This window comes from Halorubrum marinum, from assembly GCF_048381195.1.
In the GTDB taxonomy this organism is placed as follows: domain Archaea; phylum Halobacteriota; class Halobacteria; order Halobacteriales; family Haloferacaceae; genus Halorubrum.
The window spans coordinates 447,304-504,974 of sequence record NZ_JBLWMM010000001.1 but is presented as its reverse complement, the minus strand read 5'-3'; the positions used below and the strand labels follow the sequence as shown (position 1 = coordinate 504,974).

The 57,671-nt window shown below is 56.3% G+C and carries 50 protein-coding genes, 1 tRNA gene and 4 pseudogenes (2 of these 55 only partly in view); 29 read left to right on the top strand and 26 right to left on the bottom strand.

Annotated features, from left to right (window positions below):
* The 5 genes from ACNSN4_RS02490 to ACNSN4_RS02470 form a co-directional block, all read left to right on the top strand.
* A protein-coding gene (locus ACNSN4_RS02490; protein ID WP_418284176.1) for a DUF6498-containing protein crosses the window boundary here: on the top strand, positions 1-694 show its 3' end. Its footprint begins 773 nt before the window's first position; 694 of the gene's 1,467 nt are visible here — the last part of the coding sequence; the start codon falls outside the window, past its left edge; the stop codon is at positions 692-694.
* A 77-nt stretch (positions 695-771) separates the two neighbouring features.
* Positions 772-1,671 carry a DUF7847 domain-containing protein gene (locus ACNSN4_RS02485; protein WP_418284175.1) on the top strand — a complete coding sequence of 300 codons (900 nt, stop codon included), beginning with the start codon at positions 772-774 and terminating at the stop codon, positions 1,669-1,671.
* Positions 1,671-2,387 (top strand): hypothetical protein, encoded by a 717-nt coding sequence (locus ACNSN4_RS02480; protein WP_418284174.1) that lies wholly within the window; start codon positions 1,671-1,673, stop codon positions 2,385-2,387. Before ACNSN4_RS02485 ends, ACNSN4_RS02480 begins: the two co-directional genes overlap by 1 nt.
* Before the next feature lie 37 nt (positions 2,388-2,424).
* The gene (locus tag ACNSN4_RS02475) at positions 2,425-3,258 is read left to right on the top strand and encodes an ABC transporter ATP-binding protein (RefSeq protein ID WP_418284173.1); all 834 of its coding nucleotides are present in this window, start codon (positions 2,425-2,427) and stop codon (positions 3,256-3,258) included.
* On the top strand, positions 3,255-4,868 hold the full coding sequence (locus tag ACNSN4_RS02470; RefSeq protein ID WP_418284172.1) for a hypothetical protein: 1,614 nt from the start codon (positions 3,255-3,257) through the stop codon (positions 4,866-4,868). The genes ACNSN4_RS02475 and ACNSN4_RS02470 overlap by 4 nt, the downstream gene beginning before the upstream one ends.
* Positions 4,869-5,283: 415 nt before the next feature.
* Here ACNSN4_RS02470 and ACNSN4_RS02465 read toward each other — a convergent pair whose 3' ends face one another.
* The gene (locus ACNSN4_RS02465; RefSeq protein ID WP_418284171.1) at positions 5,284-5,946 is read right to left on the bottom strand and encodes an SdpI family protein; all 663 of its coding nucleotides are present in this window, start codon (positions 5,944-5,946) and stop codon (positions 5,284-5,286) included.
* 111 nt (positions 5,947-6,057) lie between these two features.
* Between ACNSN4_RS02465 and ACNSN4_RS02460 the strand changes: the two genes are divergently transcribed.
* The 3 genes from ACNSN4_RS02460 to ACNSN4_RS02450 all read left to right on the top strand — a co-directional run bounded on the left by ACNSN4_RS02460 (position 6,058) and on the right by ACNSN4_RS02450 (position 8,240).
* On the top strand, positions 6,058-6,879 hold the full coding sequence (locus ACNSN4_RS02460; protein WP_418284170.1) for an alpha/beta fold hydrolase: 822 nt from the start codon (positions 6,058-6,060) through the stop codon (positions 6,877-6,879).
* Between the two features lie 521 nt (positions 6,880-7,400).
* Entirely contained in the window at positions 7,401-7,763 is a 363-nt protein-coding gene (locus tag ACNSN4_RS02455; RefSeq protein WP_418284169.1) for a DUF7344 domain-containing protein, read from the top strand.
* Positions 7,764-7,883: 120 nt separating this feature from the next.
* Entirely contained in the window at positions 7,884-8,240 is a 357-nt protein-coding gene (locus ACNSN4_RS02450) for a hypothetical protein (RefSeq protein ID WP_418284168.1), read from the top strand.
* Positions 8,241-8,572: 332 nt separating this feature from the next.
* Here the strand turns inward: ACNSN4_RS02450 and ACNSN4_RS02445 are convergent, their stop codons facing one another.
* From ACNSN4_RS02445 to ACNSN4_RS02435, 3 genes are read right to left on the bottom strand one after another with little or no spacing between them, the layout of a single operon-like run.
* Entirely contained in the window at positions 8,573-11,074 is a 2,502-nt protein-coding gene (locus ACNSN4_RS02445) for a helicase HerA domain-containing protein (protein ID WP_418284167.1), read from the bottom strand.
* The gene (locus tag ACNSN4_RS02440) at positions 11,031-12,044 is read right to left on the bottom strand and encodes a hypothetical protein (protein ID WP_418284166.1); all 1,014 of its coding nucleotides are present in this window, start codon (positions 12,042-12,044) and stop codon (positions 11,031-11,033) included. The genes ACNSN4_RS02445 and ACNSN4_RS02440 overlap by 44 nt, the downstream gene beginning before the upstream one ends.
* A complete protein-coding gene (locus ACNSN4_RS02435; protein ID WP_418284165.1) occupies positions 12,037-12,543 on the bottom strand; it encodes a hypothetical protein in 507 nt (168 codons plus the stop codon). The genes ACNSN4_RS02440 and ACNSN4_RS02435 overlap by 8 nt, the downstream gene beginning before the upstream one ends.
* A 642-nt stretch (positions 12,544-13,185) precedes the next feature.
* Here ACNSN4_RS02435 and ACNSN4_RS02430 point away from each other — a divergent pair.
* The 3 genes from ACNSN4_RS02430 to ACNSN4_RS02420 all read left to right on the top strand — a co-directional run bounded on the left by ACNSN4_RS02430 (position 13,186) and on the right by ACNSN4_RS02420 (position 16,558).
* Positions 13,186-14,454, top strand: coding sequence for a hypothetical protein (locus ACNSN4_RS02430; protein WP_418284164.1), 1,269 nt, complete (start codon positions 13,186-13,188; stop codon positions 14,452-14,454).
* A gap of 754 nt (positions 14,455-15,208) precedes the next feature.
* Positions 15,209-15,334, top strand: a complete 126-nt coding sequence (locus tag ACNSN4_RS02425) for a hypothetical protein (RefSeq protein WP_418284163.1) — start codon at positions 15,209-15,211, stop codon at positions 15,332-15,334.
* The gene (locus ACNSN4_RS02420; RefSeq protein WP_418284162.1) at positions 15,335-16,558 is read left to right on the top strand and encodes an RNA-guided endonuclease InsQ/TnpB family protein; all 1,224 of its coding nucleotides are present in this window, start codon (positions 15,335-15,337) and stop codon (positions 16,556-16,558) included.
* A 405-nt stretch (positions 16,559-16,963) separates the two neighbouring features.
* On the opposite strand, the gene ACNSN4_RS02415 is transcribed toward ACNSN4_RS02420, so the two are convergent.
* Positions 16,964-17,803, bottom strand: coding sequence for a hypothetical protein (locus tag ACNSN4_RS02415; RefSeq protein WP_418284161.1), 840 nt, complete (start codon positions 17,801-17,803; stop codon positions 16,964-16,966).
* Between the two features lie 568 nt (positions 17,804-18,371).
* Between ACNSN4_RS02415 and ACNSN4_RS02410 the strand changes: the two genes are divergently transcribed.
* Both ACNSN4_RS02410 and ACNSN4_RS02405 read left to right on the top strand, forming a co-directional pair.
* The gene (locus ACNSN4_RS02410) at positions 18,372-19,571 is read left to right on the top strand and encodes an orc1/cdc6 family replication initiation protein (RefSeq protein ID WP_418284160.1); all 1,200 of its coding nucleotides are present in this window, start codon (positions 18,372-18,374) and stop codon (positions 19,569-19,571) included.
* Between the two features lie 579 nt (positions 19,572-20,150).
* The gene (locus ACNSN4_RS02405; protein ID WP_418284159.1) at positions 20,151-21,959 is read left to right on the top strand and encodes an ABC transporter ATP-binding protein; all 1,809 of its coding nucleotides are present in this window, start codon (positions 20,151-20,153) and stop codon (positions 21,957-21,959) included.
* Positions 21,960-21,971: 12 nt separating this feature from the next.
* Here the strand turns inward: ACNSN4_RS02405 and ACNSN4_RS02400 are convergent, their stop codons facing one another.
* A complete protein-coding gene (locus ACNSN4_RS02400; protein ID WP_418284158.1) occupies positions 21,972-22,781 on the bottom strand; it encodes an FkbM family methyltransferase in 810 nt (269 codons plus the stop codon).
* A gap of 270 nt (positions 22,782-23,051) precedes the next feature.
* Here ACNSN4_RS02400 and ACNSN4_RS02395 point away from each other — a divergent pair, with 270 nt between their 5' ends.
* The 5 genes and pseudogenes from ACNSN4_RS02395 (at position 23,052) to ACNSN4_RS02375 (ending at position 28,660) form a co-directional block, all read left to right on the top strand.
* Positions 23,052-23,834, top strand: coding sequence for a hypothetical protein (locus ACNSN4_RS02395; protein WP_418284157.1), 783 nt, complete (start codon positions 23,052-23,054; stop codon positions 23,832-23,834).
* Positions 23,827-24,777 (top strand): glycosyltransferase family 2 protein, encoded by a 951-nt coding sequence (locus ACNSN4_RS02390; RefSeq protein ID WP_418284156.1) that lies wholly within the window; start codon positions 23,827-23,829, stop codon positions 24,775-24,777. The genes ACNSN4_RS02395 and ACNSN4_RS02390 overlap by 8 nt, the downstream gene beginning before the upstream one ends.
* Positions 24,708-25,874 (top strand): glycosyltransferase, encoded by a 1,167-nt coding sequence (locus ACNSN4_RS02385; RefSeq protein WP_418284155.1) that lies wholly within the window; start codon positions 24,708-24,710, stop codon positions 25,872-25,874. Before ACNSN4_RS02390 ends, ACNSN4_RS02385 begins: the two co-directional genes overlap by 70 nt.
* Positions 25,875-26,057: 183 nt before the next feature.
* Complete coding sequence (locus ACNSN4_RS02380; RefSeq protein WP_418284154.1) at positions 26,058-26,399, top strand: hypothetical protein; 342 nt, start codon at positions 26,058-26,060, stop codon at positions 26,397-26,399.
* A gap of 459 nt (positions 26,400-26,858) precedes the next feature.
* Positions 26,859-28,660: pseudogene (locus ACNSN4_RS02375) on the top strand (ABC transporter ATP-binding protein).
* Between the two features lie 205 nt (positions 28,661-28,865).
* Here ACNSN4_RS02375 and ACNSN4_RS02370 read toward each other — a convergent pair.
* On the bottom strand, positions 28,866-29,966 hold the full coding sequence (locus ACNSN4_RS02370; protein WP_418284153.1) for a glycosyltransferase family 4 protein: 1,101 nt from the start codon (positions 29,964-29,966) through the stop codon (positions 28,866-28,868).
* Between the two features lie 2 nt (positions 29,967-29,968).
* The gene (locus ACNSN4_RS02365; RefSeq protein WP_418284152.1) at positions 29,969-30,301 is read right to left on the bottom strand and encodes a hypothetical protein; all 333 of its coding nucleotides are present in this window, start codon (positions 30,299-30,301) and stop codon (positions 29,969-29,971) included.
* 604 nt (positions 30,302-30,905) lie between these two features.
* On the opposite strand from ACNSN4_RS02365, the gene ACNSN4_RS02360 reads away from it, so the two are divergent.
* The gene (locus tag ACNSN4_RS02360) at positions 30,906-31,124 is read left to right on the top strand and encodes a hypothetical protein (protein WP_418284151.1); all 219 of its coding nucleotides are present in this window, start codon (positions 30,906-30,908) and stop codon (positions 31,122-31,124) included.
* A gap of 264 nt (positions 31,125-31,388) precedes the next feature.
* Here the strand turns inward: ACNSN4_RS02360 and ACNSN4_RS02355 are convergent.
* From ACNSN4_RS02355 to ACNSN4_RS02345, 3 genes and pseudogenes are all read right to left on the bottom strand, one after another.
* Positions 31,389-32,023 (bottom strand): annotated as a pseudogene (locus ACNSN4_RS02355) (transposase domain-containing protein).
* Between the two features lie 58 nt (positions 32,024-32,081).
* Complete coding sequence (locus tag ACNSN4_RS02350) at positions 32,082-32,381, bottom strand: D-glucuronyl C5-epimerase family protein (RefSeq protein ID WP_418284150.1); 300 nt, start codon at positions 32,379-32,381, stop codon at positions 32,082-32,084.
* Positions 32,354-33,148: a D-glucuronyl C5-epimerase family protein gene (locus ACNSN4_RS02345; protein WP_418284149.1), complete on the bottom strand. Its 795-nt coding sequence runs from the start codon at positions 33,146-33,148 to the stop codon at positions 32,354-32,356. The genes ACNSN4_RS02350 and ACNSN4_RS02345 overlap by 28 nt, the downstream gene beginning before the upstream one ends.
* 133 nt (positions 33,149-33,281) lie before the next feature.
* Between ACNSN4_RS02345 and ACNSN4_RS02340 the strand changes: the two genes are divergently transcribed.
* A complete protein-coding gene (locus ACNSN4_RS02340) occupies positions 33,282-34,391 on the top strand; it encodes a glycosyltransferase (RefSeq protein ID WP_418284148.1) in 1,110 nt (369 codons plus the stop codon).
* Here the strand turns inward: ACNSN4_RS02340 and wecB are convergent.
* Complete coding sequence (wecB, locus tag ACNSN4_RS02335) at positions 34,380-35,447, bottom strand: non-hydrolyzing UDP-N-acetylglucosamine 2-epimerase (protein WP_418284147.1); 1,068 nt, start codon at positions 35,445-35,447, stop codon at positions 34,380-34,382. The genes ACNSN4_RS02340 and wecB overlap by 12 nt on opposite strands.
* A gap of 205 nt (positions 35,448-35,652) precedes the next feature.
* Here wecB and ACNSN4_RS02330 point away from each other — a divergent pair, with 205 nt between their 5' ends.
* The 4 genes from ACNSN4_RS02330 to ACNSN4_RS02315 are packed head-to-tail and all read left to right on the top strand — an operon-like array spanning position 35,653 to position 39,628.
* The gene (locus tag ACNSN4_RS02330; protein WP_418284146.1) at positions 35,653-36,198 is read left to right on the top strand and encodes an N-acetyltransferase; all 546 of its coding nucleotides are present in this window, start codon (positions 35,653-35,655) and stop codon (positions 36,196-36,198) included.
* A 23-nt stretch (positions 36,199-36,221) separates the two neighbouring features.
* Positions 36,222-37,280: a DegT/DnrJ/EryC1/StrS family aminotransferase gene (locus tag ACNSN4_RS02325; protein WP_418284145.1), complete on the top strand. Its 1,059-nt coding sequence runs from the start codon at positions 36,222-36,224 to the stop codon at positions 37,278-37,280.
* Positions 37,281-37,287: 7 nt separating this feature from the next.
* Positions 37,288-38,238, top strand: a complete 951-nt coding sequence (locus tag ACNSN4_RS02320; RefSeq protein WP_418284144.1) for a Gfo/Idh/MocA family oxidoreductase — start codon at positions 37,288-37,290, stop codon at positions 38,236-38,238.
* On the top strand, positions 38,231-39,628 hold the full coding sequence (locus tag ACNSN4_RS02315) for a nucleotide sugar dehydrogenase (RefSeq protein ID WP_418284143.1): 1,398 nt from the start codon (positions 38,231-38,233) through the stop codon (positions 39,626-39,628). Before ACNSN4_RS02320 ends, ACNSN4_RS02315 begins: the two co-directional genes overlap by 8 nt.
* Before the next feature lie 11 nt (positions 39,629-39,639).
* Here the strand turns inward: ACNSN4_RS02315 and ACNSN4_RS02310 are convergent, their stop codons facing one another.
* From ACNSN4_RS02310 to ACNSN4_RS02300, 3 genes and pseudogenes are all read right to left on the bottom strand, one after another.
* Positions 39,640-40,851, bottom strand: coding sequence for a glycosyltransferase family 4 protein (locus ACNSN4_RS02310; RefSeq protein WP_418284142.1), 1,212 nt, complete (start codon positions 40,849-40,851; stop codon positions 39,640-39,642).
* Between the two features lie 579 nt (positions 40,852-41,430).
* Complete coding sequence (locus ACNSN4_RS02305; RefSeq protein ID WP_418284141.1) at positions 41,431-42,660, bottom strand: orc1/cdc6 family replication initiation protein; 1,230 nt, start codon at positions 42,658-42,660, stop codon at positions 41,431-41,433.
* A 528-nt stretch (positions 42,661-43,188) separates the two neighbouring features.
* A pseudogene (locus tag ACNSN4_RS02300) lies at positions 43,189-43,790 on the bottom strand (sugar transferase); the annotation flags it as partial.
* Between ACNSN4_RS02300 and ACNSN4_RS02295 the strand changes: the two are divergent.
* From ACNSN4_RS02295 to ACNSN4_RS02285, 3 genes and pseudogenes are all read left to right on the top strand, one after another.
* Positions 43,790-44,899 (top strand): annotated as a pseudogene (locus ACNSN4_RS02295) (plasmid replication protein RepH); the annotation flags it as partial. The pseudogenes ACNSN4_RS02300 and ACNSN4_RS02295 overlap by 1 nt on opposite strands.
* A 430-nt stretch (positions 44,900-45,329) precedes the next feature.
* Positions 45,330-45,632, top strand: coding sequence for a UPF0175 family protein (locus tag ACNSN4_RS02290; RefSeq protein WP_418284140.1), 303 nt, complete (start codon positions 45,330-45,332; stop codon positions 45,630-45,632).
* Complete coding sequence (locus tag ACNSN4_RS02285; protein ID WP_418284139.1) at positions 45,629-46,156, top strand: PIN domain-containing protein; 528 nt, start codon at positions 45,629-45,631, stop codon at positions 46,154-46,156. Before ACNSN4_RS02290 ends, ACNSN4_RS02285 begins: the two co-directional genes overlap by 4 nt.
* Before the next feature lie 133 nt (positions 46,157-46,289).
* On the opposite strand, the gene ACNSN4_RS02280 is transcribed toward ACNSN4_RS02285, so the two are convergent.
* The 7 genes from ACNSN4_RS02280 to ACNSN4_RS02250 form a co-directional block, all read right to left on the bottom strand.
* A complete protein-coding gene (locus ACNSN4_RS02280; RefSeq protein WP_418284138.1) occupies positions 46,290-47,693 on the bottom strand; it encodes a sugar transferase in 1,404 nt (467 codons plus the stop codon).
* Positions 47,694-48,262: 569 nt separating this feature from the next.
* Positions 48,263-50,683 (bottom strand): STT3 domain-containing protein, encoded by a 2,421-nt coding sequence (locus tag ACNSN4_RS02275; protein ID WP_418284137.1) that lies wholly within the window; start codon positions 50,681-50,683, stop codon positions 48,263-48,265.
* Positions 50,684-50,942: 259 nt separating this feature from the next.
* Positions 50,943-52,577, bottom strand: coding sequence for a thermosome subunit beta (gene thsB, locus ACNSN4_RS02270; protein WP_418284356.1), 1,635 nt, complete (start codon positions 52,575-52,577; stop codon positions 50,943-50,945).
* A gap of 522 nt (positions 52,578-53,099) precedes the next feature.
* A complete protein-coding gene (locus tag ACNSN4_RS02265) occupies positions 53,100-53,276 on the bottom strand; it encodes a hypothetical protein (protein ID WP_418284136.1) in 177 nt (58 codons plus the stop codon).
* A gap of 117 nt (positions 53,277-53,393) precedes the next feature.
* Positions 53,394-53,475: transfer RNA gene (locus ACNSN4_RS02260), tRNA-Ser, on the bottom strand.
* Positions 53,476-53,502: 27 nt separating this feature from the next.
* Entirely contained in the window at positions 53,503-53,787 is a 285-nt protein-coding gene (locus ACNSN4_RS02255) for a DUF7981 family protein (RefSeq protein WP_418284135.1), read from the bottom strand.
* Position 53,788: 1 nt separating this feature from the next.
* Positions 53,789-54,169 carry a Rid family detoxifying hydrolase gene (locus ACNSN4_RS02250; RefSeq protein WP_418284134.1) on the bottom strand — a complete coding sequence of 127 codons (381 nt, stop codon included), beginning with the start codon at positions 54,167-54,169 and terminating at the stop codon, positions 53,789-53,791.
* Positions 54,170-54,339: 170 nt separating this feature from the next.
* Between ACNSN4_RS02250 and ACNSN4_RS02245 the strand changes: the two genes are divergently transcribed.
* Entirely contained in the window at positions 54,340-54,798 is a 459-nt protein-coding gene (locus ACNSN4_RS02245) for a DUF7577 domain-containing protein (RefSeq protein WP_418284133.1), read from the top strand.
* A 121-nt stretch (positions 54,799-54,919) separates the two neighbouring features.
* Here ACNSN4_RS02245 and ubaA read toward each other — a convergent pair whose 3' ends face one another.
* Together ubaA and ACNSN4_RS02235 are read right to left on the bottom strand one after the other, a co-directional pair.
* A complete protein-coding gene (gene ubaA, locus ACNSN4_RS02240) occupies positions 54,920-55,732 on the bottom strand; it encodes an SAMP-activating enzyme E1 (protein ID WP_418284132.1) in 813 nt (270 codons plus the stop codon).
* A 215-nt stretch (positions 55,733-55,947) separates the two neighbouring features.
* A complete protein-coding gene (locus ACNSN4_RS02235) occupies positions 55,948-56,538 on the bottom strand; it encodes a 50S ribosomal protein L15e (RefSeq protein WP_418284131.1) in 591 nt (196 codons plus the stop codon).
* A 194-nt stretch (positions 56,539-56,732) separates the two neighbouring features.
* Between ACNSN4_RS02235 and ACNSN4_RS16540 the strand changes: the two genes are divergently transcribed.
* A complete protein-coding gene (locus tag ACNSN4_RS16540; protein ID WP_496923281.1) occupies positions 56,733-57,023 on the top strand; it encodes a hypothetical protein in 291 nt (96 codons plus the stop codon).
* 121 nt (positions 57,024-57,144) lie between these two features.
* On the opposite strand, the gene ACNSN4_RS02230 is transcribed toward ACNSN4_RS16540, so the two are convergent.
* Together ACNSN4_RS02230 and ACNSN4_RS02225 are read right to left on the bottom strand one after the other, a co-directional pair.
* The gene (locus ACNSN4_RS02230; protein WP_418284130.1) at positions 57,145-57,576 is read right to left on the bottom strand and encodes a type II toxin-antitoxin system VapC family toxin; all 432 of its coding nucleotides are present in this window, start codon (positions 57,574-57,576) and stop codon (positions 57,145-57,147) included.
* A protein-coding gene (locus ACNSN4_RS02225; RefSeq protein WP_418284129.1) for an AbrB/MazE/SpoVT family DNA-binding domain-containing protein crosses the window boundary here: on the bottom strand, positions 57,577-57,671 show its 3' portion. 178 nt of this gene lie beyond the right edge of the window; the window shows 95 of its 273 coding nt (coding positions 179-273); the start codon falls outside the window, past its right edge — the gene reads right to left on this strand; it ends in the stop codon at positions 57,577-57,579.

The following is a 57,671-nucleotide window of genomic DNA, read 5'->3' as shown; positions in this document are numbered from 1 at the left end:
GCGTGCGGTGCTGTATACAGCCGTCTTCGACGTCGTTGGGAGACTCGCGCCGTTTCTTGTCATGCCGTTCATCTTCGTCTGGTTCGTCGTGATAAGCGTTCTCGGCGACGGAGCGTCTCCCGGTGTGACGATCGGAGCCAGTGTCGTCATCGTCGCGTCGTTTCTTGGCTCTCTCGCGATGCGTGTGCTGTTCGTGTTCCTGCAGTACGGCTCGCTAGAGTACCACCGAGACGGGGATCGAATCGTCGCGTACGACACGCTGCTGGCAGAACCACAGTGGTCGGCGTCGATCCCTGCGCTCCGTAACGTACAGATCGTCCCGGATCGACTCGCCGATCGGTTGCTCGGAACCCGAACGCTCGCCATCACGACGGGCTGGGGTGACATCGAGACGCGGCGGTATCTCGGCCCAACTACTGACGGGGACGACCTCATCGAAGCGTTTGAGCTTCCCGTGAGAACCGCGGATCTCGATCCGATCGACCGACGGCCAGCCGCCTTCGTGACGGCCTGTCTCGTCGCGCTCGGTGGTGCGCTCGTCGTACTTGCTATCGGTCCGTGGCTGACTCTCGGAGAGCTGCTATTCGGTGGACTCACCTACGGCGTCTTCGGAATCCCGATTATCGGGCTGACACTCCGACTACTGTGGGTACAGACCTATCCTGAGCGGACGACTGATCCGGTCCAAAATTGAAATTCGTATTTTGAGACTACTGTTCTAGTTTGGAACGTACCAACGTTTTATAACTGATTCTTGGGAATATCTCTGGTATGGCCCTCCTCGAAGCCCTCCGAGAAGCTCCGCGGCTCCTCCGTAAGCAACCGATACTGTTCGTTCCGATGGCGATCTTCGCCGTCCTCCAGACGCCACAGCTGTTCTTGGAGACGATCGACCCAGTACTCTCGCTGGTCGGATCGCTCCTCGCAACGGGACTGTTCGTCTTCGTGACCCCCGTGTTCTACGCTGGGACGATTGGAATGGCGAACGACGCGGCCATTGGAACCCCGACCTCGCTCGGTCGGTTCTGGCGTCACGCTAAGGAGTTCTACGTCTCCGTGTTGGTCGTGTACCTGTTTATCACGGTCGCGACGTTTGCGTTCGGGTTTGCAATCTCGATCGGCGCGCTCGTCGCATTCATCGCACTCGGGACAAGCGGGGCGCTTGAGGCGGGTGGAATAGAGGCCGTTGGTCTGCCCGTCCTCCTCGCTGGCGGCGGCGTCTTCGCGCTGATCGTCCTCGTGTTCCTGATCGCACTGTTTGCCGTCCACTTTTACGCTCATGCGATCGTCATCGAGCGGAAGGGAGCGGTCGACGGACTGACTCGGAGCGTACACGTCGTTCGACACAACCTCAAATCGGTCGTCGGCTACGGGCTCCTGTCGCTCGTGTTCGGCGGCCTATTCGGCGGCATCTACGTGCTCCTCATCACGTTCGCGTTCCCGTCCGCCCCGGCTCCCGGCGAGCCCGCACCGATGCCTGATCTTGTCCCGGCGTTGCTCGGCTCCGCGGTATCTGTCATTGGAACCGCGCTGTTCACGACGTTCTTCCTCGTTTTCTCCGTCGTCTTTTACCGGGCGCTCATCGGAGCAGACGAGGAACCGTCCCGATCAGATACGACGGCGATCGAGCACGGCTCCGATGAGTTCGACGGTCCCCATCCCGCCGAGTGATGTTGTACACCATCGCGGGAATCGGCTTCGTCGCGCTCGGTCTCGCGATCGGCTGGTACGGCCTCCGGCCGCTCGCGGTCATTCCGAGGGTTCTCGGCGCCGACGTACGGGATCCGAGCGAGGTGACAGACGCCGGAGCCGTCGTCTGTCGCGGGATTGCGAACAAATCGAGTGAGACTCTCAGAGCCCCGTTCACGGGATCGCAATGCCTCGGCTTCGAGTTCGAGGTCACCGAACGTCAACCGTTCGGGATCGGAGTTCCGTGGTTTCAGGCCTATCTCGACGACGGCGTGGCGACACGCCAATTCACGCTTGACGGTTCGTCTGAGACCATCACTGTCGTGCCATCAGCCAAACGGTTCGCGCTCGATACGGAATCGACGGTCATCACGGTCGGTGCCCGCGAAACGCCGCCCGAACGTATCAAGCAATTCGTCGATGTGCGAGACGAGCTCGAACCAGTCGCGGGATGGGTGCGGGCCGTCCCCGGACTCGGTGCACGTCGATATGTCGAACGGCGGATTGATCCCGGCGAGGAGTATCTCATCGCGGGACGCACGGAACGCCGACAGAACGAGGTCGTCCTCGCGGGTGATCTTGTCATCACCGATCGTTCCCCGAGAGGGCTCGCGCTCGCACGCCTCCGGACGGCAGCGTTTCCGGTGGTGATCGCGTCGATATTCGTCGCTGTCGGACTCGGAGGTATCGTTCTATGATCGACTGCAGTACGACGCCGCCTACGGATTTCAAAAGATGACGCGAGACACGCACGCCATCGAGACGCACGGACTGACGAAACGATTCGGTTCCGAATACGCCCTCGACGGACTCGATCTCACCGTCGAACACGGCACAGTGTACGGCTTTCTTGGACCGAACGGGGCCGGAAAAACAACGACAATGCGGATGTTGACCTCGCTGACGCGGCCGACCGACGGCGAGGCGTGGATTGACGGGAACCCGGTCTCGGACCGCGACGCGATCAGAGGATCGATCGGCTATCTTCCCGAGGAACCGCCGGTCTTCGACGAACTCACGGGCCGCGAACAACTCGAATACTTCGGTCGGCTTCGCGATCTCCCCGCCGCCGAGATGGAGGCTCGGATCGCAGATTGGTTGGACCAGTTCGATCTTACCGACGACGCCGACAAACGGATCGGAGATTACTCGAAGGGCATGCGTCAGAAGGTCGGCCTGATTCAGGCGCTGTTACACGAGCCCGACGTCGTGTTCCTCGACGAGCCGACCAGCGGTTTGGATCCGCGAGCAGCTCGGACGGTCCTCGACGTCATCGCGGAACTGACTGACGACGGCCATACCGTGTTCCTCTCGACGCACATCCTCTCGGTCGTCGAGGAGCTCGCAGACGTCGTCGGCGTTCTCTACGAAGGCGACCTCGTCACCGAAGGATCGCCCGCAGAGCTGATGGCGCGAATGGAATCCGAGGAGGGAACGACTCTCGAAGACGTGTTCCTCTCGGTCACCGCCGAACACGGACCGGTCTCTTCGAGAGCGGATTCCGGGGCGGATCCCGAGCACACCGGAGATGCCACCAGCCGACAGGACGGACGGGTCGAGGACCGATGACGCGGGCGAAGCGTCCGCGGCTCGTCGCCCGGACCGAACTCCGGCGGCGCTGGCGGACCATGAAAGAGAACACGACGCAGATGCTCGCACTCGCGTTCGCGGCCCTCATGCTGCTTCCGTTCTCGATCGGCGGCGTGTTCGGGGCGTACCTCGCCGGAGGATTTGTCGCCGGAAGCGAAACTGAGCCGCTCATCGAATGGGCGCGGATGGCGTTCGTCTACGGGTGGATCTTCGTTGTCGGGTTCGGCGGGTATCGTGCGTATGCCGTCGCGCTCCGCCCCGACAACCTCGATGGCTTGCTGACGACGGTTTCACACCGGGACGTGATCGGGGGGCTCGTCCTCACCGAACTCGCCCTCTGGTCCGCGTTTTTTGTTACGATCGGAAGCGCGGCGACGGTCGCGTTCGCCGTCGGTGCCGGATCGTTACTCACGATTCCCTCCCTGTTGCTCACGCTGTGTCTCGTGATCGTGACCGGGATCCCGGCGGGTTTCCTCCTCGCGCTTGGCGTGCGAAACGCCGGCGTCCGATCGCGGCTACTCAGCCGTCTCCGAACGCTGTTTCTCGTGCTGCTCGGGATCGGGTACTTCGCGCTGATCTTTACGAACGCGTTCGCTTCAGTTCTCGAGCCGATCTATCGCGTGCTCGCACCGACGCCTATCGACTGGTTCGGCGATCTCGCTACGATCGGGCTCGGCGTCGGTGCGTCGTCGCTCAGAGCGATCGGTGCGGTGGGGTTCACAGGCGTGTTCGTCGTCGTAGCGATCGCGTCACTGTACCGACTCTCGGAGTGGCTCTGGTACGCTGACGGCGTTCACGTCACCCACGAAGTCGAGCGTTCCGCCGAGGGGTCCTCGCGGTTCGGCGGGCTCTCACGAGTCCTTTCACAGCCAGTCTTCGGTGTCGTCGCTGTCGATTGGAAACGCGCCCGCCGGTCACCGATCTCTTTGTCGTTCGCGTTGTATCCGCTGATCGTCCTCGCCGGCCCGATCGTCACGGCCGCCCAGACGGGCGAGGTCGGAACGAGCCTTCCGCTGTGGGTCCTGATCAGTGGAACGTGGGTCGCCGGATCGCTGTTCGCGCTCAACGTGGTTGGTCAGGAAGGTGCGGCGCTCCCTGTGACGCTCCTCTCGGAGGCCCCCGAGAGATCGCTGGTTATCGGACACGTTGTCTCCGGTGCGCTCCTGATAGCACCAGTGACCGTCGTGGCGACCGTTATCGTGGGCAGTCTGAGTCCATATTCGACACCGCTTGTCGTGAGTCTGGGAGTGTCGGCGCTCGTCTTATCGGCTGTGTCGGGTGCGATCGGAACCGGGATCGGTGTCGGGTTCCCACGCTTCGAGGCAGTCAGTGTCTCTCGGAGTACGAAGGCGATCGTCCCGAGCGTCTTCGCGTTCACAATCTACTCGGTCGTGGTACTCCTCGTTGCACTCCCGACCGTTCTCACTCACTCCAGCACTATCGGCCCTGTACTCGCCTCGACCATCGGCGTCGACCGATTCGTGATCGGGCTCGTCGGGACGGTCGTTTCGGCCGTGACCGCGTGTCTCGTCGGTGTCGGCTCGATGTACATCGCACGGGATCGCGTTCGCGGCCATCGTCTTGGGTGAGTCTCGAGTGAGCGTTTACTCGTTACTGTGCGTGAGAAACAGTTCCGGTGAAATGGCTCTGCAGAAATGCTCTGCTAGTGATTCATGCAGATCCGGTTGTGGTCAATATAGGGGCCTCACGAATCGTTCAATACAGGGGACCCACGTACCGACGTCGAACGCCAACATCTATTCAATCAATCAGTAGCGACGTGCGAGATACAGAGGATGGATGCAGCAGGGTGATCACGTTCATCGAGAATCCCGAGAAGTCTAATGTAACGATCGGTTCATTACGGTGATACTGCTTATCGGTGGGGTTCACGTTCAGTTGGTGTCTCACGCACTATCTGCTCAAAGATCGGCGAATCTTCGGCGACCGAGACCAGTGACTACAATGCGAAAGAACGCAGGTTCACTGCGTTCGGTAAGCGCCTCAAGTAAGTTTGGTATCAGCGTCCTGTTCGAGATTTTTATACAAGTAATAGGAGTACGCAATCGTTACGACTGCAGTCAGGAGTAACGGGACGAGCAAAAAGTAAATCGCCAAGTCACCGAACAGCAGACCAACGAGTGCGAGAGCCGCAGTGAGTTTGAACATTCGTCCGCCGAGTTTGTGCACCTGATCCCAGACTTCGTCGCTACTGAGTGTCCACGGGGTGCGGATTCCGACGAACCAGTTCCGCTTTGCTTTCGTGAGAACGATCCCAGTATAGTACAACAGGAGTGCCAGCCCGGCGAGCAGTACGTGTGTAAAGGGGAACTCATAGCCGAGGTTAAACGCGAGAATACCCGCGTGGACGAAAAACAGAAAGGTGGTGAAGATGACGACAAACCAGTCGTAATATCGGCGGAAGGCAGCGATATTCTCTCCAAGTGGATCGATTCGCGGAAGCACGGCAAAGAGACCGATCAGGAGAGCCATCAGCCCGGGAAAAAGCCACAACGCCTGTCCTTTCGGCATGGAACCGCTTGGCTCGCCAGCAGCGTCCCAGTGCGTGACGAGGTGCTCCGGAAGTGAGGGGCCGAAAAGGTAGCTCATGAGTGCAGCGAGGACGGCAACTCCACCTGCGATTGCGAACCGGTGTGTCGTGTTCATACGATGCCTTCTCAGTACAGTGTATCAAGGTCACGGCTTCGTCGGAATACTCCCAAAAATAGGGTATGTATCCAGCATTCTATTTTAACCGACGCGTGAGAGGACTCTCCTATGCCGACCGCAAAGACCAACGAAATAGAAACGTACTACGAGCGGCACGGAAACGGACAACCTCTCGTTTGCATCCATGGGGCTTGGACAGATCATCGCCTCTGGAACCCACAACTCGATGCGCTCGGTGAGGATCACGAGGTGATTGTCTATGACGTTCGGGGCCATGGAAACACCGGTCCATCAGCCGAGCGACGATACACGATGGAGTTGTTCGCAGCCGATCTGAAAGCATTGGTCGAAGAGCTCGGACTCGAACACCCGATCATCTGTGGTTTGTCGCTTGGGGGAATGATTGCCCAGACCTATGCTACCAGGTACGGTGATTCCCTTCGAGGCCTCGTTCTCGCTGATACTGCCGTTTCCACCACACTGACCTTCCGAGATAAACTGACTCGATTGGCGTTTCCCGGCTGGGCGATGCGAGGAACTGTTCGACTCCTTGGTCCGCCGAAGTACGTCGATGTTGCGTATTGGCTGGCGAAGGTCACCCGTGGAGAAGACTGGTTCGGACGCGACGAGAACGTCCGTGCCTACGTTCGGGAGACAATGTCTTCGTTCGATTCGACCGAGTTCAACAAGATATTCCGGGCGATCTACGACTTTAGGCAGGTGGCTCTTGCATCGATTCAGGTACCGACACTCGTACTCAACGGTGAACATGAAAGCCGCTCGGTCTTCACTCACACAACTCACATGGAACGGGTGGTTCCAGATGTTCGAACAGCAGTGATTCCAGATGCGGGCCATACGTCGAATATGGAGAATCCAGCGGCATTCAACCATGAAGTATTGGATTTTCTCTCCATGATAACTGAGTAAGTGATCGGGTTCAACCAATAGCGACACGCCGCGAGATATGCGCTGTGTATCTCGCACGGCTATCGGAACACCTCTCTGAGCTGGTAGAATCTTCGGCGGTCAAGATGCAGGTACGTTCTATCGGCTGATTCATTAGCCGGAGAAAATAGCGCAGATCCTGTGCTGTACTCATCCTCTGTCTCTTGTCGGTGGTTCTTATCAGCCACATGGGATTTCAACAGAGCCGTCGGGGCTGTTTCTGTATCTGGGATGGGTGCGAGGGTTTGTCCTCGCGTCACCCATGAGTGAGCAGCCACCGAACCCATCTCGAGTCGTATCGCCAGTCAGCAATTCAAATCAGTTCCCGATCGGTGAGTCAGTCGTTGGTTTGGGCATCATTTGGGACGAACGGGACCAGCAGCATCGCTCTGTTCGCCGTGCTGATTATCCCGGGCGGCAGTGGTTTCAGGAGGCGGCGACGAGTGACAGGTCGCGCTTGTTCGGTCGGTGTGCTAGTTGCAGCGCCATCGGACACACACTGTATGCGGCCACCGAGGAGAACAATGAGTAACGACGGAGCCCCACGGCAAGCAACAGTGCTGACACTCGTGAGTAATGCGCGACGTCGGCGCGTCATCTGGACGCTTGCAGCGCTTGACGCGCCTGTCGACGTGGAGACGCTTACGGGCTTTGTCGTCTCACTCGAGGCCGCAGACACGGCGGCAGCGACACAATGGCAAGACCGTCGATCAGTCCGTCACAACCTCAAACAGCGACATCTGGTGCAACTCTCTGAGGCCGGAATCATCACGTGGACAGAGACCGTACAGCCCGGGCCTCACTTTCCGATTGCGCTCCGGACGCTTGCAGCGAGTGGCACCGCTCCGTCAGTGACTCACGACTGAAGTCGTGGGTCCAGCGCCGTCTACCTGTGAGGTCCACTGAGCCGAGCGAGTGAGACATGTCCTGTGGAAAGACTCAGCGATCCGCGTCTGAACCCATTTTCTAGTTCATCTGACGTGACAATGATAGCAGCCGTGTGCATCGCGGCGGTGGTGACGGAGAACGCGCACACGCGGCATTTATGGTCCGGAATGGGTGCGATCGAGTTCCATCGATCGTACATAGAGATGTCAGATCGACCTACACCTGCAGAGAAAACCGATGAACCGATTTCGAATGATCACCCCAACACGCGTTCGGTGGGATTTGCCGTACAGTTCACGCCGGCGCGTGGCGCCCGGCATCGAATCAGCTACGAGCCGCGGACAGATGCCGATGGCTGGTGGCGCATCACCCACGAATGGACCGGCTGTGCCTGGCGCATCGTCGGGCGAGAGCCCGTGTTCGGCGTCCATCTCGCCACTGACAGCGATGTCTGAGTGGCGAGTCGACAGTGCGGGAGCATTGGTGTCCCGTCTGGACAGCGGGATCGTACCGCGCGTCCACGGTTCGGGAGGCCGCTCACACAGTCCGTCGAGACAGGGGCGTGGTGAGTAGCTGTGCTTGATGTGCCAGCGGATGCGCGATGTCCTGTCTGCCAGACGGAGATCCTAACGCTCGCGATCCGGGGACCAGAATCCGCACGCGTCGCCCCGTGTGGACACGATATCCATCCTGGATTGGTTCTCGAAGAAATCGAGTGATCAGCCCCACCCGGATCGCCGAGACCACACTCGCTCCAGAAGACGGCTCGATAGTGACTAGTGGGAGTTCAATCGGTATCGAGCGCCGTTCGGAACGTCGACGCATCGACGGTCCCGTACGTCACCACCCGCGAGCACGCAGCCGACTGAAGATCATATCGCGACAGCGGAGTTGAACTGCTCATGACGTCCGTCGGATCAAGGTCGATCCGAGGCGGTCCCATCGACGGACTCACGAGATGATCGATCACGGTGTGGCCAAGCGCACGCTGAGTGACCACCCAGACGCTTGCGTCCGGATCACACGCGGCCATGGCGTCTGCGTCTTTGAGCACACCCGTCGACAGATCGTGTGTTTTCCGCTCGACTTCGACACAAACCCGAGGCGACCCACTGGCATCGAGACCGACAACGTCGATCCGGGCCTGTGTCTCCGGTGGATTCCAGTAGCGCTCGACGTCCGCAATGGGAGACGCCGGATCATCCAACAGGGCTTCAAGCGCGGTGACTGCGCGTTCAACGCCTTTGATGTGAAGCACGGATTCAGCGGGGTCACCGTGTTTGGGCTCTGGCGGGTCGGCGCCGTTCCGGAGTTGCCGGAGTAACGTCCGCGCCTTCGACGTCAGGTTGTAGTAATCGCCTTTCAGATCCGACTGTATCGTGATGTAACCGGCCTCGACGAGGCGCTCTTTTGGTTCGGTACCGACGAGCCCAACCGTTTCACGGAGCGGGTACATCGACTCATCCCGTACATCCCATGCTCGCGTGTCGATCGCCCGACGGCGTGCACGCTCTATCAATCGGAGGAACATGACATCAGTGACCGACAGCGCGCACAACTCGACTGCCTCGGGGGTAACGGTCGAGAGGCCGATATCGGTAATGGGGAGATCATAGTCGGTGAGATCTCCGTCAGCACGGCAGTGACGAAGCGCCGCACACAGTTTCGAGAAGGTGGGCAAAAACGCCTCATCACACGACGCACAGTGGACGGTATCGCTGGTGGCGTCATAGCGAACGCCTGCTGGAAGGTCGACGTTCGGCAGCCACAAGGTGTGTGCCAGCCCGCGTTCGATGTCCGCATGAGCGTCAGTGGAGTGCTCGGTGGGCTCGCTGGTGACCACCGCATCACGTGTCCGACTCCGTTCACGGCACTCCGCGATTACATCCTGACACGCGTCACGCTCGGCGCGTGGCCGTGAGTCAAACTCGGGGTGTTCGGGGTGAGACGGTGGCAGTTCGCCCGCACTGATGAGAAACGGGGTTGGAACGGCCCGCCCACGGTGTGGACGAAGACGGACAAGCCACTCACCTGCTGGGATACGCCCGACGAGATGGCTGGCCTCACGCTCTCCGAAGGGACCGCGAGCGATTGCCTGTGCCATCGCGGCATCGGCTTGTGCGGTCAACACCGTCCCGACGTTGGTCGCGATGTGTGCTTGTGCTTCCGTGCCGAATTGGCCCAGTTTCTGGCTCATCAGATACAGCGAGATGCCGAATGCACGCCCTTCGGACAGAAGATCCAAGAGGACGGTACTGTCACCGAGAACGTGAGCTTCATCGAGGTAGATGTTCGCAAGTGGGTGGTCGTCGGTGGTGTGATCGAGCTGGCGGAGTCGCCCCGCTGCGTGTGCTCGGGCAGTAATCAGTCGGATAATCTGTTCACGGTGAGTGGCGCCAAGCCCGGCCGTATCGAGAATGACGACCTCATCACGGTCCAGCGCATCCACGAAATCGAACTGGTGGGTGGGATCATCTGGGACCGACCCGAAGGCGGTCGCAAACAGCTCATCGCGAATCAGCGGCGAGAGCCGGCGACGAGCGCCCCCAACAATCGCCCTGAGTGTGCGTGGATCGCCGCTCGTCGTTGCCTCGAGATACGACCCGAGAACGGAATCGGAGACTGACAGCGAGAGGGTCTGTGACTCGACTTCGTGCAGTCGCTCGAGCAGATCGGTCACCGAGACGGTATCAGCACCAGCCCGGAACGACGCGGTCAGTAGCGTTCGGATCAACTCCAGTGATTGGCCGGCATCCTCGAACGAGTCTTCGGATGTCGCGGCGCTTTTGAGCACTTCCATCCCTGCTTCGACCACGATTTCGATCAGTCGAGAGCGACCGATATCGACGGGTGCGTTCTGAAATGGCCGAAGATCCCACAGCGGAATTCGAAGCATCTCCGTCGCCGCGGTGATCACCGTGACGGACTCGAGTGAGCCCAGTTCGTTGTACGCCATCGGGAGGAATCCGTCGGCGAACCCACCCTTTGGATCGATGACGATGTCGATACCGTCGGTGGCCTGCATGTTCGAACAGACGGCCTGTTGTGCGGTGATGGTCTTGCCAGTCCCGGCCGCTGCGATGTGTGCGACATGTCGGCGCTGCCGGTCACGCGGGACGCCAAGCGGATGCGTGTCATCCGCCCCACCATCGTAGAGCTCGCCAATGGCTAAGGGCCCGTCTAGATACGGGCGAATCGTCTCCGGTTCCGGCGTGTCGTACCGGAGTGTGTCGAGTTCGAGTGTGTTAGTCATCTGTCTCAGTGTGTGGACGGTCCGCCTGTGTGTCACCGAACAGCCACCTGAGACCCGACTCACGAACACGGATTTTGCCGGGCGTGCCGAGCAGTTCACGGACATGTGGCAGCCGGTCGTGGACATGACGTTGCGTGAGTCCGCCTTTGTCGACTGCTGTCTGGATGCCTTTGTTGAGCGGGGCGAGCCCGAGATGCTGAGAGAGCCACCGATATCGGGTGGCGTCCGGCCGAAGCCGCGGTGTTTCGATGAACTCAGCAGGCGACGTTGAGTGACGCCACGCGACCGTGAACGTGGCCGTACTGTTCGGCGGCCTGAAGCGCTTGGCAGCACGCACCGCTTCGGTTTGCAGCCGCGTACGGGACACTGTCTCAGCTCCCGTGGCCGAAGACCCAGCGAGGACCGAGATGCCGACGGCAAACGTCGTGGACGGGCTGAGTTTGTCATCGATATCCGACTCTACCGATTCGGCGTGGTGGCTGCCGACCGTGTCTTGAATCGGAACGATCAGGAGTTGTACGTACACCTCGTGCGTACAGCGTTGGGGGATGTACTCAAGCGCAGAACCGACACTACCGGCCGCCGTGTTTTCAAACTGGCTGTGAAACGATCCGCCAGTCGGTGGGTGGATCTCGATTGGTTCAGTGGTGGCCGTTTCCGTCGTCACTGAGAGTGCCGTCGCGTGCGAGACGGCCTCCAGAAATTCGATTCCCGGATGACCCACGTCCTGTGTTGCGATCAGTGGCTGCGATCGGGTGGCTGCCGACGTTGACGTGGCATATCTGTCCGTGGCGTCTGCAATCTCGCGAACGCGGACCGTTGGCGTGGGTGCGGTATCATCTGCTGGCCCGGCGGGGAAATACAGCCCCAACTCAACGGCGACCTGCCCATGGAGATCCAGTCCATCCGATTGGAGGAGAAGCGGATACAGCGGGCGATCACTGAGCTTGTCAACAGCAATTTCACTCCACCGTGAGTCGGACTGGTTCGAGCGTGTGTTATTCATTGGTGGTCTCCGTGTCGTCGTCGGTTGTCTCGGTCGCTGTATCGTCAGTTGGGGTCGACTCAGCAGTCGCGGTGTTCGATGCAATCCGTTTGCTGATTCTCGCGGCGATCTGTGAGATCAATTTGGCAAGTCGGTTCTTCATCAAGTGGAGGGCGTTCAACAGCGTTACAAACGGGGTCTGCTGGTACGGGTTCTGATTTCGAGCTCGCCAGTTCAGCTTCCATGAGCCGAATTTTTGCTGGATGAGAGCAACCGGCTTCATCACGAAGACGGCACCGAACCACTCCGCCGGGATATCACCGCGGAGCCGAATCGCAACGATGAGGGCGATGGGCAAGATGATGAGTAGCCCGGTGACGACATTTGCACTGGTAGTGTTGATACCGAGCGCCAGTTGGACGTAACCGAGGATGCATACGTAGATGCCGAGGCACATGTAGAACAGTACATCTTCGGGGGGAATCTCGTCATCGTTCGAGTCATGATCGCTGCTACTCATGCGATCCACCCCGCAGTGACGGCACTCGGGAGGCGTTATCTGTCGTCGTGGGAACGGCACTGTGTTTGCTCGTCGCCATCACGTCGTTGGCGGGTTGGCCAGCGGCCGAGTTGTTGTTCGGGACAGTCTGTCCGTGCAACTGGCAGGACTGACGACGGCTCCACCCCGTAATCGATGTGCGGACAGACGCGTCGTCTGAGTGCTCTCGCTCAGTTGTGCTGGGACTGTGCTTCTCGGATTGTGAACGCGCGCTCCCATCGTGGGAGGCGCGCTGTGCCATTTTTGGCATGACTCAATATAGGGCCTATACCACCATCGTGCCATTCCCGTAATCCCAATTACGGGTCAAACCGCCCAAGGTCAATGCGCAAACTGTGGCCTCAATATCGGATACAGCCATAATTCATGTATTGCTATTTCCTTGGCTATAGGGCCTCTAAGCCAGTTTATCGCGGACTATCGGATTGAGACATCTACGAGGATCTCTCCAACAACACTCCCGAAGAGAATCAGGAACGTAATTCTAAGTACGGATCAAACTGCCCAAGGTCAACGCTAGCTGGATCGCTCAGCGCGACTGAGAACCTATCACTCTGTGACAGAAGGAATAATGTACACGGTCCAATTCACAACGAATAGCCCATGCTTGACGGACGTGACTACAGACATTTTGGATATTTGTCCCAAAATGAGTTGATATATCTCACAGAAAACAAAACTGACTCGCGAAATCCGGCAAAGATAGAGCGGGCAATCGGAACGAAGGCAGCTGCACTCGATGAATATCTCGAATACGTTGCTGCTGAGATCACCCTTCTCGAAGCTGAAGGCTATCTCGATCGTGAGCTCAGTTGGGAGCAACTTGAAACTCTACGTCCAAACGTCGACCAGTATACACTGCCAAACATCTATCGAGAGACTGCTCCAGGGTTCCAGTACCAACTAGAGTTCGGATACTATTTTGGCTACGTGGCGCGTCAATTGTATCGCGGGACAACACCCGATCAGCACGACTCGGTCGTCGTTCTAGGACAGGAGTCACGAGTCGTTCTCGGGTTCCTTCTTGGATTGTATGAGCGGTTGGCATCGGTCTGGAACCCACCGAATGGCAATGATAACACGCCGCTTTCGGACGAGGATTTGGTGTTTACTACCGAATTACAAGCGACATTTGAGGAGATGGCCGAACACATCGACCGCATTGCCGCTATGGCAGACGCATTTGATGACTCGTTAGAAGCAAATGTCTACACGAAAGGCCACATCATCTCTTGTATTCGACAAGCAGAAGCTGCTGGGTTGACTCCAACAGTTCCGTTAACCACCGTATTAGATGAGTCACTGTCGTCGATCTCTGACCGATATCGATCACAATCCAGTCCAATACAGTCGTGGTTAGACGAACAGTTACACAGAATCCAGGATCAAACAGAAATTAGACAATATGAGCGATTTACAGAGTATATCACGGCAGATATCGACCAAATAAAATCACGGAGCATCGGCAATCTTGAGGCAACAATGATGCTCAATACGATTGGAGACGCCGGAATGGCGCGGTCGATTGACTGGATCAGACAGAATCTACCCGGTGGGGAAGACCAACAGAAAGAACAGAACATTAGAGAGATTAAAAACGACTTTTTAGCGGAGAAAGACGGCTGGGAGCGTGCCCTGATCATGGAGATCGACGGGGCGTACAAATTGTCATCGTATGGCGAATTGGTCTGGACGGTACTGAACGGTGATGATGATGTTGCTGACGTGCTCCATGCAGACGTCCTTCATCGGTGGGATACGATTTCGGCAGCGCAGTCGAAATATGAACCGTTAATCAGGGAGGCAATTGCAGGGGTGGATATCGACAGAGATGACCATATTCCGGTTCTTGATCTTGATGCTCATCGGTGAGTGGTCGGTTGATTGCTCGCAGTATTGAGCGGGCTGTGCTCACCGGTATTGACGCGGTTGGGTTAGCGATCTCGCCAGTCTTCTTGACGCGAGCATATTGTCGCTGCCACGCGTCTGCCGGGAACAGATCGGTTTGGTCGAACAACTCTCAGGCCAGACAGTGTGCTGTATTCAGGTCAGGTACCGTTCACGATGAAGTCCGCTGTCTCGGACTCGTAGCAGTCCGTGAGTTGATCGAGTTCGACATCTCGATCAACGAATTGCTCCATGCGATCGGTTGTATCTTCAACTAAATAGAAATGACGATTTCGGAAATCGTGAGTTCCAAACGTGTGATTTCTTTTTTGAGGGGAGCCGTGAACTACCCCACCCTCTCTAGAGGGAGAAGACCAGTTGAGTGAGGCGGTTGGGCTGTTGTGTCGTGCAGGCTAGAGTTTGAGACAGTTCAACTCGGTGAGCGCGTTAACTGTTTTCAGGCGCTAAGTCCCCTTCCTCAAGGAGTCGTTCGAGAGAGCAGAGCTCTCTCGTGATCACGAAAATCGGAGATTTTCGGACGACAACGCAGGGAGCGCAGCGACCGAGTAGCGTTAACGAGACGCTCCGCGTCTCGTTCGCACATCAGAACGCTTCGTGTTCTGAGGACGCAGTAGGGAGAGATACAGTGCCGTCATAGTCTCACAAACATTCCGCGACGACCGGCCCACAGGCCCACACAATCGCAACTCTTATTTGTGCAATTTGTGTATAATGTGTTGTGACGACTCGCAAAAACATTTCCATCCGTGACGATCAAGAGGAGTGGATTCAGGACAACCACCTGAACCTCTCCTCGTTCGTTCAAGAGAAACTGGACGAACTCATCGAGGAACGAGAGCCATAGATGCAGTACAACTACAAGTATCGACTCAACCCACCGGAAGCCCTCACCAAGACGCTTCTGTCCCACGTCGATACTTGTAGGCAACTCTACAACCACGTCCTCTACAAACTCAACGAGGTGGACGAGATTCCCGCCCGATATGAGGTGCAGGGACAGCTCCCCGATCTCAAAACGTGGTGGGACGACCTCGGGGACGTTCACTCGAAAGTGTTGCAGATGGTCGTCAAGCGCGTCTACGACAACCTCTCCACGCTCAAAGCACAGAAGGAGAACGGACGCACCGTAGGAATACTCAAGTGGAAACCGCCTCGGGAATACCGGTCGCTCACCTACAATCAGTCTGGCTTCAAACTCAAGAATACGAGTGGTCAGTCTGTCCTGTGGTTGAGCAAAATTGGCGAGATTCCGATTCACCTGCACCGCGACATTCCCGAGAACGCGACCATCAAACAAGTCACGGTCAAACGAGAATCCACGGGGGAGTGGTACGCCACATTCGGCATCAGCGTGGAGGAAGCCACGCCTGAAAAACCAGAGACGCCCGAGAAGGTCGTTGGTATCGACGTGGGGATTCTCAAGTACGCCCACGACACCGACGGGTATGCCATCGAGAGTCCCGACTTCAGCGACGAACGCGAACGGTTGGAACGCGCCCAACGCGACCTCTCGCGGAAGGAACACGGCTCTGCGAATTGGGAGGAACAACGGCAGGTTGTGGCCGAACGACACGCCAATCTCAAGCGAAAGCGACGAGACTTCCTCCACAAGTTGTCGAACTACTACGCCCGAGAATATGACCTTGTGGCGGTCGAGGACTTGGACGCGAAGGGCTTGGTCGAGCTACCGGGGAACTCACGGAACCGAGCGGGTGCGGCGTGGGGGACGTTCCTGCGGATGCTCGAATACAAGTGCGAACGTGAGGGAACGCACTTCGTCGCGGTTGACGCGAAAGATACGACGAAGGAGTGCGCGTCCTGTAGTGTCAAGACGGACAAACCGCTGTGGGTTCGTGAACACTCCTGTCCCGCCTGCGGGTTTGAGGCGGACAGGGACGCGAACGCGGCGTGGAACATTCTTTCTCGCGGCCTCGAAAACGTAGGAGTGGTTCACTCCGAAGGAACGCCTGTGGAGACTGCGCTCCCTGTGGATACGCCTGTATCTGCAAAGCGCGTCGTGGAAGCAGGAAGCCCCACCCTCAAGCGCGAGCCGTCAGGCGAGCGGTAGGGTGGGGTAGTTCACCAGCAATCGCTCCACGAACAATATCCGCACCAGTTCGCGCGTCGTAGGCTAGGAATTCGTCTACTACCTTCCCACCGGCCTGTCCGACCCCGATCAGTGCAAGTTTCATACAAACACACTGGGTGAAGCCATGTTGGCAGGATGGATAAAGGTTAGAAGAACAAAATGTCAGGATGGCCCATTTCGAGACACAACAGGGCTGTTTACGATGGGCCCCAACAGCACTACCCTTGACTCCCTCTCGCGCCTGAAGTCGTGGAAATTTCGCCGGTTGAAATGGCATTGATGAGAGAGCACTCACAGAAGTCACAGCGTTGCTTACCCCATGCGAAATTCCGGAGTCAATCACGGAGGAGTGAACAGATCCCGAAGTTGAGCGGGTCAGAGATATCAGTTCGACCCCTGATACGGTTTCGATGCTCTAGAGTCAACTTGAGCCGGCGAACATACGCTGAACGCTCCACGTACCATACCGTACACAGAACCAAATACGACGCCGTAGCCGACCAGTGCAACCAAGCTCCCAAGATGCAAGAGGGGCACTTCACTCTCGGTGACGACAGCAAGTGACACAGGGACAGCGAGTAGCCACACACCGACTCCGAGTAAGAGACCAACACCCGCAGTCGACACAGGATCAGTGCGTGTTGGTTCGGGGAGAGCAACCTCTAATAATACCGCACTGACCATACCGAATCCCCCGCCGGCGAGAATCGTCAACAGTCCGCCCGCGAGCGTGCTGGAGCGTCCAACAAGGCCAGCTGCGAGCGGAAAACCACTCTGTATGCTAACGACGATCCAGAGTGCAACCGTCGCGAGGATGCTGGCAAGCCCTGTGGCGAGTACCACGACAAAAGCCTGTTCAAGCGGTCGGCGAGCAACGGGCGTTACACGGCGAACTCGACCTGCAGTCCAAAACCCGACAATTGCGATCAAAAAGATCGTAATGGAGCCGAACACGCTGGCCTCGTACTGTGCTCTGACGGTCGACCGGTCAAGCGTGTAATGGAATGCAAACAGATCTGCCACCGGCGCGTTGTGGAACGCATACAACGACTCCACGAACACCGGCGCGATGTTGTGTACATCGGGGGTGAGTCCCCAGATGCCTCCAAGTGGGACTAGCCACACTGCGTGCTCACGGTCAATTTCGTACCGGAGGATGACTGGCACCGCTACTGTGAGCAGCAGCGCGGCACCGATCAAAAAGTGCACGATGGCGGGGGCCATACGTGATCGTTTACGGGGAAAATTAAAAATCCCCTACAGAATTCTTGCGTAGCGTACCCCCGTGGTATTTTTGTGGTTGATGCACTAACCTTAGCTCTCAATTGACATCCTCCTCCACCTGAAGGCGGAGGAATCCCGAGCGGTGGGAGTTTCAGGTTTGCAACCACGGACGCCGCCACTTCACGGAAACTCGTTTGACCCAGTCGACGTGGTCGGTGGCTGTCTGGCCATGCCAAGTGGCCGTTACTCCTATCCTCAGCGTTAGCAGGGGCACCCCTCGTTTCGTCTGTTCTTCGAGTCTCAGATAGCAGAAATTGGTGAGACACACACCCCTCATTTCGTCTGTTCTTGGGGCTAGCATATGTAGTGACTCGCCTCGGGTCAAGCTCCGGAACACTCCACATGCTCATCTATAGATAGATGGTTCACACCCCTCGTTTCGTCTGTTATCGATGTACTTTCAGCACTTCTTCTTTCGATTTTTGGAAAAGAATATTTGAAAGCGGAACAGATGAAACAGACGAATGCACAAATTTATATACAGATAGGTTGTCGGCAGAAACGCATAATGAACGAGGATCTCTTTTCGGATATCACGGATACCCTCTTCGCGAACAAGGCGATTCTCTCGGAGGAGTATCAGCCGGACGAGATCGTCGAACGAGAAGACGAGATCGATGCCTTCCGATCCGCACTGAAGGACGTCTTGTTCGGCCGAAATCCCTCCAACGTGTTCATCTACGGTAAAACCGGAGTCGGAAAAACCGCCGTCACGGAGTATATCATGACTGCGCTCAAAGCTGAAGTGACGCGACGAGATGATGCAGACGAACTCCACGTCCACTTCCGAAACTGTAACGACGATACTGTCTATCGAACGGTCCGTGCACTGATCAACAGCATTCGTGGAGAGGACCGCGAGCCGTTTCCAGAGACTGGTCATTCGACGGCACACGCACTAGAAACACTCTACGAAGAGATGGATTCAAACGGCGGTACGTATCTATTCGTTCTCGATGAGATAGACCATCTCTCAGATCCGAACACGCTACTGTATGAACTTCCACGTGCACGGGCAAACGACCATCTAACTGCCTCGCGGGTGGGCGTTATCGGGATCAGCAACAACTACGCGTTTCGTTCCTCGTTGAGTCCGAAGGTGAAGGACACGCTAATGGAAAAAGAGATCGCGTTTTCACCGTACGACGCTGACGAGCTTCGGTCGATTCTCACGACACGAGCCGAGAAAGCGTTGATTGAGGATGCGTGGGACGATTCAGCGATCAAACTCGCTGCAGCCAACGCAGCAAAAGACACTGGAAGCGCACGACAGGCCATCGATCTACTCCGAGAGGGCGGTGACGTCGCCGAGGAGAACGGTGCCACCGAGGTCACTGATGAGCATATCGAGGTTGCTGTCGATCGCGTTCAGCGTGGTCGCGTTGAGAACAAACTGCGTGATCAGACCATGCACGGCCAACTAATTCTCGAAGCGCTCGCGAAACTCGAAGTCAGCGGATCGACGCCTGCCAAATCGAAGCACGTACAGCAGGTATACGTTCGGGTGGCCGAGAACAGGCGTCAGGAACCGCTCACTACACTCAAAAGCATTCAGAACCATCTCGCCGACCTCACCATGCTCGGCTTCCTCGAGCGGACTGAGCATAACGAGGGACGCGCAGGTGGCGCCCACTACCAGTACGAGTTGGCACTTGATCCGACCATCGTCCTCGAAACGCGGGACGCGATTGAATCTGAGTCGGCTTGATTTGCGCTTTTTGGACGCAGAACAGACGAAACGAGGGGTGTGTCCGATCGATGTTTGAAGCTATGGACCGTGACGATGTGTCGTGAGACGAGTGGAGGGTATTAGCTGGCGAAGAACAGACGAAACGAGGGGTGTGGGTTCGAGCCTTGCAATCTCGCTCCCTGGAGCTGTGTGGGTGGCTACACGCCTCTGAGCGGAGCAAGCGGTGCTATCGCGATCTCGGATTACTCCTCACAAATGGAGTTTACGACACCTGAGAGCGTTGTTCGTCTGGTCCAGAACTGTTCTGGAGCGGCGTTGGTGTTCTCGTTTCTCGACTAGACCTCACACCACATACCGAGTGTACTACTGGCGAGCGAGCACCCCAACAGTGCGTTTAAGAGACCGGATCAGCCAGTGGACGTGGTAGCTTCGTCTCCTCCCTGTAATCGCCACCGGTGTGTTCACTCTGGGAAATGCACAGATATGCAGGTCGGGTCCTGGGCGGAAGAATTAAACGGAGGTCGCTTTCTGGGCACCAGAGACAGACCGACGAGATTATCCGACGGCCCCGCGGAAATTGGATCAACTAGTCTTCATATGTCGTCGTCAGACTCCGAGTCGGTTTCACGGAGAGAGAAACTCAGCGCCCTCCGTGACGTCGCGAGATACAATCCGAAGTACACTGCCGTAATCGTTCTTCTGGGCATCATCGCTGCGGTCCTGGAGGGTGTGGGGCTGAGTTTCATCCTCCCGATCGTCGACCTCGTCCAACTCGATGACCCCGCCGCGGAGGCGGACGGGTTGCTCGCGGTGTTCGTCACGGCGTACGAGTTCGTGGGGATCCCGTTCTCATTAGGATACGTAGTGGTCGGCGTTTCGTTTGTGATGGTCGCCCGGTACACGACGAGCTTCGCCGTCGCGTGGTTCCGCGAAGCGCTACGGACCTACTACATCCGTGATCTTCAGACGCGAGCATTCCGGAATGCGCTGAACGCGAGGGTCGAGTACTTCGACAAGGAGGGCTCGGACGACATCCTGAACGCGATCGTCACGCAGACGTACTACGCTGGACGGGTGATTCAGCGCGTGATCAAGTTCACCGAGCAGTTCTTTTTGGCAGGAGTGTACTTCCTCGTCGCTCTGATTATCGCCCCGACGCTGACGATCATTACCGGCGTCGTCCTCGGCGGATTCAGCCTCTTTTTCCGCAAGGTTCTCAAATCGGGATACGATCTCGGTGACGAGGTCGCGGACGCGAACGAGATGCGTCAGGAGGCAGTTCAGGCCGGGACACAGGGTATCCGGGATGTCCGAATCTTCGGGCTCGCAGAGGAGTTGTTCGACGATTTCTCCCGTGCAGTGAACCAATACACGGAGTCACGGATCACACTTCGCCGGAACGAAGCGGCGATCGACAACTTCTATAATCTGATTGTTGCGGTCTCGGTCTTCGTGCTTATCTACCTCGCACTGACGTTCGCGAGCCTGTCAGTTGGGGAACTGGGCGTGTTCCTCTTCGCGATGTTCCGGCTCGGCCCAAAGGCGAGTTACGTGAACACCCTGTACTACCAGATCGAGAACGATCTGCCACATCTGGTTCGGACACTGGAGTTCACCAAGGAGTTGGAGGCGTACGAGGAGCCAACCGAGTCGACCCGGGAGGTCCCCACCGAAATTGAGGAGGTCGAGTTCGACGACGTTCACTTCTCGTACAACGGCGAGGAAGACGTGCTCCGTGGGATCGACTTCACGGTCGAAAAAGGCGAGTTCGTCGGGTTCGTCGGCCAGTCTGGCGCCGGAAAGTCGACGATCGTCTCGCTGCTCGCGCGGATGTACCCCGTCAACGAGGGGGAGATTCGAGCGAACGGGGTCCCGATCGACGAGATGGACATCGCCGAGTGGCGCGACCGGCTCTCGATGGTTCGGCAGGACCCGTTCATTTTCAACGATACGCTCCGGTACAACCTGACCCTCGGAAACCGAGACGTCTCTGAGGAGGAACTCGATCGCGTGTGTGCGATCGCGAAGGTAGACGAGTTCATGGGCGAGCTGCCGGACGGATACGACTCGATGTTGGGCGACGACGGGGTTCGGCTTTCCGGTGGGCAGCAACAGCGCGTCGCGCTCGCGCGAGCGTTGTTGGAAGACGCCGACGTGTTAATCTTAGACGAAGCGACGAGCGACCTCGACTCGAATCTGGAGAAACAGGTTCAGCGGGCGATCGAGGAGATGGATCGCGACTACGCGATCGTCACTATCGCCCACCGGCTCTCGACAGTGAAGAACGCGGACCGAATCTACACGGTTGAGGAGGGAAGAGTTACCGAGACAGGGACACACGAGGATCTCGTTGAAGAAAACGGAAAGTACGCAGAATTATATGGAATACAGTCTCAGTCTATCTGATTTGCTCAAAATTCACTGTTTGAAGTAGTAAACAGATCCCTGTGACTCGACCAGTTCATAGCCATTTTCTGTTAATTTCGAGACGTAATAGTCAGTATCTTCTTCTACATATGAATGTAGTTCGATAATTATTGCCTCACAATGCTCCTTTAAAATATCCAACTCATTGTTTATAAGATCGTGCTCAGCACCCTCTATGTCGGCAACCAATTGAATCTTATCAGGATACTCAGTCATGTCTAGAATATTCTTAAGCGACTTTGCAGGTACTTTTGTCTCCTTTTGTTCTCTATTTTCACGATCATACGTACTTGATGACCAGAAATCAGCAGCTACATGAAAGTTGATGTAGTCATCTGTAGAATGATATGCAGAATGTATAATTGAGAACTGTGAATCATTCAATTCTTTTGTCCTCTCAATCACTGGAATCATACTTGGATTAGCTTCAATTCCGATAACAGGTACATCATCATCTAAATGGTTTTCGGCAACACAGCTCGTGTAACCGATACCGACTCCTAGGTCAACAACCGGAACTTGGCTGTTCAAATTTTTCTCAATCAGCTCTGCTTCCGCGTTTTCATAGTGTTTTGTCCGAAGTTTATGTTTCATCGAGTCTGAAATAATATCGTAGTCTAGATCTACTTTTATTCCATTTATACTAACAACCTGACTCCCAAGTATACCTGATTTCAAATTATAGTATACAGACCAAAATTTATCAGTCGCTTTTTCGTTAAAGAAATGAATGGATCTGAAAAACAACTCTTTCGGCCCCTCCTGTAGTAAGATCTCGCCAGCACGAGACACATCTCCCATACCGGCCAGTGATATCTGATGATAATGTATTTATCGATCGAATTAGGTTATTAGATATGCTATATAGCTATATAACAGCTAAAGTTCATAATCTATATGTCTGAATATGAACCAAGAGAGATAAATAACAATTTTTATTTAGATAGATAATGATAGTAAATATCTCTATTACAAATGCCGAACAAAAATAACATCATCATATTAGCAACGTATTGGAATGAAAAACGATGGATCAAGCCTTCATTAGAACAAATTGAATCTATTAATCCGATGGAAGTGATAATCTGCGATGGTTGTTTCGATCCAAAAAAAGAAAATCGGTCTACAGATGGGACTCGAGAGATAATCTCTGAATTTATAGAGGAAACAAAAAATGCAAAAATGATATCAGCCAAACGACCAACGACAACAGGATCAATAAAGAGTTCACTGTTTAATCATCCCTCAAATAATATTAAAAACCTTCTCAATGTTCCCCGAGCAAATTCACTATATTCCATGCTGCGTACTGTTGCGTATCGTCGCAATCAAGCAATTACATTTAATCATATGATATCTATTTCTGACAAGTGGGAACCGGGGAGATGGTTCATGACATACGACGCAGATCAATTCTACACAGATGAGCTGATCGACTCATTTGCTATTACGAACTCTGAAACCGACTTCGGGTTACTAACTGGAACAGAATTAACATTCCTGAAATCGTTCGACGAATATACACTCGACTACGAACAGCGGGAGTACAATAATATGCCTCACAAAATCTATCCAGATACATTTATTTGGCCAACTCGGGATGTGGGACTTGTAGGGAGGTCACGATCTAAAACATCTCTTTCTGATCAATGGGGAAATCATAGATACATTCATCATGTTGATACGGAAGATGTTGGAGAGTACTGCCATTATAAACTTCCAGACTTGGATCCTCAACGCTTCGAACAGGGATACCAGCTTGGGGACAGGGAACCCCCCGACAACGAAAAATATTCCATGAAGTCTTTTGATCGAGATCATCCCAAAATTATAGACTCACATTTCAATGTGTGACTGTCCAATGATATCGGTCGTAATGTCTGCATACAATGAAGAAGAATATATTCAGAATTCGATTAACAGTATCCTTAATCAATCTATCACCGATTTTGAATTGATAATTATTGATGATTGTTCGAATGACAAAACCGTAGACCTAATCAAGGAATTTTCAGACAGTCGAATCTCATTGATACAGAATGACACAAATATTGGTCTTCCAAGATCACTAAATATCGCGCTTGGAAAGGCATCAGGAAAATATATTGCCCGAATGGACGCTGACGATATCTCATTGTCTAACCGACTCGAAAAACAAGCCAAATATTTAGAATCACACCCAGACGTGCATGTTGTGGGATCCTATACTCGCCAGATCGGGACAAATGGTGAATTTTTTGGAGTGGAAACCTATCCAGAAGGTGGTCGCAGCGTAGAACAATTAAAAAATCAGGGTCCCGGTGTCGCTCATCCATCTGTTATGATACGAAGGTCATCGCTAGAGCACGTTAATAATTACCGCGAGCCATTCAAGTATGCACAGGATCTAGATCTCTGGATTCGAATGTCTAGAGAGTTCGGTAAGGATTTTCTGCAAATAATTCCAGAACCCCTTGTCGAGTATCGATTGACGCCCAGTCAATACAGCAGACATTCGGTTAATGATATATATGAGTCCTATGCTGGTGAGTATCTTGGACGAGAAACTGAGCTTGAGGATCGAATCAAAAGAGAAGTTAAACGTCGTAAAAAACAGCACGACTCCTCAAAGGGAGAAGTGATGTATCACTATAGAGCAGGACGCTTGTTACTTGATAGACAAAAGCGATCACGAGCAAGTAAACAATTTCTGTTAGCGATATTCTGCTCACCACTCAGTCCACACGGATGGTACGGTTCTGCACTGGCCTGTCTTCCCAGACCTCTCCAAGACCGAATCGATTCTTATATACAATAATTATGTCCTCAAAAATAACGCTGTTCATTTACAACCTAACCATCGGAGGTGCAGAACGAGTCACAGTTAATTTGGCTAATCAGCTAACTGAGTGTGGCTATCAAGTTGAGGTCCTCGTAGTGACCGAGGATGGAGATCTCATTGACGAACTCGTGCCGGAAGTCGAATTATCCTCACTATCCGTCAACGAAATGCGATGGTCAGCAATCCCGCTTGCTCGTCACCTCCGTCGAACCCGCCCCGATGTTCTAATTTCGTTTATGACTGCAGCGAACGTGATGGCGATCGTCGCCGCTCGCATGGCGAGGATTTCGACAACGGTCATCGCGACCGAGCACAGTACCAAATCGAAAGTTCGAGATATTACTCAGAAACCGGACCTGATTTTAGCGAAATATCTGTATCGCTACGCGGATCACGTCGTTGGCGTTTCGAAGGGGGTCTCTAACGACATACGCGAGTGGGCTCGAGTACCCGACGACAAAGTCGTCACAATATACAATCCGGTTATCTCCGAGGAGGCGATCGCTACGACATACGAGCCACCGTCTCACCAGTGGTTCCATGACGACAGTATTGACGTCGTGTTGAGTGTCGGGCGACACATCAGACAGAAAGATTATCCGACACTCATCAGATCGTTTGCACTCCTCTTAGAAGAGCGTGAGAACGTCCGACTGATGTTACTCGGTGGGGGTGAATTGACTTCGGAGTATGAGTCGCTGATCGCAGAGCTCGATATCGAGGACGAGGTCGCTATGCCAGGGTTCGTGACGCAACCGTATCCGTACATGGCTCACGCAGATGTCTTCGCACTCTCCTCTCGGGTCGAAGGCCTGTCGCTCGTACTCATCGAGGCGATGGCGTGTGGGACGACTGTAGTCTCGACTAATTGTCCAAACGGACCGTCAGAGGTGCTTGTCGACGGCAAGTACGGTGAACTGGTACCGGTTGGTGACCCAGATTCGTTGAAGAGTGCACTCACACGAGCGCTTCTTCATCCGACTGATGAGGGTTTGTTACGAGAGCGAGCAGGTGACTTCTCCATTAAGAAGGCGGCAACGGAATACGAACAGTTGTTTTCCACTACCCAGTAAATTCCGAAAACTCTTGCTGAACGGGAGCTCAAATGGTAGTTGAAGGCTATTGTTCCGTTAACTGACAACTAATAGGCAATCTGCAATTTATTAATTTTGTACCCGTGAATAAGCTCATCGCGAGCGAGCCGGTTCCGACCAGCGGACCGACCCCGTTGGCCACGTTGCTCGCACCCGCACTGAATGCCATGTAACAGGCGACGACAACGGAAGGCAGTGAGGTGGCACTCGGGGAGCGTGATCCTCGAAGCGCTTGTGAAACCCGAAGTTAGCGGATCGTCGCCTGCCAAATCGAAGTACGTACAACGGGTATATGTTCGGGTGGCCGAGAGCAGGTGTCAGCATCCACTCACCACGCTCAAAAGCATCCAGAACCATCTCGCCGACCTCACCATGCTCGGCTTCCTCGAACGGACCGAACACAACGAGGGGCGCGCAGGTGGCGCTCACTACCAGTACGAGTTAGCACTCGATCCGACCATCGTCCTCGAAACGCGGGACGCGATTGAATCTGAGTCGGCTTGATCTGCTCTGTTAGGAAGTGGAACAGACGAAACAAGGGGTGTATCCGGTTGATGTGTGAAGTTTTGGAGTGTGACGATGCGTCATAACACGAGTGGTGGGTATTTTGCTGGATAAGAATAGACGAATCGAGGGGTGTGGGTTCGATACTTGCAATCACTCTGGATCTGTGTGCGTGGCTACACGCCTCCAAACAGGGCGAACGTTGCTGTGTGAGAGCCCGGATTGTCTTTCGCAGACGGATATGGTGACGTGCTCGGGCGGGCTACCCAGTTCTGAGTCGACGATCGATGTGGTTGAGGAGGGCGTCCACGGCGTCGGGGAGGGCGTCGGAACTGCTCGTGAATCTCGTCGGGCGAGACGAACCCCTCGAAGGCGACGTTCGGGAGGGTGGCGGCGCTTACGAACAGACCGACGAGGTTATCCGACGCCCCTGCCGAAATCGGATCAGTCAGCCTTCATATGTCGTCAGACTCCGAGTCGGTTTCGCGGGGGGAGAAACTCGACGCCCTCCGCGACGTCGCGAGATACAATCCGAAGTACACTGCAGTAATTATTCTTCTGGGCATCATCGCTGCGGTCCTAGAGGGTGTGGGGCTGAGTTTCATCCTTCCGATCGTGGATCTCGTCCAGCTGGAGGACCCCGCTGCGGAGGCGGACGGGCTGCTCGCGGTGTTCGTCACGGCCTACGAGTTCGTCGGGAGCCCCTTTTCACTGGGATACGTGGTGGTCGGTGTCTCGCTCGTGATGGTCGCCCGGTACACGACGAGCTTCGCCGTCGCGTGGTTCCGTGAAGCGCTACGGACTTACTACATTCGCGATCTCCAGACGCGGGCATTCCGGAACGCGCTGAATGCACGGGTCGAGTACTTCGACAAGGAGGGCTCGGACGACATCCTGAACGCGATCGTCACGCAGACGTATTATGCGGGACGAGTAATTCAGCGGGTAATCAAGTTCGCTGAGGCATCCTTCTTAGCGGGTGTGTACTTCCTTGTCGCACTAGTCATCGCCCCCACGCTAACGATCATTACAGGAGTCGTCTTAGGGGGTTTCAGCCTCTTTTTCCGCCGTATGCTTGATTCGGGTACGACGTGGGTGACGAGGTCGCGGAGGCGAACGAGATGCGTCAAGAAACGGCGCAAGCGGGGACCCAGGGCATTCGAGACGTCAGAATATTTGGGCTGGCAGAGGAACTGTTTGATGACTTCTCACGGGCGGTCGAGAAGTACACAGATGCGCGGATCACGCTGCGTCGAAACGAAGCGGCGATCAACAACTTCTACAACCTCGTCGTTGCGGTATCAGTGTTTGTTCTCATTTATCTCGCCTTGACCTTCGCAAGTCTCTCTGTCGGGGAGTTGGGGGTCTTCCTTTTCGCGATGTTCCGGCTCGGCCCGAAGGCGAGTTTCGTTAATACCCTGTACTACCAGATCGAAAACCACCTTCCCCATCTCGTCCGCACGCTGGAGTTTACCAAGGAGCTCGAGGTGTACGAGGAGCCTACAGAGTCCACTCGCGAAGTCCCCGACGAAATTGAGGAGGTGAAGTTCGACGGCGTTCACTTCTCATACAACGACGAGGAAGAGGTGCTTCGGGGGATCGACTTCATCGTCGAGAAAGGTGAGTTCGTCGGGTTCGTTGGGCAATCCGGAGCTGGGAAGTCGACGATTGTTTCGCTGCTTGCGCGGATGTATCCCGTCAACGGTGGGGAGATCCGGGCAAACGGGATCCCGATCGACGAGATGGACATCGCCGAATGGCGCGATCGGCTCTCGATGGTTCGACAGGACCCGTTCGTGTTCAACGATACGCTCCGGTACAATTTGACGCTCGGAAACCGGGATGTTTCGGATGCAGAACTGGATCGGGTGTGTTCTATCGCAAAGGTGGACGAGTTTATTGACGACCTTCCGGACGGGTACGAATCGTTGCTGGGTGACAATGGGGTGCGGCTCTCAGGTGGACAAAAGCAGCGCGTTGCGCTCGCACGAGCACTGCTGGAGGACGCCGACGTGTTAATATTGGATGAGGCTACGAGTGACCTTGACTCGAATCTCGAAAAACAGGTGCAGCAAGCTATCGAAGAGATGGATCGAGACTACGCGATCGTCACGATCGCCCACCGTCTTTCGACAGTGAAGAACGCGGATCGGATCTACGCCGTCGAGGAGGGGAGAATTACCGAGACGGGAACGCACGACGAACTCATCGAAGAGAGTGGAAAGTATGCAGAGTTGTACGGGATCCAGTCAGCCAATTGAGTATTGATATATGTATTGCGTGCGAGTTAGCTAGAGGTTCCCAATCTAATACAACGCTATTTGCAATATGACGTGGTGAACGAGTTAGAGAGAAACGCAGCGTCTAGGTTTATCACCAGTTCAGTCGTGAATTGATATCCTTGTCCAGAGTAGTCAGATAGTACATATAGAAATCGTTACAGACTATAGATTGGAATCGGTTCCGTTAAAGATCATGATAAAATTTGATGAGCTTCTCCTCCTGACTTTCCCAGTTGTACTCTGATTCAACCATTTTTCTAGCGTTTTCCCCCATAGATTCGGCACAATCTTGATTGGTAAACACCCACTCAATTTGTTCAGCGATCTCGTAGGGATCCGTCGGATCAACGAAACGTCCACAGGGGGGGTTCTCGATAAACTCCTCCCAGCTCTCGAAGTCAGACGCGATCACCGGGAGACCTGCAGCCATGTATTCAAAGAGCTTATTCGGTAGACCGTTCGCATTATTAGTCGTTGGATGGAACGGGATCAACCCTGCTTTAGAGTGACCCAACAATTCAAAGACCCGATCGTGACTAACCCATCCATGAAAATCTACCTTCTCCCATCCCTCCATAGTGGTGATCTCTTCTTTTAGGTCATCCGTACTAAACTTCCCTGCTATCTGTAAGCGAACATCAAGATGGCTTGGGAGCAATGACATGGCCTGTACCATCTCTTTAATCCCGCGAATCTCTGTTATACCTCCCACATAGACGATAGTATTTGAGCGATCGCCGTAGGGGAGGTGTTCGATCTTATTTACTGTTTCTAGTCTTGGGAAATTAGCTACGGTAACCGACTTTTCATCTGGAAATGTTCCTTTTATCGTCGGCGTTGCAGCCACAATGCCATCAAACAAGAGTGAGGCAGCCTTCTCAAACGAGACGGCCGCGACCGTCTCAGGAATTTTCTGCCAGAGTGGAATCTGAGCGGACCATTTATGATGGAAAGTATGTTCGTGGGCATCATAGATAACTTTCTTACCATGCTTTTTTAAGAGAACACCAATCGGTATGAGTTCTGGTTCATGGATGTGATAAATATCCGCATTTTCATACAAGGACTTTTTATAGAATTCTCTAATTATATTAATATATCTCCGATATTTTTGTCCGTTCATCGATGAGATAGGTTCAACTGTTATATGCTCAAGATCGGATGGTTCTGAGCTTGGGACAATATAGGTTACATTAAACCCGTGGTCACCCAGAGATTGGCATTCCCGCTGGAAAATTCGAGTGTCATCAGCTGGGTGCCTCCAAGCTAGGTGGACTGTCTTCATACTTACTTATTCACCTGTTTCCATTTGTACTCACTGTCTTCCCTCGATAGATTGTTTACCGTGCGTGGGTGAATGAAAATCAATAGTAATAAAAACACTCCAGAATGGTTAACTATCCAAACTAGAATGCCGCTATTTGCAAGAGGTATAATCTGTGCTATAATTAGCATACTTGAGATTCTGAAATCTACGTCAGTTGCCAATGAATCATACACAACTAAAAACATATATAGGATGATGGAAGAGATAAACACACCAATAAATCCAGCCCGGGCAAATCCAGTAGCCCAGAGGTTTGCATTTAGAGAACCGTCAGTTTGGTAGTACTCTTGCATAAGAAAGCTAGTAAAAGGTTCATCATAGGGATAAAATCCAAATGATCTAGACAAGAATAATATTTTTTCATTTCTTAGGAAAAAATCAAAATAAAGTCCAGAATTAGTTCCAGGAGTAATTAGAGATCTCCGAATTAGTGAGACAAGTTGAAAATGATCAGTAAGCAAGTGTACGGATATACCACAGAATATTGACACACTCAAACTAAAAGACATTAGAGATAAAGTATATTCTCTGTACGTAGATACAAAAATATAGAACGAAAACATGACTAAGGGTAATATGAGTGCACTTCGGAAACCAGCGATAACAAATATTATGCCCCACCCCGAAACAGAAATTCCAATATATCCGAGATGTTTGTATAAGAGACCTATTGAGAATAACCATGGTAAAATGACATACATTAATAACGAGGTCAAATTAGATAGTAGTGACAAAGATAGGATAATATCCGAATAAAGAGATCTGAGGTCATAGACTGTACTCAGTGAGATATCCGTAACAAAAAGCAGTTTGAGTGTATCCCTGAGTAGACCAGAATATATTGAAATTGCTACTAACAAAAATACTAATAAGATAGAAATAAATATAAGTTTTCCAATGCCAACGCTGAGATCCGGCAAGCCTTTAATTTTTAGAAACGGGGATCTAGAGATTAGATATAGTCCAGCCGAAATTGTGACAATATACAATAACATCTGTAGTGTAATGTCATTAATGAGAGGAATCATCAATATAGAGGGTATATATACATTCAGAAGAAGAATCCACGTAGCAATACCAGATGGAGATGACACAGAAAATGACATGACTGAATAACAAGAAAATATAACTAACCAAGACAAAAGAATAGCAATGACAGAAATGTTGATGTCAATGATATTAAATGGGTAGAGATCTTGACTAGAGATATATATAACTAATATAGACAAGGAAAAAGTATAAAGTGCTACTGAGATGCCCCGCCAATGCTTCATATACAAACTTGTTGACTAACCAGTATTAGACTAACGATTTTGTAGCTTATACTGGAGACAGCATTGTCTAGCTTAATATCTTCTCAGCTGGCGTTCGTTCATCAATTCATTGATGCGTCGCTAGTGATTATAGTAGTGTGCGTACTGCACAAATAATCTGCGGACGCTTACCCAAATTCCCACCCACAAGTTATGGAAACAATTGATCCGCATGTTGAGGTACGAAACTATTTTCCGTTAGGATTTGGTCGGTATAATTCATCTTACGGTTCAATCCCAGCCGAAAGAGACAGTACTATACCTAATGAACCAATAAGAAACGTTACGACGGAGAGATCATGTTTCTCGTGGAGGCTGGGGGAGAACGCAGACAGTGGATCGGTGTCACTCTGCCCAAACAACTGCACATCAAGAATTAACTTTGTCTCGATATTTATTATACCATATATTAGGATCATTCACCGTTGATCTTGATAACAGTCTCGTCAATAGCGATCCTTGATGACTGCGCGGTCGGTGGGTTGCTAATGCAATCAGCGACATGAGATGCCCACTGAAAGATCGCTTGATGAAAGCGTCCTCCGCCGAAGAGCTGAAGAACCCATTATGTCTCATTGAGAGAACAGCCGGTTGCGAGAAAACAGACAGCCAACGCCCTGACGGGCGTCACTGTCTTTCCCACACCAAATATCCAATATTCGCCGTCCCTAGCGTCTCAGTGACCCGTTCTTGGTTAAGTATAGATATCGAAACCAACGAACTGCTCCTTTCTCAAATTAGCTTAACCAGACAGTTCCTATTAGCTGCATCGGAGATCATTACACCGCGCGTAGTCAAGATCAGGCCGATCTTGGAGATACTCATGTGCCACCTGTGCGAAATACTCTTCCCCGGAGTATTTAGCTAACTGCCGGAATTGAAACACGTGTAATGGATGATAATGCTCTGGTGCGGGATCGCCTGAAGTCAGATCGTAATAACTGAGCTCACCTTCATTCCGCCAATCCATCGCGTGTTTTTCTATCGTCGTCATATAGGCTTGAACAAGCCTCTTTGCGTGTTCATCTCCGGTTATGAGCCAGTATTCAAATGAACCCAAAGGCCGATCACGAACCCATTTAGAACTTTTATTGATCCGTTCGGTTCCGGATACTCCGCAAGCCAGAGATAGTCCGATTCTGCATATGTTACGTACGGGTCCGATCTATTCTCTTTGATGTCCGTGAGGGAATGATACGTTCGTTCCGCATCTGTCAGCCAACTATTATCTCCAGTCGTTTCATACCAGCTTACAAATGCCGAAAGTCCAGTTCCTTGCGTCATTCCAGAGAACCAAGGTGCTGTTCGGACGTGATCCGTCTTCAACTGGTGATCGAATCCGTAATTGAAATAGAACGAATCTCCCACATTCGTGGTATGCTCATTAATTAGTTCGTCTCGAATCAGCTCAGCTTTTCGAAGGTAGGCGTCGTCACCAGTCATGCGGTACCAATCCGAAAGTCGCCCAAGAGATCGTGTCGTTCGCAGAGGATGGTGACCGGTTTGACCTTGTACGTCTGCCATCCAGCTATTCGGCCACTCTTCAACTGACTCCGGATCCGGTGGATCTGAGGGGTACCTAAACGGATTGGAGAACCACTGAGGACGTTCACTATAGGAGATGTTTAATAGGTCGTAATCTTTCGCATAGACATCTTCGGAACCGATCTGTACGATCCGGTCGAATTCAGATGGTGGTTCTTCATTCGGACTATTCTCAGTGCTATTTTTTCCGAGGTTTCCACCTGCGTCTGATGAGTTGCTGGTGGTATTACATCCTGCAATCGCAACGGATGTTCCTAAAGCTAAGAACGTTCTGCGCTCCATATTATTACTCGATATGGCGTACTATTTAAATCCGGATAGTATACCCTCACTTAGTACGTATACTTCCTAAACTTAAAGTAGCGAGATATACCCGTGCGTCCTCAAGATGATTAACGAAAGGATATAGACAATCATGGATAGCCTACACCTGACCACCGCTCACACACCGACCGATACGCGGATTTTCGACAAGGAGGCCACCAGTCTCGCGGAGGCAGGCTTCGACGTCGGACTCCTCGCGCACGACACGCCGGAGGAGGATCGAAACGGCGTCCAGTTCGTCGATCTCGGTTCAGCCGAGACACGCATCGATCGCTGGCGAAGTATTCCACGAGCTGCTCAGGCGGCAAAACGTCTCGACGCATCGATCTATCACTTCCATGATCCGGAGTTGATCCCCGTCGGACTCTATCTCGCCGAGACGACTGACGGCGCCGTGGTGTACGACGTTCACGAGAATTTCGGACATAAAGCTGCAGGACGAGAATGGATTCCGGGTGCGCTAACGCTCCCACTCGCCTACACGATCCCACGGATTGAAGAGTTCGCTGCCAGCCGATTTGACGCGATCGTTTCGGCCACCGACTTGATTGGACGGCGGTTCGTCCAGTCAAACGATCGAATTACCACGTTACACAACTTCCCGCGGATCGGATCCCTTCCGTCGAAAACCGACGCCAAGGCACGGCGTTCCGACGACGTCCTTTGTTACGTTGGTGGGCTGAGTGAACTCCGAGGAATCCACCGATCCCTCAATCTTTTGAAAGAGCTTCACGATCGTGGTCGCGATGTTGAGTTGTGGGCGCTCGGTACGTGGCGGACAGAAACAGATGAACGACGCGCTACGCAGTTTATTCGGGATCACGACTTGGAATCGTACATCGAGTTCCCGGGCTATGTCGACTACGAGGAGATGTTCAGGTATCTGTACGGTGCGGATATCGGCCTCTCGCTGTTGGACACCGCCGAGTTCGAGACAGCCATCCCGACCAAACAGTTCGAATACTTATACGCTGGACTTCCAACGCTGACGACACCATTGGATGCAGCGATCCGATTTCTCCCCGATCGCTTTCGACACGTCGTTCCACAGGACGATACCGAGGCGGCAGCTGACACTGTCGAAGTCGCTCTTGAACGCGACTACGACATCGAAGCCATGCAATCACTTGTAGAAACGAAGTACAGTTGGGAGGCCGAAGCCGAGAAGCTCATTGCCCTGTACGAGGATCTACTCGGATAATTCGTCAAGAACGTCCACAATCTTCTCGCCTGCAGTTCCATCACCATAGGGCTCTGCGTCCGACGACGAGCGCGGCGGGTCAGCTAGTGCCTCTGCGATCGCGTCGGCGTCCGCACCGACCAAGACGTTTCCACCGGCCTCGACCGTCTCGACCCACTCCGTCTCCTCACGAAGCGTGACACAGGGCACGCCGAGGAAGAACGCCTCCTTCTGGATCCCACCGGAGTCGGTCACGATGACCTCCGCGCCCGCCTGTAGCGTGACGAAGTCCAGATACCCGACCGGGTCGATGAGCGTGAGCTCCGACTCTGCCGTCTCCAACAGGTCGTATCGTTCCAACTGGTTGATTGTCCGCGGGTGTGCCGGGAACACCACCTCTCGCGGGTCGGCTGCGAGGACCGCGAGGATCGTTTTGAGCCGGTCCCGGTCGTCCGTGTTCCGCGGCCGGTGGACCGTTGCGAGGAGGTACGCCTCGTCCCCGATGCCGATGTCCTCGTGGACCGTTGACCGCTCCGCCGCCACCTCGCGCGCCCAGAGCAGCGAGTCGTACATCACGTCGCCCACGTTGTACACGCCCTCCGTGATCCCTTCCGATTCGAGGTGCCTGACGGCCCGGTCGCTCGGCGGGAATAACACGTCCGACGCGTGGTCGGTCAGGATTCGATTCATCTCCTCGGGCATCTCCCGGTTGAAACTCCGGAGGCCCGCCTCCACGTGTGCCAGTTCGACATCGACCTTCGAGGCGACGATCGCGGCCGCGAGCGTCGAATTGGTGTCTCCGTAACACAACAGTACGTCCGGGTCGTACTCCTCGACTAGCCCCTCTAGTTCGACCATCATTCGCGCCGTCTGGGTGGCGTGACTCTCCGATCCGATCCCGAGATTGTGATCGGGCTCTGGGAGACCGAGTTCGTCGAAGAACACGTCGGACAGCTCCTCGTCGTAGTGCTGTCCGGTGTGAACGAGCACCTCGTCGTGTTCGACCCGTAACTCGCGCGAGACGACGAACGCCTTGATAAACTGCGGTCGGGCTCCGACCACCGTGAGAACGTCCATGTCGAATACGGGTTTCCACAGATCCCTGATATACCGTTCGATACGGTTTTCCACACTCTCGAATGCGTACTACAGCACTTGAGATACCCGTGATTACGATCGAGTTTCCGAAGTCGTCAGTATCGTCCCGCGATCGAAGTCCCCGTATCGGAAGATTATCGTGCACTGGCCGACTCGTTTCTAAGCAGAGACTGTCATCAACGCTATGGATCACGCTACGATCGGCTACGAGTATACGGACGGATCTGCCGACCCACATATCGGGGCCAACGCGACCGTTCGCGCGGGGACGATCATCTATGACGATGTCGTCATCGGCGACGGGTTCTCGACGGGTCACTACGCGCTCGTCCGGGAACTGACCGAGATAGGTGACGACGTACTCGTCGGGACGAACGCGGTCATCGACGGCCGAACGACGATCGGGTCCGGAACTAGCCTCCAGACCGGTGTCTACGTCCCGAGCGAGACGACCATCGGTGACCACGTGTTCGTCGGCCCCCACGCGGTGTTGACGAACGACCCGTATCCGGTCCGCGAGGACACCGAGCTCCGCGGACCGACGATTGAGAATCACGCTTCCATCGGCGCGAACGCGACCGTGCTCCCAGATGTTACGGTCGGCGAACGTTCCTTCGTCGCCGCCGGGTCGGTCGTTGTTGACGACGTACCTCCCGAAACGCTTGCAATCGGTGCACCGGCCGAACACCGATCGCTTCCGGAGGCCGTCCCACGGAGGAACGATCTATGACGATTCCGATAGCGAACCCCACAATGAGCGACGAGACGAAGGCACGAGTCGAAGACGTTCTCGACAGCGGTATGCTCGCTGACGGGCCCGAAGTCCGAGCCTTTGAAGAAGAGTTCGCCGACTACTGTGGGGTTGAGCATGCGGTGGCAACTGCCAACGGGACAACCGCACTTCATGCTGCGCTTGAAGCCCTCGAGATCGGCGAGGGAGACACGGTGTTGACCACGCCATTCTCGTTCATCGCTACTGCGAATGCGATCCGATTTACCGGTGCTGAACCGGTGTTCGTTGATATCGATCCCGAAACGTACAACCTCGATACCGATGCGGCCGCGAGAGTCGCACATGAACATGACGTCGACGCGATTATGCCAGTCCACCTCTACGGGTTGCCAGCAGCGATGAATCCCCTCCAGGAACTTGCAGCCGATCTCGACGTGCCGATTGTTGAGGACGCCGCACAGGCACACGGTGCGACCTACCACGACAAGCGTGCTGGGTCCCTCGGTGACGTGGCGTGCTTCTCCTTTTACCCAACGAAGAACATGACGACGGGTGAGGGTGGGATGATCGTTACTGATCGCGACGACATCGCGGATGCAGCCGCTCGGTTTGTCAACCACGGCCGTACGGAGTCGTACGAACACGCGACGGTTGGACACAACTTCCGGATGACGAGCATGGCGGCCGCAATTGGACGTGTTCAACTCGATCGGCTCCCAGCGTTCGTCGAGACACGGCGGACCAACGCAGCCAGATTAACTCGTGGGATCGACCAAACAAGTCTGGTCACACCGACTGAACCCGCCAACAGGGAACACGCATACCATCAGTACACGGTCCGTACTGATGATCGAGATACACTTCAAGAATACTTAGACGATCACGGGGTGGGATATGGTGTGTACTACCCAAAGTGTATTCACGATCAACCGCCCTACGAGGGCGTTGACGTGTCGGCCCCGGAAGCCGAAAGGGCTGCACAGGAAGTCCTTTCACTTCCGATTCATCCGAATGTCTCGGACAAAGATGTCGACCGAATGATTGAGGTAATTCACGATTATGACACAAAACAAAACTGATGTTGGTGTGATCGGTGTCGGCTCAATGGGCCAACACCACGCACGCGTGTACAACGAACTAACTGGCGCGAACCTCGTTGGAATCGCTGACGCCGATGTGGAACGAGCGAGAGACGTCGCCGAGAAGCACGCAACAAAAGCGATGGACACTGAGGACCTGCTGGCGGCAGTCGACGCCATCTCTGTCGTTGTTCCGACACAGTACCACTACGACGTGGTAACGACGTGTCTCGATGCTGGCGTCGCGACATTCGTCGAGAAGCCGGTACTTGGGTCGCTCGAACGCAGCGACGAACTCCTCAGGGAGGTCGATAACGCGGACGTTCCCGTTCAGGTCGGTCACATCGAGCGATTCAATCCCGTTGTTACCGCACTCACGGGGATTGTGGACGGGTTATCGATTGTCAGCGTTCGAGCTCGACGCCTCGGACCCGAACCGGACCGCGAGATCAAAGACAGCGCCGTGATCGATCTGATGATACACGATATCGACATCGTATTGTCTCTATTCGGTGAGACACCGACCGCGGTTTCCGGATCTGCAACCAGAGAAGGCCGACATGCCAGCGCACTCCTCGAGTTTGAGGGCGATCGTATGGCGTCCCTCACTGCAAGTCGAAAGACCCAGCAAAAAGTCAGAACCCTTGAGATCACTGCCGAGGAGTGTTTCATTGAGGTCGACTACCTCGACCAGTCCATCGAGATCCACCGAAACTCGATCCCCGAATACATCGAAGAGGACGGTGATGTAAGATTCACACACGAAAGCATCGTTGAACGTCCGGTAGTTCACAATGCCGAACCGTTACAGAAGGAACTCGAATCCTTCCTGGAGGTTGTCGAAACAGATGCTATTCCCGAAGTCACAGTTAGTGATGGCCTCGATGCCCTTTCGGTCGCGTTGGAGATTGAACGAGAGATCAAAGCCGACCCGGTGATCGCTGCCACTGATGACTGAAACCGATACCACAACCCCTGATCTCACGTCTATCTATGGTGCTTCCGTGAGCCAAATCGCCCAAGCTGAAGCGTTCACGAACGGTGATCTACCTGTCGCAGTGTACGGTCTCGGGAAAATGGGACTCCCCTTAGCCTCCGTGTTCGCTGAGACATGCGGGAACGTGATCGGTGCCGATATCGACCCTGATGTCGTCGAGACGATCAACGCTGGTGAATGTCACGTCAAACGTGAACCCGGTCTCGAACCGCTTGTCGCTGACCTCGTTGAGGAGGGAGCACTCCGGGCAACGACGGATCCGCGAGAGGCAGCACGGGTCGCCTCTATCCACGTTGTGATTGTTCCGACACCGATAACCGAGGAGAAGGAGCCGGACCTCGCAATCCTCGACGCAGTGATCTCGGACATTGCAACGGGACTCGATGATGGGGATCTGGTTCTCGTTGAATGTACTGTTCCACCCAAAACAACCGAAGAACGCGTTTTTGAGCGACTTCTTACCGAATCTGACCTCGAACGCGGCGACTTCGGCGTTGCGTTTTGTCCGGAACGGACGTCCTCGGGGCGTGCCCTCGAAGACATTCGGGGTGCATATCCGAAAGTGGTCGGGGGAGTGGATGCCGAAAGCACGCGTGCTGCGAGCGTGATATACGACGAGATCAATACAGAAGGTGTGCTCGCGGTTTCTGATTCGACGACAGCAGAGGCAGTCAAACTCTTTGAGGGACTGTATCGGGACGTGAACATCGCACTCGCGAACGAGCTCGGCCGGTTCACCGACGAATTAGGTATCGATGTCCGCGAGGCGATTGAAATCGCAAACACGCAGCCGTTCTGCCATATCCATGATCCTGGTCCTGGAGTCGGCGGCCACTGTATCCCGTACTATCCGTACTTCTTGATCAAACCCTTCGAGACACCATCTCCACTCCTCTCGACGGCTCGCGATGTGAACGATTCGATGCCATCTTTCACCGTATCCAAGGTCCGCGAAGGCCTCCACGCCAATGGGATCGATGTCAAGGATGCCACAGTCATTGTCCTTGGATTGACGTATCGTCCGGGTGTCGAGGAGATTCGAGCCTCGCCGTCTATCGAAATTACGCAGGAGCTCTCGGACTCCGGAGCTAGCGTGTACGGGGTCGATCCACTACTGGATTCGTTCGACAGCTTCGACGTCCATCCGATAGACCAAGCGAACATATACGACATCGGTGCGGATGCGATCGTCCTCGTCACCCCACACGAGGAGTTTGAATCTATCCGATGGGATAACCTTGACGCGGATCCTGACGGACCCTCAGTTTTCATCGACGGTAGAGCGACGCTTGAGAATCTGGAACTTGACTCGTGGACGTACACTATCGGAACAGGAGTCAAATCCCGATAGCGGATCCCAATTTAATCTGAGAGAGATGAGATTGTATCCAAATACTCCTCTGCGATCGTATCCCAGTCAAACTTCTCAGTGACGTAATGTCGCCCGGATATTGCATACTGTTGCCGTTGTGATGGGTTGTCGCGGAGTTTTCGGACTGCTGTCGCGAGCGATTCACCGTTACCCGGCTCGAATGCAATCCCAGCGTTCGCTTCTTTTAATATGCTCTCCGCGTCACCGTGCACTCCAAGCACGACAGGAAGTTCAGCTGCCATCGACTCAAGCAACTTCGACGGCAGTGCTCTAGTGAACAGCTCGTTTGGTCGCAGATGGACGAGCGCGATATCGGATTCAGAGAGAATCTCTGGAATCTCTTCTTTGGGCCGGCGGCCGGTAAACTCGATGTTGTCGTAGTTTATTGACTCTCTTTCAAGCCGCTCTCGTTCGGCACCGTCACCAACGATGCGAAATTGTATTCCGTCCAGTTTTGGTGCTGCATCTAACACGACTGAGAGTCCATGTGCCCGCCCAATCGTCCCGACATAGGAGACTGTGACATTCATCTCGTCATCTGCGGTGGTGTTTGATGGAGTTTGAGATACCTGATAGAAGCTTGGATCAATTCCATTTGGATGATATGATATCTTCGTCTCGTCGATACCGTACTCTTTGAGCGGGTCAACGAACGATGGAACCACAATAATTAGCTGATCAGCTCGTCGATAGAGAAACTGAACTGTTTGATCTAGCAGCCAGAGGATAATTTGGTTATCGAAATCACTGATTGCCGTGATAGATTCTGGCCACAAGTCACGGACTTCGAATACGAATGTCGCACGTTTAGTCTGTGCAACTATCCAGCCAGAAAGTCCTGTTAGCGGTTGCGGTGACGTCGAAATAACTACAGAAGGCGAGGTGTACCCGATCCCAGCAAACATCGACATAAGCATAAACCAGACAAATTTTAGGCTTCGCCGAGGTAGGTTCCCGCTTGGCGACGTAATCGTCTTCGTGTACATGACATCAACGTTTCCACGTTTCTCGCGTTGAAGCCAACTGTTGTCGTAACCGTCGTATAGTTTTCCTTCCGGATAGTCTGGTGCAGATGTGATGACGGTAACTTGTCTTTCCTCTGACCAGCGCTTTGTCAGCTCATCCCAGCGTGCCGGACCAGCGCCCGTTTCTGGAGGAAAGTTTTGCGTAATGACGAGAATTGAATCAGAGTCGTTAGCCATTCAGTGTGTGTTATTGATTGTGGCCTACTCGGCCTAGGAGGCCAGTATTGATCGATTGACTGTAGTAGACTATTTGCTTAACTGTCATTAGTTCGGACGTTTGATCTATCCAGAGGATGTGGATTATTTCAGTTTACTCGCGGTCCCCATAGGAACGTTGCGATCTGTCAGAGCGGACAGTAATCTGAGTGCATAATTAAAAAGTGTTAAAAAAGTAGGAATACAAGATTAACGAGACGGGATCGTCGACGCAACCGATCCGCCCATTCAGTCGGACTAGACTACCGACGCGTTCGAGCTTGGCAGCTAATGGATCGACATCGACTACCCAGAAAACTGCAATGAAATAGAAAGGTGTTTTATTGGAACTAAAAATAAGCAGAGTAGAGCGTAGGCACTACCGCCGAATCTGGTGATGCACTCCTAAGCAGCCCTGCTGAAAGGGTGGTCTCTACCGATACATTGGACTACGTCTCTCACACCCCACCGTGTCGAGTGTTCTGTCGCGAGTGCTGGGATTCTCTTACGGGTTCTACGGTTAGTGAACAGACCCACCCCACCGTGTCGAGTGTTTCTCCATTAGCTCCCCATCGACGACGCTTGAACTGAACGTGCGACTTTCTTGGGGAGTGCAATAGCGTCGAATTCGCCGACGGCCTCAATGACTAGTTCGAGGTCAACTCCAAACTCGTATTCGTAGTATTGTCCGCCCGATCGACCTTCGTTACGGCCATGCCGGTTCAGAATTCCGAGCATCGCTAAGTCGGCTAGGTGATCATGCATCCGGCGCCGAACAAGCGGATCGACGTCTGAATCCTCGGAAATCGTTCGATATCGCGGGAAAATATCCCGAACACGCACGGGTGTCTCACACTGTAACGCGAGGTCGAGTGCGGCGACGAGCGCCAAATGCCCATGCTTTGTCAGCTCACGCATGCCGTGTTCGATCTGGCTCTGCTCGAGTTTCTCGCGTGCATCGTGGACGTCTTGTTCGACGATTTGCACACGATCCTCGCCGCGTGCGAGTTCTCCCGCATTATACAGAAGGTCGAGCGCCTGTCGTGCGCTGCCCGTGTCTTGAGCTGCGGTTGCAGCACACAACGACAGAACGCCAGATCCGGTTGCATCATCATACAGTGCGGCCTCAGATCGCTGGTTGAGAATCGCTCTCAACTCTGGAGCGTTGTACGGCGAGAAATGAATCTCTTCTTCGCAGAGTGTATCCTTGACTTTCGGCGAGAGTTCATCGCGGAAGCCGAAATCGTTGCTGATTCCGATGATGCCCGGTTTCGCGTCGCTCAGATATCCGTTCGCTCGTGCACGCGGCAGCTCATAGAGAATCTCGTCGTTGCTCCCGATATGATCAATTTCATCGAAGACGAGCAGAATCGTGCCGCCAATAGCTTCCAATTCGTCGTACAGCAAATTGAATATCCGTTGTTGTGGGTAACCAGTCGTGCTAATTTGTTTGTCCGTAGATCGAAGCGTGTTAACCAAATTTACGGCCACCTGATACGACGAGGATAGATTAGTACAATTCAACCACACGACAGACAGATCGACATCGTCGTACTCCGCAGTATCTTGTTGTAGTTGTTTGAGAAGATATCGAGAGACAGCGGTTTTTCCGACACCGGTCTTTCCGTATAAGAAGATATTTCGCGGCTGTGCCCCGTTTACAACCGGTTGGAGTGCCGTTTTGTATGCCGCAAGCTCATCTTCTCGAGCTGTAATGGTGTCGGGTTGGTAATCTTCACGAAGGACATCCTCGTCACGAAAGATATCCGTGTCTCGAGTGAACGTCGGCATCTCTAACTACCACTCTTTCTGCGTTTCTAATAAAACCACCACGTCGAGTGCGTCATATGAAATAAGAAGCGAATCGAATACGAAGCACTCGACAGGGTGGGAAGTCACTCATCCTGTGCCATTTGGACGAACAGTTGAGTTGAAAAATGAGTGAACGTCTAGCGTGCTCTGTTTTCAAATCGTGAGATGTAGTGGGCATAGCGACGTTCACACTGACTCTTCTCTATCCCGTGGAACACTCGACACGGTGGGGTGTGGGTGTATCCAGAACTCAATGACCTAGATACTCAAAACACTCGACGCGGTGGGGTGTCATAGGACACCTCACGACCCGCTAAAACACTCGACACGGTGGGGTCTTTCATCTCAGTCCAAGAGTACACACCTCACAAGAACACTCGACACGGTGGAGTGGGTCTGTAGTGACGGACTCTTCCCGTTCGTCAGTCCGTCCAGTCCCTCGCACAAACCTAATTTCGAACCACAAGCGACTCCAGAGTCCACACGCGACGCCACCAGCCACCCGCAAATTGTCGCTATCACATCAACGTCGACCTTCCACAGCTGTCGAACGACGAGGTTCAGATCGAATGTCAGCGACTGCTGTTTGACGTACTGCAGGTCGTACCGTAGCTTCTCTTTCGGGTTTGTACTCTTTGCGTCATTCACTTGCGCGAGTCCCGTGAGCCCCAGCTTGACGAATCATCGCTTGCGTCACGAGCGTTCTTGCGCTTCCAGTAACGATTCTTCCTCGGTCCACACCGCTCGCGGCCCAACGACGCTCATGTCCCCAACGAGTATCGACCACAGCTGTGGGATTTCATCAAGATGCGTCTGTCGTAACAGCCGTCCGACACGGGTGATTTGACTGTTTTTCGCGTCGTCAACGGGCTTGACGGATTCACCCTCGGGAACCATTGACCGGAATTTGAACGCCTTGAACGTCTCCCCGAACACCGCTGTGCGCTTCTGACTGTATAGGATCGCCCCGAGATCGTCCAGCTTGATCGCTGCCGCAATCAAGAGGATGATAGGGCTCAACGCCACCAGCCAACCAGCGAGAACGCAACATCAAACCCACGCTTAATCATGTGATCTTGAATGTCCCATGGCTCAAGCTCAACGTTGACTGAGCGAGAAGGTACTCTCAAAGATCCTGACGCCCTCACAGGTCGGCTCCGAGTTTGAGACGCTCCATGACGACCCTGATCACGATGTCGCACGTCTCCTCCGCCGTGGCCACCAAATCGGCTGGTACAGCGACGATGAAGCCACCTACGGGGCGTGGCGCGAGCGGATCACGACCGTTCGAGATCGACTCTTGTCTCGTGTCGCAGAGCTCTCGACCAGCACCGATACAGCCGCCCGCAGCGAGCTCTTCGAAGATCTGCATGGGTTCATCGCGTCGGCCACGCAGCTGTACCACGCAGCCGGAATCGATCTCACGACCACCATCAGAGTTCCCGATACCGAGTCACTCGCTCGGAACCCCACGCAACTGCAGGATCTGTGTGAGTTTCTTCGCTACACCGTCCCCAAACAATCCGTTTACGGGATTCACTCAGGATATCGGATGCTGTTCGAAGACCGGCCCGCAAAGTTGCGGCGGCGGCTTCCCTACGAGGTCGAACCACACTCACAAATGGATCTTACCATGTCGTGGGTGCTTGCCGGCCCGACAGTCACTGCGCTCCGCGATCAGATCACGAGTGCACTCACCGAGGAACTCGCCACGGTCCGTGAGGCAATCGCAGACGGTACCGAACAAGCACCCACTCTTGCGATCCCTGTTCGAGACGGTACGACGTACCCCGCCATCCGGCGGGTGATTGACGAGGTCGCGACAACTCACGACGTCGCATGGACGCCACGTGAACGGCGGCGGCTTGTACGCTTGTGTCTCCGCTCGTTTGGCACATCAGACACATCTCAGAGAGCGTGTCCGTACGACGCTGTTGAGAGCCTCCTACGAGCGTTGAACAAGTCTCGAACGCCGACGCCGACTGCGGTTGAACGCGCAGCGGCCACCCTCCCACCCGAGCGCTTCCGGCCGGACCTCACGCCGACAGCCACGAAGCTGTACGCAACGCTGCTCCGTGCAGACCAACCACTTGGCCGCTCAGCGCTGATCGAGCGAGCCGGCATCTCTGCAAGCAGCGATGACCGCCGATTAGGCGACGTCCGAGCACTCGACCGCGTGACCGCTACTCGCGTTGATGGCCACCGGCGGTGGATCACTGAGGACGTCATAACACCGGCCACGGCATGTTCGCGATCCATCGCGGCATGGCCTTCGAAGAAAGAGTGTGTCACCACAGCGCCGTTACGACACCCAACCACGACTGTCCGAGAAAGCGCTTCGACCACCGTCTGTAGCGGGTGTAGCCATAGCGACACACCGGACTGGACATTGAGTCCCCTGTTTTCCACCAAGCTGATCGCGGTCCATACTACGTACCGGATCGAAAGGGCAACGACGAGTACGTCAACGCTCGCGACACTGACTACGAGTTTGGGCAGAACACGTTCAGTCACGGAGGAACAGGGAGAAAGCCACGGTACCAACCTTGTTCCTCCGTGAGACCGGCGCTTCCTTGCCCACAGACACCAGTCGACATCGTTTCTCCTGAGAGAAACGGTTATGTATCACAGTGTACTACTGTGTATACATGCCTTCGATCAGTGCCCGGGTTCCCGATGATGATGAAGACGAGCTTGAAGCGGTGAGTGAGCTGTTAGACGAAGACAAGAGTACAGTCATTCGCAAAGCACTCTCAGAGGGTCTCTCATCCATCCGTCGACGTGTCGCCATTGAACGGTACCAAAGTGGTGAACTCTCGGTTAACGAGGCAGCTCGGCTTGCCGGTGTGAGTCTCGCAGAGTGGCTCGAGATCGCCCGTGAACACAATCTCACAACCCAACTGTCTCCAGAAGATATCGAATCTGACGCTGCTGCTGCGCGTGAACTGTGACGCGAATTTTTCTCGACGCGACGACCCTTATTGCACTCGGTACCATCGGCGAACTCAAACATCTTACAAGCTTTACTGGCGAGCTTATTATCCTCCCCACAGTCCAAAATGAAGTCACGACGGAACCCGCACAGACAAATTTGAGTCGGTTCATTGATCAGTATGCGGTTGAGACGACCGATCCAGCTGCTCAAGACCGAGTTCAGCAAGCCAAAGAGGTCCTCGGTGAAAAAGAACAGAATGGAGACGTCTCTCTGATTGCTGCTGTCTTGGCCTATACTGCTGAGGATCGACCGGTCGGCGTCGTCTCAGATGACCAGCGTGTTCGGACCACGGCCCGCGGGCTTGGCGCGACAGTCACTGGGACGGTTGGTGTTATTATCCGGGCTGTTGAGGAAGGATTGGATCGAGAAGAAGCGTACACTCTCATAAAACGGATTGACTCCCATGGGCTTCACATGACTGGGAATCTCCGCGAAAAAGCCTACTCGCTCATTGATACCGCCGCTGAATCGACGTCGTGAGGACTTGATCAAGGAAGCCTGCCGGTCGCATTCGACCCGTGAAGCTAAAATCCTTATTCACTTTCAATCAGAGAAGGTCGACTGTACCAACTACCAAACAACCACCAACGCAACACGATCCCCCCAACAGCAGTCATCTACGGATCGTCGCGATAACGTCGATCACGACCGTCCAGATCTGGCGAACGACGAGTTTCATGTCGAGCGTGAACGACTGCTGTTTGACGTACTGGAGGTCGTACCGGAGCTTCTCCTGGGGGTCCGTGCTTTTCGCCTCGTTCACCTGTGCGAGTCCCGTGAGTCCCGGCTTCACGAACCACCGTTTCCGCCACGACTGCTCTTGGGCTTCCAACAGCGACTCTTCTTCGGTCCACACCGCTCGCGGTCCGACGACGCTCATGTTCCCGACCAGAATCGACCACAGTTGGGGGATCTCATCGAGGTGTGTCTGACGGAGAACGGCCCCCACCCGGGTGATCCGGTCGTTGTCCCGGTCGTCGACGGGCTCGACGGAGGCGCCCTCCGGCACCATCGACCTGAACTTGTATACCTCGAACGTCTCGCCGAAGACCGCAGTGCGCTCTTGGCTGTACAGGATCGACCCGCCGTCGTCCAGCTTGATCGCCAGCGCGATCAGGCAGATGATCGGGCTCAACGCCACCAACCCGACCAGCGAGAACGCCACGTCGAACCCGCGCTTGAGCATGTGGTCTTGGATGTCCCACGGCTCGACGTCGACGTTGACGAGCGTCCCGACCTCGGTGTCAGCTGTCAACACCCGATCGGCGTGGTCGCGGTGGACGAAGACGTCGACGCCGTGCTCGTGACACGCGTCGAGCGCGCCGAAGAACTCCGCGCGATCCGTCTGCTCGAACGCCAACACGGCCGTGTCGATGTCGTGCTCGACGAGGATGTCCTCGATCCGCGAGAGCCCGCCCAGCCGATTCAGCCCGGCGATCTGGAGTCCGCCGTCTGCAATCGGTGCCGCCGATTTCTGTGGCGCTCTCGTGTTGAAGACGCTCGTCGGACAGAGATAGCCCGTCAGTGGGATGTCGACGTCGGCTGCAAGCTCGTCGATCGTATCCGGGTCGTCGCCCACGATGATCGCCCGCTTCGCCTCGCCGTTTGGCCGCGACCGAATCCACACGAACCACGCGGGGAGGGTGACGAGCAGTATCGGTGTAATCGCGAGAACGGTCATCCGCGGCAGCCGATACGTGTAATCGAAGTAGCCGATCGCGGCGAGCGTGAGCACCGCCACCATGACCCGTTTTTGCGTCAGAGCGACCGTGTCGAGGATGCGTCGCGGCCGCGGCTTGTACAGCGGGAAAAACGCGAGGGTGACGACGACCACCGTCGTCGCGATCTCGAACAGTAGTTCGGCGCCCAGTGGCGCATCGACCGCGAGCCGTCCGACGATCGGAAGTCGGGCGAAGAGCGCGTGGACGGGGGCGCTGTTTGCGACCGTGACCGCGAGCGCAGTAATGACTGCGACACCGCCGACGCTACGCAGCCGATACTCCCACCCGGAAAGCATTAGCTACCTGTTACGAGGCCACGATATAAATGGACAACGATGTCCGTGACGGCAGCATGATGAGACCGAATACACCGCACACCGGCTACTGACATCGGAAGGCCGGTGGCAGTCGAGCCGACACCGCTGGTACGTTCAGCATACTTCGAGGTAGAGCCTCCGGCCTCAAGTCGTGCGGGACCGAAGGTCCCGCTGACCATCCGAACGGGCCTGCGGCCCGTGAGGAGAGAGCGACCGAAGGGAGCGAGTAGGCCGGAGAGGAAACCGACATGATACTGTGCAACGTTTAATTTGCACCCGACCGTATCGCTAGGTAGTGCTGTGCTGGCGCAAGTCCCGCGCAGTACGGGTCGCAGTAGCCCGGCCCCGAATGGTGGGTTCGCCGACCCCGAAGGGCGTTCGGTAGGCGGGGCGCACAAAACGCCCCGTCGCGTCAACTGACGGCGAGGACCACATCAAAGCCCCATCACCAGAAATCGGAGATTTCTGGTTAGCAGTCAGAAGCTTCGCTTCTGACGACACCCTCAACGAGCGAGCCCGTCAGGGCGAGCGAAGTAGGGTGGGGTCGGTTACAGCGCGTACGTCTCACCGGAGTGTACTGCGTCGTCCGTGACCGAGATCGGCGTCGCGTCTGACTCCGAGACCGGACCGTCGATCTGGTAGTCACCTGCGTAGCCAACGGTGATCTCGAACGTGCCGTCGTCATCGGCGGTGGTGCGGCGCTCGTAGGTGAACGTCTCACCCGCCGCGGTCACGTTCGCCTGCACGGAGACGGTCGCACCGGGATCGGCCTCGCCTGTAATCGTCGCCCCCGCAACCGGTTTGAACACCTTGAGCGTCTCGTCGGTCGAGGTGAACGCCAACTGGAACCGTCCGGATCCGTCTGCCGCGCCGGTCGCGCTGCCGTGCGCCTCGTACAGCTGCGCGTAGCCGGACGCTGGGGGGATGTCGGTGTCGACGTCGTCGAGAACGACGTAGCCGACCCGATCGCTGAACTCCCCGGCGTACGAGTCCGGATGTGTATCCGAGATAAACGACCGATACGTGCTGAACGCGTATCCGTACCCGTCGGATTCGCCGTTCACGCCGTAGTTGAACATGCGACTGCGTCCCCAGTCGTTGAGCACGTATGTCGGCCCCTCGCTCTCGGCGGCGTCCGCGTCGATCCACTCGATGGTCTCGACTTCCTCGTCGCTTGCGGCGACGGTGTCCATCATCGCGGGCACCATGAAGAGGCTGAGACTCGACACGAGCAGCACGATACCAACTGCGTACCCGATCTGATGCCATGAGAACCCGGTCGGCCAGAGATCGACCTGCACCCGCGTCGATCGCTCGCCGAACGGGGAGGGTCGCTCGGCCACGTCGATAATCGCGAGCAGGTAGACGAGTCCGACCCCGGCGAAGACGGCAACGACCGCCGCGGCTTCGCCCGCAAAGCGAATCTGTACGAGCGCGAGCGTCACCAACACGACGCCGTAACTGACAGAGACCAGCCACCGCGGCTCGTGAGAGCGCACACACTGCCAACCGACCCACCCGAGCACGGGCAGCGCCAAGAAGAGGAACCAGCCGAAGTGGTCGATCGGGCCGAAGATGACGCCGAAATCGGCTGCAAAGAGGCTTCGCGTTTCAGCGATCCCCTCCCGGCCGAACAGCGAGCCGCTGATCCGGTCGAGAAACCGAGCGGCGATATCCGGTCGGAACGTCGTCAGACCGGCCCACAACGGGAGAATACTCGCTACCGAGACGCCGAGATGGACGGCGGGGTGAGCCCCGAGACGCCGGAGTACCGCGGCGGCCCCCGAGACGAACACGGCCCCGAGAGCGACGAGCAACAGCGCGTAGACGGCGAGGGGTTCCTGCCACCCGGCCCGGGTGTGGAGTAGCGACGCGAGCCCGAAGCCGCCCCCCAGCGCCGCGACGATCGGCGTGGTGGCGACGAGCGGGTTCCACCCGGCCCGGAGATCAGCGGTCGCCCGTACGGTCACGTACACCGCGAGTCCGAGGAGGAGGATCGGTGAGCCGTTCCAGGAGTGAGCCATGACGGCGAACACGACTGCAAGCGCCCCGACCACCAGCCACGTGGCTGGTGACGTGAGGTGCCCGAGCCGCCGAGATGGCTCTCGCAGTTCGTGATCACGGGCCAGCCAGACGACGCCGACCATCGACAGCGTCAACCACAGGTAATCGAAGGCGTGATGGTCGAAAAAACCGAGTCCGGAGTACAGCGCGTGGCCCGGCAAGAGCGCGAAGACGAACATCGCTGCGAGCCCGACTCGCTCGTCGTTTGTCGTCCAGACGGAGATCAGATAGACGCCGAGACCGACCGCGAGCGCCGCGATCACGGGTAACCATGCGACGACTCGAATCACATCGCCGGTCCCGCCGCCGACGAGCTCAGTGGCCCACCACCCGAGCGTGTACACGAGCGGCTCACCGGTGGCACGGCCGCCGAGCGCGTCAGCGATGGCATCGAACGCGAACGGATCGATATCCGCCTCGGTGAGCCGCTCGGCCCAATACAAGTAATGGTACGGATCGTTGCCGGGGAGCACGGTACGATCGTCACGAAACACGCTCCCAAACGCTGAGATCCGGAACACGAAGAGGAACGAGAGCACAGCCGCCAACCCAACGAGGAGATCGCGGTGGAGTGCTGCCGTCCACGTGTCGAACGTCGATTGAACGCGGCTCTGTGTACCCTGCAGCGCCGTCGTACTCGCCGTTGACGAAGCGGAGGTGTCGTCACGCGTCTCGCCAGCAACGGCGGCACGCACCGCGTCGGGATCGGCGACACGGTACGTGTTAGCGTCCGTCTTGCGGACGATCCCACGCGAGACAAGCTCACCAAACGTCCCGGAATCGGCCTCGATATCCTCGAACGTCCACGGCCCTTCCGTGTCAACAGCCAGCATATCCTCGACCGCTTCCTCGACGTCGGGACGCTCGTCGAGGAGGGCCCGCGTTTCCGCATACGGATCCGGCATTGTTCGACACCTGTGTGGCGGTCGGGTAAAATCCTCCGTTGCGTACCCGAGCAGCGAACGCCACCTCTCACAGCGGGTCCGACACCAGACCAACACCGAGCGCCGTGGCTCGCCAGAGACGACGCACAGACGATGACAGCAAAGACACACGCTACGGGCGCTGATCCGAGCCGGAAGGCGCGTGGTATCAAAAAAACGAGTGTGTTCACAGAACACGGTACGACGCGGTCGGAGCGAAGGGATGTGGCCTTCCTGCCAGTTACATCGCACCGCCCATGCCGCCCATCCCGCCCATGCCGCCCATCCCGCCGGGGGCGCCGCCCTCGTCGTCGCCGCCGGACGTCGACAGGTCACCCGCGGAGATGATGTCGTCGATTTTCAACACGAGGTTCGCCGCCTCGGTGGCGGAAGCGATGGCCTGCTCTTTCGCGTGGGCCGTCTCGACGACGCCCGCTTCGGTCGTGTTCTCGACTTCGCCGGAGAAGACGTTCAGCCCGGCGTCGGTCTCACCGGCCTCGTGGGCCGCGCGGAGGTCGACGAGCAGGTCGATGGAGTCGAGCCCGGCGTTCTCAGCGAGCACGCGCGGAATCAGTTCGAGCGAGTCGGCGAACGCCTCGACGGCGAGCTGCTCGCGGCCGGAGACGGAGTCGGCGTAATCGCGGAGCCGACTCGCGAGTTCGACTTCGATGGCGCCGCCGCCGGGGAGCGTCCGCCCGTCGGAGACGGTCGTCGCGACCACGTCGATCGCGTCCTCGATACCGCGCTCGATCTCGTCGACGACGTGCTCGGTGGTGCCGTACAGGAGGAGCGTGACGCCGTGGGCGTCCTCGCCCTCGACGTAGAACAGCTCTTCTTCGGTGTCACGGGTGATCGACCCGACCGCGAGGTCCTCCGCCGTGAGCGAGTCGAGATCGCTGACGATCGGCGCGCCGAGGACGTTCTTGAGGAACGCGAGGTCGGACTTCTTCGTGCGGCGGATCGCGAGGATGCCCTCCTTCGCGAGGTAGTGCTGTGCGAGGTCGTCGATGCCCTTCTGACAGAAGACGACGTCGGCGCCCGAGTCGACGATCTGGTCGACCTTCTCGCGGAGCTGCTTTTCCTCCTGATCGAGGAACTTCTGGAGCTGGTCGGGGGAGTCGACGCTGACGGCGGTGTCGACGTCGGCCTCCTCGACCTCGATCGGGTCGTTGAGAAGCAGAACGTTCGCCGCCTCGAAGTCGGTCGGCATGTCCTCGTGGACCGGGTCCTTGTCGATGACTGCGCCCGAGAGGAGCCGAGACTGCCCGGCTGCGCGGCCGGTACGGGTCTCGATGTTGAGGTTCGCCAGATCGACGACGTGCGAGCCGTCGTCGGCCTCGACGGTGACGCCCTGAATCGCGCGAACGACCAGGTCGGCGAGCGTCTCCTTGTCGAGCTCGGCGCCCTTGCCGGTCATGGACGTCTCGGCGACGTTTTTGAGCGTCTCGGTGTCGTCGGGGTCGACCGCGGTGGCGACCTCGTCGACCTGCTCACGGGCGTACTCGCTCGCGAGGTTGAAGCCCTTGATGACGGCGGTCGGGTGGATATCCTGTTCGAGGAGATCCTGGGCGTTCTTGAGGAGTTCGCCCGCGATGGCGACCGCGCTCGTCGTACCGTCGCCAGCCTCGTCCTCCTGGGTCTGGGCGACTTCGACGATCATCTCGGCGGTCGGGTTGTCGATGTCCATCGTCTGCAGGATGGTGACGCCGTCGTTCGTGATGGTGACGTCGCCCATCGAGTCGACGAGCATCTTGTCCATTCCCTTCGGCCCGAGCGTCGAGCGTACGGACTCGGCGACGCCGCGCGCCGCGGAGATGTTGTACTCCTGTGCGTCCTTGTCCTTGACGCGTTGGGCATCGTCGCCCATAATGATCATCGGCTGACCCTGCTGCATTCGCTGGCTCATACAGCGTTTGATTGTTTGTGATTCTATATAAATCCACCGTTGCTGAACGGGGACGGTGCATCGGCTTCCCGACTCAGTCAGGCCACAAAACCGCACGACTTGACGGCTATCGCCAGTCTCTCATGCGGGTCGTTAGCACAAACCGCGTCGCCGCTCGAAGCGAGTAGATAGTCCTATTTATATATCCGATCGCCGGTGAACGCGTGCAGCCCGTGGAGCCGCGGGGCCGACCATCGCGGCACACGTGGTGAGGGTGCGCGGCGAGGACGCGGAGCGAGGGTACACAATGAGGAGGCGTAACGAAGGACCGCTGCGAGAACCCGTAACGCGGACGTATAACGAGGACGCGCCGCTACCGAGAGCGCCCGGCGCGAGCAGCGCACACCACCCGCAATCCGCGCGTGGCGGTCGTCACCGCGCGCCCGCAGCGCGTCGGTCCGCGACTTCGTGTACCAGCATCTGTTCGGTAAGAGAGTTCGACCGGCCGTGAGTTCACCAGTCGACTTCGGCCGCCTCGTCGACGTCGGAGAGATACTCGGTGTCGAGGTCGTCGAGCGTCGGCTCCGGCGGTTCGTCGGCGGCAGCGAGCTCGCGTCGATTGAGGTGGCTTTCCAGCTGTCGGCGCTTGTTTCGCCCCTTCCGCTCGCGGCCCGATTTTGTGTCTGGCATCGTCAGCCGTGTCAACAACACCCACACTAATGAATCTTCTGTCAGTGTGCGAATGCGTCGGGTTGGCAGGACGGGGCGTGTGGCGGCGGCTCAGGGAAGGAGAGTCACAGCAGGAGACGCCAGGAGAGGGATTTGAACCCCCGATCCCGGAAGGGAACACGCTTTCCAGGCGTGCGCCTTACCACTCGGCCATCCTGGCTCATCCCGAGATAATCCGGTGAGACTGTTAAGTCCTTCTTTTCGCCCGGAGTCGGTACTCCGTCGCGTACGCGAGTCCGCCCGACACGACGGCGATCGTCCCCGCGATCGGGAACAGTCCGGCGTACGCGAACGGCAACGCGCCGCCGACGAGCAGGTACCCCTGTGCGAGCACGAGGAACGCGAACCCGCCTACCAACCCCCACAGCACGGCCGACTTGGCTCGGACACGTCGTGTCAGCGGAGCACCCGGAGCCTCTCGAACTGCGGCCGCGTTCGACTCCGGAGGTCCCTCGCTATCCCCGTCACTCACGCTACTCAACGACCGCGACGGCCTCGATCTCGACGCCGGCGCCCTTCGGGAGCGCCCCCGCCTGTACCGCCGAGCGGGCCGGCGGCGACTCGTCGAAGTAACCGGCGTACGTCTCGTTCATCTCGTCGAAGTCGTCGATGTCGGCGAGGAAGACCGTCGTCTTGAGCACGTCCGCGGGCGACGCGCCTGCCTCGTCCAGCACGGCCACGAGGTTGTCGAGCGCCTGCTCGGTCTGCACCGCCACGGACTCGTCGACGAGGAGGTCGCCGTCGGGCGTCAACGGAATCTGCCCGGCGGTGAAGACGAGGTCGCCGTTCGTCGTCGCCTGACTGTACGCGCCGACCGCTTCCGGGGCCGCGTCCGTGTGGATCGTCTCTTTCATGCAGGTCGGCGTTCGGCGGGCACCACTAAGAGTGCGGGGGACTGCGAGCGGCTACGCGTGCCGACCGCGACAGGAGACGAGCTCGACTACCGCCCGCCTCTCGATCCGATTCGTGTCGAGTGGTATCACGCACCGTTGTGTATATACGGATCAGTCTCTATGGTTCACCTATGACGGGAGGCCACCTCGTCCCCCTGCTCGCGGTTCTCGGCACGGTGGTCCTGCTCAACCTCGCGATCACCTGGCTGTTGGTCCGGTGGGACCGCGACCCCGCCGAGCTGCTGGGGTCCGCCCGGTACGCCCCCGAAGACGCGACGGCCGACTCGGAGCCCGCTGAAGACGGCGGGACCGACGCACGCGACAGCGAAGCCGCCCGGTCGTCAGAGGGGACGGAGCCGACCACGCTCAGGACCTCCGCGGGCACCGAGCTACGGCTCTCCGGTCCGGGATCCGACGGGGAGAGCGACCCTCCCCCGCTCGATGTCGCGGGCGAGGCGGTGATTTGTCGTCACTGCGGTGCTGAAAACCGCCCGGGATACCGGTACTGCCGGTGGTGCGTCCGCTCCGAGTTCGTCGACGAGGAGTCGGGCGTCGCCGCGGGGGCGACGATGACCGAACGATCGCTGTGAGCGGCGGCACGGGACCGATCGACGCCGACGCGCGTCGGCGTCGCTGCGAGCCGGTATCGATGCGAGCCCGCGTCGCTCCGAATCGATGTCGATGCGAGCCGATGTCGACGCGAGTCGGTCGTTAGTCCGCGTCGATCCGGCAGCCGCCCGCGTAGTCGATCCCCGCTATCGTCTCGATGCCCTCCTCGCCGCAGACGGGACAGTCCGGGTTGCGTCGGTACGAGACGGTCTCGAAGCTCATGTCCATCGCGTCGTAAAACAGGAGCCGACCGCCGAGCGGCTCGCCCGCGTCGAGCAGGAGCTTGACGGCCTCCGTCGCTTGGATGCAGCCGACGGTCCCCGGAAGCACACCGAGGACGCCCGTGGTCGCGCAGTCGGGGACCGTTCCGGGCTCGGGCGGCTCCGGGAACAGACACCGATAGCAGGGGCCGTCGGGGACGAGCGTCGTCGCCTGCCCCTCGAACTTGTAGATGGCGCCGTGGACCACGGGGACGCCCTCGATCCGGGACACGTCGTTGACGACGTAGCGGGTCCGGAAGTTGTCCGCGCAGTCGACGACGAGGTCGTAGTCGCCGATCAGCTCGCGGGCGTTCCCTTCGTCGAGGCGCGTCTCGTGGGGCTCCACGTCGATGTCGGGGTTGAGTCGGTCGACGTACCGCGCCGCCGACTCGACCTTCGGCTCGCCCACGTCGGCGTCCCCGTGGATCACCTGCCGCTGGAGGTTCGAGCGCTCGACGACGTCGTCGTCGACGATCCCGAGCGTTCCGACCCCCGCGGCCGCGAGGTACTGGATGACCGGCGCGCCGAGCCCGCCCGCGCCGACCACGAGGACGCGGCCGTCGAGCAGACGCTTCTGGCCCTCCGGGCCGACCTCGTCCATGATGACGTGTCTGGAGTAGCGGTCGAGCTGCGTCGCGTCGAGGGAGAGACTCATGCGTTGGTGTGGGCGGGCGCAGCGTATAATCGTGTTCCCGGCCCAGTGGGTCGGCGGCGACGAAGCGGTGCGGCGACGAAGCGGACAGACGACGCAGCGAGCTGGCGACGCAACGAACTGACGACGCCGCCGACGCTCTGGCGACGCCGTCGCTCAGTGTGTGAAAAAACTGAGAAATCGTCGCGCTCGGCGCGGTCCGGGCGGTCAGGGCGGGCTTACTTGCCCTGTCGGTCGTTACCGGTGACGCTCGGGCGGGTCTTCTCCGTGCCCTTGCCGCGTTTCCGCTGACCGCGGCCCTTCGTGCCGGCAGAGGTGAGTCCGCGGAAGGCGCGACCCTTGTGGTCGTCCGAGGCGATCCAGCCGAGGTCGCCGTCGTTCTCGATCGCGGGGTGTGCCGGATCGACGAGGATCACTTCGTGCCACTTCTGGGAGCCGTCTTCACCGACCCAGTAGGAGTTGAGCACGCGGAGATTGCGGTACTTGCGCGAGGCGCGCTCCTCGGCGATGCGCTGGATCGACTTGCGTCGCGAGAGGCGGTTGACACCCTGACGCTTCGAGCGGCGCCCGGCCTTGTGGCGCTGCTTGCGCGAGCCGCCCTTGCGGACGCTCACGCGGGCGACGATAACGCCCTGCTTGGCCTTGTAGCCGAGCTCACGGGCCTTGTCGAGACGGGTGGGGCGCTCGATGCGCTCGATAGCGCCCTGGTCGCGCCAGTCCTGTTTGCGCTGCCACTGCAGCTCCGCGAGTTTCCCCTCCTTGGGGGACTGCCATGCCTCCTTGATGTGCGAGTAGAAACTTCGTGCCATGTGTTGTCCGCGGACGGTTGCGATTCAGCCGCGAGGCGGCCACATTTCGTCTCGTCCCGGAGCGGGGCGAGCGGAGCGACCTCCGCGTCGCGACCCGGCTCCGGCGGCGAGTGCCCGCTGTGTCCGCACCAGCGAGTTGCCCGTACTTCCCGCGGTTCGCCCTTAACCGCTTCGCTACGGGGCTCGCGTGGGTGATGGTGGCACGGACGGGGCGGGGCGATCGAATGCGGTGGCCAGCGATCGAGTATACCACGCTGTGCGACTGTGGTCACCGCAACGAATACGTGAATTCGACGAGAATTGTCTATTTGAAGACGACATCCAGTACCGATTCAACGACCCCGAGCGATGACGAGTTTCACCGTCTGTACGAGCGGTTCCGTTCGACCGAAACCGACGAAGAACGTCGTGGGATCGCACTCGAAACGGGCGCACTCGACAGGCAACGCCACGCAGAGACCTACGAACGGCTCGGAGCCGAGTAGCGCCGCGGCCCACAGCGAACACGTCGGAGGTTCAACGTCGCCGAATCGAACTGTAATGAGCGAGGGCACCGACTTCGGGCCGCGTTGGTCTCATCGGACGCATCAGTGGAGTTAGTCACGGTCAGTTGAACGGGTTATGGGGTGTCTCCAGTCGAGTAATACCCTCGATTTCGTCGAAGTTGTCATCGAACGAGTACAGGTACTCGATATCCGTCCGACGCATATACGCAGCGATGGTTGCATCACCGAATGAGAGATTCGTGTACGTCTCGAAGAGTTCCGTAGCGTTGGTGAAGTCTTTTTGTGCACAGTGAACTAGCTCGAAGCCAGCCGAATCAGCGAGACGGCGCTTCAGGTCTTCGGCGATTTCGTGTCGTTGTCGCTCGTGGATCCAGTTCAGCGACTCCAATAGCACGTAGTTTGTAACTCGGGCAGTCGGGAGATCACCGCTATCGATGGCATAGATGATGCGCTCCGCCCGTTCATGGCGGGTGCCCGGACTGGTGTCTTTGTAGTCGATGAGAATGTTGGAATCGATTACCGCGACCGTCATTCAGGGATTCTCCGCAAATGCGGGATCTTCCTCGTTCCCAGCGAGATCGTGTGTTTCGAGGCTGTCACCGCCCATCGGGGCCTTCATTTCGTCAT

Excerpts from the sequence above, each read along its gene's own strand:
- ACNSN4_RS02485 (WP_418284175.1), top strand. The coding sequence starts at position 772 with ATGGCCCTCCTCGAAGCCCTCCGAGAAGCTCCGCGGCTCCTCCGTAAG.
- ACNSN4_RS02480 (WP_418284174.1), top strand. The coding sequence starts at position 1,671 with ATGTTGTACACCATCGCGGGAATCGGCTTCGTCGCGCTCGGTCTCGCG.
- ACNSN4_RS02475 (WP_418284173.1), top strand. The coding sequence starts at position 2,425 with ATGACGCGAGACACGCACGCCATCGAGACGCACGGACTGACGAAACGA.
- ACNSN4_RS02470 (WP_418284172.1), top strand. The coding sequence starts at position 3,255 with ATGACGCGGGCGAAGCGTCCGCGGCTCGTCGCCCGGACCGAACTCCGG.
- ACNSN4_RS02465 (WP_418284171.1), bottom strand. The coding sequence starts at position 5,946 with ATGAACACGACACACCGGTTCGCAATCGCAGGTGGAGTTGCCGTCCTC.
- ACNSN4_RS02460 (WP_418284170.1), top strand. The coding sequence starts at position 6,058 with ATGCCGACCGCAAAGACCAACGAAATAGAAACGTACTACGAGCGGCAC.
- ACNSN4_RS02455 (WP_418284169.1), top strand. The coding sequence starts at position 7,401 with ATGCGGCCACCGAGGAGAACAATGAGTAACGACGGAGCCCCACGGCAA.
- ACNSN4_RS02450 (WP_418284168.1), top strand. The coding sequence starts at position 7,884 with ATGATAGCAGCCGTGTGCATCGCGGCGGTGGTGACGGAGAACGCGCAC.
- ACNSN4_RS02440 (WP_418284166.1), bottom strand. The coding sequence starts at position 12,044 with ATGAATAACACACGCTCGAACCAGTCCGACTCACGGTGGAGTGAAATT.
- ACNSN4_RS02435 (WP_418284165.1), bottom strand. The coding sequence starts at position 12,543 with ATGAGTAGCAGCGATCATGACTCGAACGATGACGAGATTCCCCCCGAA.
- ACNSN4_RS02430 (WP_418284164.1), top strand. The coding sequence starts at position 13,186 with ATGCTTGACGGACGTGACTACAGACATTTTGGATATTTGTCCCAAAAT.
- ACNSN4_RS02420 (WP_418284162.1), top strand. The coding sequence starts at position 15,335 with ATGCAGTACAACTACAAGTATCGACTCAACCCACCGGAAGCCCTCACC.
- ACNSN4_RS02415 (WP_418284161.1), bottom strand. The coding sequence starts at position 17,803 with ATGGCCCCCGCCATCGTGCACTTTTTGATCGGTGCCGCGCTGCTGCTC.
- ACNSN4_RS02410 (WP_418284160.1), top strand. The coding sequence starts at position 18,372 with ATGAACGAGGATCTCTTTTCGGATATCACGGATACCCTCTTCGCGAAC.
- ACNSN4_RS02405 (WP_418284159.1), top strand. The coding sequence starts at position 20,151 with ATGTCGTCGTCAGACTCCGAGTCGGTTTCACGGAGAGAGAAACTCAGC.
- ACNSN4_RS02400 (WP_418284158.1), bottom strand. The coding sequence starts at position 22,781 with ATGGGAGATGTGTCTCGTGCTGGCGAGATCTTACTACAGGAGGGGCCG.
- ACNSN4_RS02395 (WP_418284157.1), top strand. The coding sequence starts at position 23,052 with ATGGAAGTGATAATCTGCGATGGTTGTTTCGATCCAAAAAAAGAAAAT.
- ACNSN4_RS02390 (WP_418284156.1), top strand. The coding sequence starts at position 23,827 with ATGTGTGACTGTCCAATGATATCGGTCGTAATGTCTGCATACAATGAA.
- ACNSN4_RS02385 (WP_418284155.1), top strand. The coding sequence starts at position 24,708 with ATGGTACGGTTCTGCACTGGCCTGTCTTCCCAGACCTCTCCAAGACCG.
- ACNSN4_RS02380 (WP_418284154.1), top strand. The coding sequence starts at position 26,058 with ATGCCATGTAACAGGCGACGACAACGGAAGGCAGTGAGGTGGCACTCG.
- ACNSN4_RS02370 (WP_418284153.1), bottom strand. The coding sequence starts at position 29,966 with ATGAAGACAGTCCACCTAGCTTGGAGGCACCCAGCTGATGACACTCGA.
- ACNSN4_RS02365 (WP_418284152.1), bottom strand. The coding sequence starts at position 30,301 with ATGCAAGAGTACTACCAAACTGACGGTTCTCTAAATGCAAACCTCTGG.
- ACNSN4_RS02360 (WP_418284151.1), top strand. The coding sequence starts at position 30,906 with ATGCCAACGCTGAGATCCGGCAAGCCTTTAATTTTTAGAAACGGGGAT.
- ACNSN4_RS02345 (WP_418284149.1), bottom strand. The coding sequence starts at position 33,148 with ATGGAGCGCAGAACGTTCTTAGCTTTAGGAACATCCGTTGCGATTGCA.
- ACNSN4_RS02340 (WP_418284148.1), top strand. The coding sequence starts at position 33,282 with ATGGATAGCCTACACCTGACCACCGCTCACACACCGACCGATACGCGG.
- wecB (WP_418284147.1), bottom strand. The coding sequence starts at position 35,447 with ATGGACGTTCTCACGGTGGTCGGAGCCCGACCGCAGTTTATCAAGGCG.
- ACNSN4_RS02330 (WP_418284146.1), top strand. The coding sequence starts at position 35,653 with ATGGATCACGCTACGATCGGCTACGAGTATACGGACGGATCTGCCGAC.
- ACNSN4_RS02325 (WP_418284145.1), top strand. The coding sequence starts at position 36,222 with ATGAGCGACGAGACGAAGGCACGAGTCGAAGACGTTCTCGACAGCGGT.
- ACNSN4_RS02315 (WP_418284143.1), top strand. The coding sequence starts at position 38,231 with ATGACTGAAACCGATACCACAACCCCTGATCTCACGTCTATCTATGGT.
- ACNSN4_RS02310 (WP_418284142.1), bottom strand. The coding sequence starts at position 40,851 with ATGGCTAACGACTCTGATTCAATTCTCGTCATTACGCAAAACTTTCCT.
- ACNSN4_RS02305 (WP_418284141.1), bottom strand. The coding sequence starts at position 42,660 with ATGCCGACGTTCACTCGAGACACGGATATCTTTCGTGACGAGGATGTC.
- ACNSN4_RS02290 (WP_418284140.1), top strand. The coding sequence starts at position 45,330 with ATGCCTTCGATCAGTGCCCGGGTTCCCGATGATGATGAAGACGAGCTT.
- ACNSN4_RS02280 (WP_418284138.1), bottom strand. The coding sequence starts at position 47,693 with ATGCTTTCCGGGTGGGAGTATCGGCTGCGTAGCGTCGGCGGTGTCGCA.
- ACNSN4_RS02275 (WP_418284137.1), bottom strand. The coding sequence starts at position 50,683 with ATGCCGGATCCGTATGCGGAAACGCGGGCCCTCCTCGACGAGCGTCCC.
- thsB (WP_418284356.1), bottom strand. The coding sequence starts at position 52,577 with ATGATCATTATGGGCGACGATGCCCAACGCGTCAAGGACAAGGACGCA.
- ACNSN4_RS02265 (WP_418284136.1), bottom strand. The coding sequence starts at position 53,276 with ATGCCAGACACAAAATCGGGCCGCGAGCGGAAGGGGCGAAACAAGCGC.
- ACNSN4_RS02250 (WP_418284134.1), bottom strand. The coding sequence starts at position 54,169 with ATGAAAGAGACGATCCACACGGACGCGGCCCCGGAAGCGGTCGGCGCG.
- ACNSN4_RS02245 (WP_418284133.1), top strand. The coding sequence starts at position 54,340 with ATGACGGGAGGCCACCTCGTCCCCCTGCTCGCGGTTCTCGGCACGGTG.
- ubaA (WP_418284132.1), bottom strand. The coding sequence starts at position 55,732 with ATGAGTCTCTCCCTCGACGCGACGCAGCTCGACCGCTACTCCAGACAC.
- ACNSN4_RS02235 (WP_418284131.1), bottom strand. The coding sequence starts at position 56,538 with ATGGCACGAAGTTTCTACTCGCACATCAAGGAGGCATGGCAGTCCCCC.
- ACNSN4_RS16540 (WP_496923281.1), top strand. The coding sequence starts at position 56,733 with ATGGTGGCACGGACGGGGCGGGGCGATCGAATGCGGTGGCCAGCGATC.
- ACNSN4_RS02230 (WP_418284130.1), bottom strand. The coding sequence starts at position 57,576 with ATGACGGTCGCGGTAATCGATTCCAACATTCTCATCGACTACAAAGAC.